At 72.6% G+C, this 54,759-nt stretch carries 61 protein-coding genes (1 of these 61 only partly in view); 41 read left to right on the top strand and 20 right to left on the bottom strand.

Annotated features, from left to right (window positions below):
• From AC0B61_RS26365 to AC0B61_RS26260, 22 genes are all read left to right on the top strand, one after another.
• On the top strand, positions 1-1,374 hold the 3' portion of the coding sequence (locus AC0B61_RS26365; protein ID WP_471743241.1) for a terminase large subunit domain-containing protein. The gene continues 84 nt to the left of window position 1, outside the view; 1,374 of the gene's 1,458 nt are visible here — the last part of the coding sequence; the start codon falls outside the window, past its left edge; the stop codon is at positions 1,372-1,374.
• Positions 1,375-1,377: 3 nt separating this feature from the next.
• Positions 1,378-1,533 (top strand): hypothetical protein, encoded by a 156-nt coding sequence (locus AC0B61_RS26360; RefSeq protein ID WP_471743239.1) that lies wholly within the window; start codon positions 1,378-1,380, stop codon positions 1,531-1,533.
• Positions 1,530-2,744, top strand: a complete 1,215-nt coding sequence (locus AC0B61_RS26355) for a phage portal protein (RefSeq protein ID WP_471743237.1) — start codon at positions 1,530-1,532, stop codon at positions 2,742-2,744. The genes AC0B61_RS26360 and AC0B61_RS26355 overlap by 4 nt, the downstream gene beginning before the upstream one ends.
• Before the next feature lie 3 nt (positions 2,745-2,747).
• Positions 2,748-3,449, top strand: coding sequence for an HK97 family phage prohead protease (locus tag AC0B61_RS26350; protein WP_471743235.1), 702 nt, complete (start codon positions 2,748-2,750; stop codon positions 3,447-3,449).
• A gap of 135 nt (positions 3,450-3,584) precedes the next feature.
• Complete coding sequence (locus tag AC0B61_RS26345; protein WP_471743234.1) at positions 3,585-5,024, top strand: phage major capsid protein; 1,440 nt, start codon at positions 3,585-3,587, stop codon at positions 5,022-5,024.
• A gap of 66 nt (positions 5,025-5,090) precedes the next feature.
• The gene (locus AC0B61_RS26340; RefSeq protein ID WP_471743233.1) at positions 5,091-5,417 is read left to right on the top strand and encodes a hypothetical protein; all 327 of its coding nucleotides are present in this window, start codon (positions 5,091-5,093) and stop codon (positions 5,415-5,417) included.
• A gap of 1 nt (position 5,418) precedes the next feature.
• A complete protein-coding gene (locus AC0B61_RS26335) occupies positions 5,419-5,988 on the top strand; it encodes a hypothetical protein (RefSeq protein ID WP_471743232.1) in 570 nt (189 codons plus the stop codon).
• 10 nt (positions 5,989-5,998) lie between these two features.
• Entirely contained in the window at positions 5,999-6,604 is a 606-nt protein-coding gene (locus tag AC0B61_RS26330) for a hypothetical protein (protein ID WP_471743231.1), read from the top strand.
• A complete protein-coding gene (locus AC0B61_RS26325; RefSeq protein WP_471743230.1) occupies positions 6,604-7,095 on the top strand; it encodes a hypothetical protein in 492 nt (163 codons plus the stop codon). Before AC0B61_RS26330 ends, AC0B61_RS26325 begins: the two co-directional genes overlap by 1 nt.
• Before the next feature lie 9 nt (positions 7,096-7,104).
• Complete coding sequence (locus AC0B61_RS26320) at positions 7,105-7,335, top strand: hypothetical protein (RefSeq protein WP_471743229.1); 231 nt, start codon at positions 7,105-7,107, stop codon at positions 7,333-7,335.
• Entirely contained in the window at positions 7,335-8,300 is a 966-nt protein-coding gene (locus tag AC0B61_RS26315) for a phage tail tube protein (RefSeq protein WP_471743228.1), read from the top strand. Before AC0B61_RS26320 ends, AC0B61_RS26315 begins: the two co-directional genes overlap by 1 nt.
• Complete coding sequence (locus tag AC0B61_RS26310; RefSeq protein WP_471743227.1) at positions 8,297-8,758, top strand: hypothetical protein; 462 nt, start codon at positions 8,297-8,299, stop codon at positions 8,756-8,758. The genes AC0B61_RS26315 and AC0B61_RS26310 overlap by 4 nt, the downstream gene beginning before the upstream one ends.
• Before the next feature lie 17 nt (positions 8,759-8,775).
• Positions 8,776-8,964, top strand: a complete 189-nt coding sequence (locus AC0B61_RS26305; RefSeq protein WP_471743226.1) for a hypothetical protein — start codon at positions 8,776-8,778, stop codon at positions 8,962-8,964.
• Positions 8,954-9,439 carry a hypothetical protein gene (locus tag AC0B61_RS26300; RefSeq protein ID WP_471743225.1) on the top strand — a complete coding sequence of 162 codons (486 nt, stop codon included), beginning with the start codon at positions 8,954-8,956 and terminating at the stop codon, positions 9,437-9,439. Before AC0B61_RS26305 ends, AC0B61_RS26300 begins: the two co-directional genes overlap by 11 nt.
• A gap of 36 nt (positions 9,440-9,475) precedes the next feature.
• Complete coding sequence (locus AC0B61_RS26295) at positions 9,476-12,067, top strand: phage tail tape measure protein (RefSeq protein WP_471743224.1); 2,592 nt, start codon at positions 9,476-9,478, stop codon at positions 12,065-12,067.
• A gap of 9 nt (positions 12,068-12,076) precedes the next feature.
• Positions 12,077-14,887 carry a hypothetical protein gene (locus tag AC0B61_RS26290; RefSeq protein ID WP_471743223.1) on the top strand — a complete coding sequence of 937 codons (2,811 nt, stop codon included), beginning with the start codon at positions 12,077-12,079 and terminating at the stop codon, positions 14,885-14,887.
• A gap of 14 nt (positions 14,888-14,901) precedes the next feature.
• A complete protein-coding gene (locus tag AC0B61_RS26285; RefSeq protein WP_471743222.1) occupies positions 14,902-15,429 on the top strand; it encodes a hypothetical protein in 528 nt (175 codons plus the stop codon).
• Positions 15,430-15,437: 8 nt separating this feature from the next.
• A complete protein-coding gene (locus AC0B61_RS26280; protein WP_471743221.1) occupies positions 15,438-15,731 on the top strand; it encodes a hypothetical protein in 294 nt (97 codons plus the stop codon).
• Positions 15,724-16,386 carry a peptidoglycan-binding protein gene (locus AC0B61_RS26275; RefSeq protein WP_471743220.1) on the top strand — a complete coding sequence of 221 codons (663 nt, stop codon included), beginning with the start codon at positions 15,724-15,726 and terminating at the stop codon, positions 16,384-16,386. The genes AC0B61_RS26280 and AC0B61_RS26275 overlap by 8 nt, the downstream gene beginning before the upstream one ends.
• Before the next feature lie 2 nt (positions 16,387-16,388).
• Positions 16,389-16,613, top strand: coding sequence for a hypothetical protein (locus AC0B61_RS26270; RefSeq protein ID WP_471743219.1), 225 nt, complete (start codon positions 16,389-16,391; stop codon positions 16,611-16,613).
• Between the two features lie 14 nt (positions 16,614-16,627).
• Positions 16,628-16,903, top strand: a complete 276-nt coding sequence (locus AC0B61_RS26265) for a hypothetical protein (protein ID WP_471743218.1) — start codon at positions 16,628-16,630, stop codon at positions 16,901-16,903.
• A 26-nt stretch (positions 16,904-16,929) separates the two neighbouring features.
• A complete protein-coding gene (locus AC0B61_RS26260; RefSeq protein ID WP_471743217.1) occupies positions 16,930-17,172 on the top strand; it encodes a hypothetical protein in 243 nt (80 codons plus the stop codon).
• A gap of 60 nt (positions 17,173-17,232) precedes the next feature.
• On the opposite strand, the gene AC0B61_RS26255 is transcribed toward AC0B61_RS26260, so the two are convergent.
• Entirely contained in the window at positions 17,233-17,766 is a 534-nt protein-coding gene (locus tag AC0B61_RS26255; RefSeq protein ID WP_471743216.1) for a hypothetical protein, read from the bottom strand.
• Positions 17,767-17,886: 120 nt separating this feature from the next.
• Between AC0B61_RS26255 and AC0B61_RS26250 the strand changes: the two genes are divergently transcribed.
• From AC0B61_RS26250 to AC0B61_RS26240, 3 genes are all read left to right on the top strand, one after another.
• Positions 17,887-18,513 carry an HAD family hydrolase gene (locus AC0B61_RS26250; RefSeq protein WP_471743215.1) on the top strand — a complete coding sequence of 209 codons (627 nt, stop codon included), beginning with the start codon at positions 17,887-17,889 and terminating at the stop codon, positions 18,511-18,513.
• Positions 18,514-18,612: 99 nt separating this feature from the next.
• Positions 18,613-19,797, top strand: coding sequence for a helix-turn-helix domain-containing protein (locus tag AC0B61_RS26245; RefSeq protein WP_471743214.1), 1,185 nt, complete (start codon positions 18,613-18,615; stop codon positions 19,795-19,797).
• Between the two features lie 470 nt (positions 19,798-20,267).
• Complete coding sequence (locus AC0B61_RS26240; protein WP_471743213.1) at positions 20,268-20,423, top strand: hypothetical protein; 156 nt, start codon at positions 20,268-20,270, stop codon at positions 20,421-20,423.
• Between the two features lie 552 nt (positions 20,424-20,975).
• Here the strand turns inward: AC0B61_RS26240 and AC0B61_RS26235 are convergent.
• A complete protein-coding gene (locus AC0B61_RS26235) occupies positions 20,976-21,221 on the bottom strand; it encodes a helix-turn-helix domain-containing protein (RefSeq protein WP_471743212.1) in 246 nt (81 codons plus the stop codon).
• 121 nt (positions 21,222-21,342) lie between these two features.
• On the opposite strand from AC0B61_RS26235, the gene AC0B61_RS26230 reads away from it, so the two are divergent.
• The 4 genes from AC0B61_RS26230 (at position 21,343) to AC0B61_RS26215 (ending at position 24,736) form a co-directional block, all read left to right on the top strand.
• Positions 21,343-21,555: a hypothetical protein gene (locus AC0B61_RS26230; RefSeq protein ID WP_471743211.1), complete on the top strand. Its 213-nt coding sequence runs from the start codon at positions 21,343-21,345 to the stop codon at positions 21,553-21,555.
• Positions 21,556-21,625: 70 nt separating this feature from the next.
• The gene (locus tag AC0B61_RS26225; RefSeq protein ID WP_471743210.1) at positions 21,626-22,081 is read left to right on the top strand and encodes a rhomboid-like protein; all 456 of its coding nucleotides are present in this window, start codon (positions 21,626-21,628) and stop codon (positions 22,079-22,081) included.
• Positions 22,082-22,388: 307 nt separating this feature from the next.
• On the top strand, positions 22,389-23,801 hold the full coding sequence (argG, locus tag AC0B61_RS26220) for an argininosuccinate synthase (protein ID WP_471743209.1): 1,413 nt from the start codon (positions 22,389-22,391) through the stop codon (positions 23,799-23,801).
• Positions 23,802-24,067: 266 nt separating this feature from the next.
• The gene (locus AC0B61_RS26215) at positions 24,068-24,736 is read left to right on the top strand and encodes a GAP family protein (RefSeq protein WP_471743208.1); all 669 of its coding nucleotides are present in this window, start codon (positions 24,068-24,070) and stop codon (positions 24,734-24,736) included.
• A gap of 57 nt (positions 24,737-24,793) precedes the next feature.
• Here AC0B61_RS26215 and AC0B61_RS26210 read toward each other — a convergent pair whose 3' ends face one another.
• From AC0B61_RS26210 to AC0B61_RS26200, 3 genes are all read right to left on the bottom strand, one after another.
• Positions 24,794-25,234, bottom strand: coding sequence for a hypothetical protein (locus tag AC0B61_RS26210; protein ID WP_471743207.1), 441 nt, complete (start codon positions 25,232-25,234; stop codon positions 24,794-24,796).
• Positions 25,235-25,641: 407 nt separating this feature from the next.
• Entirely contained in the window at positions 25,642-26,214 is a 573-nt protein-coding gene (locus AC0B61_RS26205) for an RNA polymerase sigma factor (protein WP_471743206.1), read from the bottom strand.
• A gap of 242 nt (positions 26,215-26,456) precedes the next feature.
• Entirely contained in the window at positions 26,457-26,930 is a 474-nt protein-coding gene (locus tag AC0B61_RS26200) for a MarR family winged helix-turn-helix transcriptional regulator (RefSeq protein WP_471743205.1), read from the bottom strand.
• Between the two features lie 161 nt (positions 26,931-27,091).
• Here AC0B61_RS26200 and AC0B61_RS26195 point away from each other — a divergent pair, with 161 nt between their 5' ends.
• Positions 27,092-27,502 (top strand): organic hydroperoxide resistance protein, encoded by a 411-nt coding sequence (locus AC0B61_RS26195; protein ID WP_097234626.1) that lies wholly within the window; start codon positions 27,092-27,094, stop codon positions 27,500-27,502.
• A gap of 136 nt (positions 27,503-27,638) precedes the next feature.
• On the opposite strand, the gene AC0B61_RS26190 is transcribed toward AC0B61_RS26195, so the two are convergent.
• Positions 27,639-27,965, bottom strand: coding sequence for an SHOCT domain-containing protein (locus AC0B61_RS26190; protein ID WP_471743204.1), 327 nt, complete (start codon positions 27,963-27,965; stop codon positions 27,639-27,641).
• Between the two features lie 150 nt (positions 27,966-28,115).
• Between AC0B61_RS26190 and AC0B61_RS26185 the strand changes: the two genes are divergently transcribed.
• Complete coding sequence (locus AC0B61_RS26185; RefSeq protein WP_471743203.1) at positions 28,116-28,505, top strand: hypothetical protein; 390 nt, start codon at positions 28,116-28,118, stop codon at positions 28,503-28,505.
• Positions 28,506-28,582: 77 nt separating this feature from the next.
• Here the strand turns inward: AC0B61_RS26185 and AC0B61_RS26180 are convergent, their stop codons facing one another.
• On the bottom strand, positions 28,583-29,233 hold the full coding sequence (locus AC0B61_RS26180; protein ID WP_471743202.1) for a LamG domain-containing protein: 651 nt from the start codon (positions 29,231-29,233) through the stop codon (positions 28,583-28,585).
• 123 nt (positions 29,234-29,356) lie between these two features.
• Positions 29,357-30,004, bottom strand: coding sequence for a CBS domain-containing protein (locus AC0B61_RS26175; RefSeq protein ID WP_471743201.1), 648 nt, complete (start codon positions 30,002-30,004; stop codon positions 29,357-29,359).
• Positions 30,005-30,268: 264 nt separating this feature from the next.
• Between AC0B61_RS26175 and AC0B61_RS26170 the strand changes: the two genes are divergently transcribed.
• Positions 30,269-32,248 (top strand): hypothetical protein, encoded by a 1,980-nt coding sequence (locus AC0B61_RS26170; RefSeq protein WP_471743200.1) that lies wholly within the window; start codon positions 30,269-30,271, stop codon positions 32,246-32,248.
• Between the two features lie 42 nt (positions 32,249-32,290).
• On the opposite strand, the gene AC0B61_RS26165 is transcribed toward AC0B61_RS26170, so the two are convergent.
• Positions 32,291-33,490 carry an FAD-dependent monooxygenase gene (locus tag AC0B61_RS26165; protein ID WP_471743199.1) on the bottom strand — a complete coding sequence of 400 codons (1,200 nt, stop codon included), beginning with the start codon at positions 33,488-33,490 and terminating at the stop codon, positions 32,291-32,293.
• 136 nt (positions 33,491-33,626) lie between these two features.
• On the opposite strand from AC0B61_RS26165, the gene AC0B61_RS26160 reads away from it, so the two are divergent.
• The 3 genes from AC0B61_RS26160 to AC0B61_RS26150 all read left to right on the top strand — a co-directional run bounded on the left by AC0B61_RS26160 (position 33,627) and on the right by AC0B61_RS26150 (position 35,658).
• On the top strand, positions 33,627-34,337 hold the full coding sequence (locus AC0B61_RS26160; protein ID WP_471743198.1) for a TetR/AcrR family transcriptional regulator: 711 nt from the start codon (positions 33,627-33,629) through the stop codon (positions 34,335-34,337).
• A 77-nt stretch (positions 34,338-34,414) separates the two neighbouring features.
• Positions 34,415-35,215 (top strand): HEAT repeat domain-containing protein, encoded by an 801-nt coding sequence (locus AC0B61_RS26155; RefSeq protein WP_471743197.1) that lies wholly within the window; start codon positions 34,415-34,417, stop codon positions 35,213-35,215.
• A 173-nt stretch (positions 35,216-35,388) separates the two neighbouring features.
• Positions 35,389-35,658 carry a GlsB/YeaQ/YmgE family stress response membrane protein gene (locus AC0B61_RS26150; protein WP_471743196.1) on the top strand — a complete coding sequence of 90 codons (270 nt, stop codon included), beginning with the start codon at positions 35,389-35,391 and terminating at the stop codon, positions 35,656-35,658.
• Positions 35,659-35,710: 52 nt separating this feature from the next.
• On the opposite strand, the gene AC0B61_RS26145 is transcribed toward AC0B61_RS26150, so the two are convergent.
• Entirely contained in the window at positions 35,711-37,612 is a 1,902-nt protein-coding gene (locus AC0B61_RS26145; protein ID WP_471743195.1) for an APC family permease, read from the bottom strand.
• Between the two features lie 407 nt (positions 37,613-38,019).
• Between AC0B61_RS26145 and AC0B61_RS26140 the strand changes: the two genes are divergently transcribed.
• From AC0B61_RS26140 to AC0B61_RS26130, 3 genes are all read left to right on the top strand, one after another.
• On the top strand, positions 38,020-39,618 hold the full coding sequence (locus AC0B61_RS26140; RefSeq protein WP_471743194.1) for a N,N-dimethylformamidase beta subunit family domain-containing protein: 1,599 nt from the start codon (positions 38,020-38,022) through the stop codon (positions 39,616-39,618).
• A 151-nt stretch (positions 39,619-39,769) separates the two neighbouring features.
• Positions 39,770-40,504 carry a polyprenol monophosphomannose synthase gene (locus AC0B61_RS26135; RefSeq protein ID WP_471743193.1) on the top strand — a complete coding sequence of 245 codons (735 nt, stop codon included), beginning with the start codon at positions 39,770-39,772 and terminating at the stop codon, positions 40,502-40,504.
• 111 nt (positions 40,505-40,615) lie between these two features.
• Positions 40,616-41,896, top strand: a complete 1,281-nt coding sequence (locus AC0B61_RS26130; protein WP_471743192.1) for an FUSC family protein — start codon at positions 40,616-40,618, stop codon at positions 41,894-41,896.
• Between the two features lie 86 nt (positions 41,897-41,982).
• On the opposite strand, the gene AC0B61_RS26125 is transcribed toward AC0B61_RS26130, so the two are convergent.
• The 7 genes from AC0B61_RS26125 to AC0B61_RS26095 all read right to left on the bottom strand — a co-directional run bounded on the left by AC0B61_RS26125 (position 41,983) and on the right by AC0B61_RS26095 (position 48,356).
• Positions 41,983-42,432, bottom strand: coding sequence for an SRPBCC family protein (locus AC0B61_RS26125; protein WP_471743191.1), 450 nt, complete (start codon positions 42,430-42,432; stop codon positions 41,983-41,985).
• Positions 42,433-42,436: 4 nt separating this feature from the next.
• Positions 42,437-42,910 carry a VOC family protein gene (locus AC0B61_RS26120; protein ID WP_471743190.1) on the bottom strand — a complete coding sequence of 158 codons (474 nt, stop codon included), beginning with the start codon at positions 42,908-42,910 and terminating at the stop codon, positions 42,437-42,439.
• A 93-nt stretch (positions 42,911-43,003) separates the two neighbouring features.
• Positions 43,004-44,995, bottom strand: a complete 1,992-nt coding sequence (locus tag AC0B61_RS26115; protein ID WP_471743189.1) for a phosphocholine-specific phospholipase C — start codon at positions 44,993-44,995, stop codon at positions 43,004-43,006.
• A 29-nt stretch (positions 44,996-45,024) separates the two neighbouring features.
• Positions 45,025-46,461, bottom strand: a complete 1,437-nt coding sequence (locus AC0B61_RS26110) for an endonuclease/exonuclease/phosphatase family protein (RefSeq protein WP_471743188.1) — start codon at positions 46,459-46,461, stop codon at positions 45,025-45,027.
• 336 nt (positions 46,462-46,797) lie between these two features.
• Positions 46,798-47,064, bottom strand: a complete 267-nt coding sequence (locus AC0B61_RS26105; RefSeq protein ID WP_471743187.1) for a metal-sensitive transcriptional regulator — start codon at positions 47,062-47,064, stop codon at positions 46,798-46,800.
• Positions 47,065-47,167: 103 nt separating this feature from the next.
• Positions 47,168-47,515 carry a PRC-barrel domain-containing protein gene (locus AC0B61_RS26100; RefSeq protein ID WP_471743186.1) on the bottom strand — a complete coding sequence of 116 codons (348 nt, stop codon included), beginning with the start codon at positions 47,513-47,515 and terminating at the stop codon, positions 47,168-47,170.
• Between the two features lie 235 nt (positions 47,516-47,750).
• On the bottom strand, positions 47,751-48,356 hold the full coding sequence (locus AC0B61_RS26095) for a hypothetical protein (protein WP_471743185.1): 606 nt from the start codon (positions 48,354-48,356) through the stop codon (positions 47,751-47,753).
• A gap of 385 nt (positions 48,357-48,741) precedes the next feature.
• Between AC0B61_RS26095 and AC0B61_RS26090 the strand changes: the two genes are divergently transcribed.
• Genes AC0B61_RS26090 through AC0B61_RS26080 form a run of 3 tightly spaced genes read left to right on the top strand, consistent with a single transcriptional unit; the run spans position 48,742 to position 51,951 of the window.
• Positions 48,742-49,866, top strand: coding sequence for a DegT/DnrJ/EryC1/StrS family aminotransferase (locus tag AC0B61_RS26090; RefSeq protein WP_471743184.1), 1,125 nt, complete (start codon positions 48,742-48,744; stop codon positions 49,864-49,866).
• Positions 49,867-49,901: 35 nt separating this feature from the next.
• On the top strand, positions 49,902-50,846 hold the full coding sequence (locus AC0B61_RS26085) for an NAD-dependent epimerase/dehydratase family protein (RefSeq protein ID WP_471743183.1): 945 nt from the start codon (positions 49,902-49,904) through the stop codon (positions 50,844-50,846).
• A 13-nt stretch (positions 50,847-50,859) separates the two neighbouring features.
• Positions 50,860-51,951: a glycosyltransferase family protein gene (locus AC0B61_RS26080; RefSeq protein WP_471743182.1), complete on the top strand. Its 1,092-nt coding sequence runs from the start codon at positions 50,860-50,862 to the stop codon at positions 51,949-51,951.
• 32 nt (positions 51,952-51,983) lie between these two features.
• Here the strand turns inward: AC0B61_RS26080 and AC0B61_RS26075 are convergent, their stop codons facing one another.
• The 3 genes from AC0B61_RS26075 to AC0B61_RS26065 form a co-directional block, all read right to left on the bottom strand.
• Complete coding sequence (locus AC0B61_RS26075) at positions 51,984-52,742, bottom strand: polysaccharide deacetylase family protein (protein ID WP_471743181.1); 759 nt, start codon at positions 52,740-52,742, stop codon at positions 51,984-51,986.
• 7 nt (positions 52,743-52,749) lie between these two features.
• Positions 52,750-53,550: an SDR family NAD(P)-dependent oxidoreductase gene (locus AC0B61_RS26070; protein WP_471743180.1), complete on the bottom strand. Its 801-nt coding sequence runs from the start codon at positions 53,548-53,550 to the stop codon at positions 52,750-52,752.
• A gap of 78 nt (positions 53,551-53,628) precedes the next feature.
• Positions 53,629-54,516, bottom strand: a complete 888-nt coding sequence (locus AC0B61_RS26065; RefSeq protein WP_471743179.1) for a DMT family transporter — start codon at positions 54,514-54,516, stop codon at positions 53,629-53,631.
• Positions 54,517-54,759 lie beyond the last annotated feature (243 nt).

Genomic DNA, 54,759 nt, shown 5'->3' with positions numbered 1-54,759 from the left:
GGGCAGCCGCTGACGCTGCGTCCGTGGCAGCGCAAGCTGCTCGGCCACGTCTTCGCCCGCCGCCAGGACGGCCGGCGCCGCCACCGGGTCGCGCTGGTCGGCGAGCCCCGCAAGAACGGCAAGTCCGGTCTCGCGGCAGGCATCGCCCTGGACGGGCTCTTCGAGTGCTCGGGCGCCGAGGTGTACTCGTGCGCCGGCGACCGCGACCAGGCCCGGATCGTCTTCGGGGACGCCCGCCGCATGGTGGAGAACTCTCCGGACCTGGCCGAGGCGTGCAAGGTCTACCGGGATGCGATCGAGGTCCCGGCGTCCGGCTCGGTGTACCGCTGCCTGTCGGCGGAAGCGTTCACCAAGGAAGGCCTGTCCCCGACCCGGGTCATCTTCGACGAGCTGCACGTCCAGCCGAACGACGAGCTGTTCAACGTCATGGCACTGGCGGCGGGTGCCCGGATTGACCCGCTGCTGTTCGCCATCACCACGGCGGGCGTGAAGACGGACAGCACCGGCGGCGACTCGGTCTGCTACCGGCTGTTCCAGTACGGGCAGCGGATCGCCTCGGGGGAGGAGGTCGACCCGGCCTTCTTCCTGGCCTGGTGGGGCGCCCCGGACGACGCCGACCACCGCGACCAGCGGGTGTGGCGGACGGCGAACCCGGCCTTCGGCGACCTGATCGACCCTGAGGACTTCGAGGCCGCAGTCCGCCGCACCCCAGAGGCGGAGTTCCGCACCAAGCGCCTCAACCAGTGGGTGTCGACGGCCCAGGCGTGGCTCCCGGCAGGCGCCTGGGACGGGTGCGCGACCGCAGGCTCGATCGAAGACGGCGCCGAGGTGTGCATCGGCTTCGACGGGTCGTTCAACGGCGACAGCACTGCGATCACCGTGGTGTCATGCACCGAGGTGCCGAGGGTGGATGTGGTCGCCGCGTGGGAGCGCCCCCAGGAGGCTGGCCAGGACTGGACAGTGCCGATCCTCGAAGTCGAGGACGCCCTACGGCAGGCCTGCCGCCGCTGGAACGTCCGCGAGATCGTCTGCGACCCCTACCGCTGGGGCCGCACGTACCAGGTGCTGGAAGAGGAGGGCCTGCCGGTCGTCGAGTTCCCCCAGAGCCCGGCCCGCATGATCCCGGCGACGACCCGGTTCTATGAGGCCGTGATGAACCGAACGCTCACGCACTCCGGTGACCCGCGGCTGGCCCGGCACCTGGCCAACTGCGTGATCAGGACCGACAGTCGGGGTTCCCGGCTGTCGAAGGACGCCAAGCACAGCCCCCGAAAGATCGACCTCGCGGTATCCGCCGTGATGGCGCTGGAACGCGCCGTCCAGGAACCCGAGCCCGAGCCGACGCCCCAGTTCTGGTCCTGGGCCGACCTGTAGGAGGTGCCTGTGCGTCCTCGCCGCCGTCTCATCTCCGACGTGGTCGACGTGCTCGGCCTGGCCTGCCTGGACGCCGCCGCATGGTGGCTGCACCCGGTGGCTGGCCTGGCCGTTGCGGGCGCCGCTCTGTTGCTGATCGGGTGGGTGATGGACCGGTGAGCATCCTGCGTCGCGCGGCCGAGCACCGCGTCGTCCAGCAGTGGGGCGACTCCTCGATCCCCGCCAATGGCTCCTTGGGAGGTCTGTCGTCGTCCGGCATGCCGGTCAGCGAGCAGACCGCGTTGCAGCTGTCCGCTGTGTGGGCGTGCGTGCGGATCCTGTCGACCGCGGTGTCGGGTCTGCCGATGACGGCGATGCGCCAGCGCGGGGCCGTCACCGAGCCGCTGCCCGACCAGCCGACGATCGTCGCCGACCCGTTCGGCGGCGCCAACGACATCCGCTACCTCTCGCGCCGCGCCGGATTCCAGCAGCTCGCCGTGTCGCTGGGACTGCGCGGCAACGCCTATGCCGTGGTGCTGAGCCGGGACTGGCTGTTTCGTCCGTCCCGCCTGCAGGTGATCCACCCGGACCGCGTGCGGGTCTCCTGGGACGACGACGGCGCGCGCTGCTACGAAGTCGACCGGAAGCCGCTCTCGTCCGCCGACATGGTGCACCTGATGGGCATGTGTCTGCCCGGTGAGCCGACCGCGATGTCGCCGATCTCCTACGCCCGGCACACCATCGGCCTGGGTCTCGCGGCCGAACAATACGGGGGCAAGTTCTTCGACAAGGGCGCCCACCTGAGTGGTGTGATCACGGTCGACGCGAACCTCGACAAGCAGTCGGCGCGGCAGCTCAAGGAGGGCTTCGAAGCGTCGCACTCCGGCATGGCAAACGCCCACGCGATCGGCGTTCTGTCCGGCGGCGCGAAGTGGCAAAGCATCAGCGTCACGCCCGAGGACGCCCAGTTCCTGGGCACTCGCGCGGCATCGACGCTGGACGTCGCGATGCTCTACGGCGTGCCCCCGCACATGCTCGGCCAGGTCGACCGAACTACCAGCTGGGGCACCGGCATCGAGCAGCAGGGCATCGGCTTCGGCACGTACACCCTCGACCCATGGATCGGGATCTATGAGGACGCGTGGACGGCGCTGCTGCCCCGGGGGTCGAACGCGAAGCTCGACACGACCGCGCTGCAGCGCACGGACACTGCTGGCCGCTATGCGGCCTACACGCAGGCCCGGACCTCGGGCGTCCTGACGATCAACGAGGCCCGTGCCAAGGAGAACCTGCCGCCGGTCGGCGGCGGCGACGACATCTTCGCCCCGCTCAACAGCGCCCACAGCGGCGCTGGTGCCGCACCTGCCGAACCCATGCCCCCTGGAGAGTGAGCCATGGACCTGTCCGCACGGGCCGCACGGCCCACCACCGTCCAGCGCCGCAGCACGCCGTTCCAGGGCGTCGAGCTGCGGTCCAAGCCCAGCGGCACCGGCGGCGAGACGCTGACCTTCACCGGCTACGCGTCGATCACCGAGGCTCCGTACGAGATGGAGGACTTCCTCGGCTCCTACAGCGAGGTCGTTCGCAGAGGCGCTTTCAAGAAGACTCTCGGCGAGAGCGCCGACGTTCCCTTCCTCGTCAACCACGGCGGCCTCACGCTGGCGAGGACGAAGAGCGGCACGCTCCGGCTCGCCGAGGACGACACCGGCCTGCACACCGAAGCCGACCTCGACCCGTCCAGCCCGCACGTCCAGGCCCTGCGTTCCGCCATGGAGCGCGGCGACGTCGACGAGATGTCGTTCGGCTTCTGGGTCACCCGCCAGCAGTGGTCACCGGACTACGACCAGCGGGACATCCTCGAGGTCAACCTCAACAAGGGCGACGTCAGCGTCGTGAACTACGGCGCGAACCCGAACACGGCCGGCGCTCAGCTGAACGCCCGCGAGGTCAGTCAGCAGCTGGAGCGGTTGTCCGCCGACGACCGCCGGGCGCTGTACGAGCGCCTCGCCGCCGAGTTCACGCCCGCGCCCGAGGAGCCGCCGGCGCCCGCCCTGCTTGGCCTCGACCAGGCCCGGCTCCGCTGGCTCGGCCTCTGACTTTTCACCGCCTGCCGACCGCGCCGGAGCCGCGCCGGCCGCCACGCCGCACCCTCGTGCACCTGGCCGCCACCCGGACCACCACCCGAGCAGCAGGCACGCCACCACACACCGTCACCACCCGAAGGAAACCCCATGTCCCGTGAGTTCATCACGGCCCTCCAGGACCGGCGTGCCGCGCTCAAGACCGAGCTCGGCGAGATCCTGAAGGCCCCCACCGCCGAGAAGCGCGACCTCAACGACGACGAGCGCGGCCGCTTCGACGCCAAGGAGGCGGAGGTCCGCCAGATCGACGACCGCATCGCCGAGCTGGACGAGCAGCTGCAGCGCGACGAGCAGGCCGCGGCCACCGCCAAGCGGTACGCGCCGCCCAAGGCCTCCACCCAGGTCGGCCGCGAGCCGCGGGCGTACGAGCGCGGCACCCGGCACTCCTACTACCTCGACCTCGCCCGCGTCGAGCTGAACCGCGGCGACGGCGACGGCGGTGTCGAGGCCGCTCGCGAGCGCATCCGCCGTCACCAGGCCGAGCTCGAAGTCGACATGCCGCGGCGCGAGAAGCTGAGGGCGGCCCGCGCCGACGAGGAACTGCGCGGCGTCGACCGTGAGTCCTCGTTCGAGAAACGCGTCAATCCCAACCGCACCGATGGCCAGGGCGGATATTTCGTGCCGCCGCTGTGGCTGGTCGACGAGTACATCGACCTGCCCCGTTTCGGTCGCACCTTCGCCAACAGCGTCCGCAACCTCACCCTGCCGTCCGGCACCGACAGCATCAACGTTCCGAAGGTCGCCACCGGCACCCTGACCGGTGTTCAGACCGCGGACGCCGCGGCCGTCACCAGTCAGGACCTGACCGACACGTTCGTGTCCGCGCCCGTGCGCACGATCGCCGGCCAGCAGGACATCGCCCTGCAGCTGCTCGACCAGTCGCCGGTCGGGTTCGACGACATCGTGTTCGCCGACCTCATGGCCGACTACAACCTGCGCCTCGACAGCCAGTGCGTGTACGGCTCCGGCTCGTCTGGCCAGCTCAAGGGCGTTCTGAACGTCTCCGGCATCACCAGCGTCACCTACACCGACGCCTCGCCGACCGTTCCGGAGCTGTACACGCCGTGGCTTCAGGCCATGAGCAAGGTCGCCACCGGCCGCAAGATGCCCGCGACGGCCGGCTTCGTGACCCCGGCTCGCTGGTACTGGATGATGTCGGCCCTCGACTCCTCCAACCGCCCGCTGGTCCTGCCGGACACCTCCAGCCCGTTCAACCCGCTCGCCCTGCAGACCGGTTCGGACACCGAGGGCTACGTCGGCAAGGTCGCCGGCCTGCCCGTCCTGACCGACGGCAACATCCCGTCCAACCTCGGCGGCGGCTCCAACGAGGACCGGGCCATCATCGCCCGCACGAGCGACATCTACCTGTGGGAGGGCGCCATGCGCTCCCGCGTCCTCACCGAGGTGCTGTCCGGCACGCTGCAGGTCCGACTGCAGGTGTGGAACTACGCGGCGTTCATGGCAGACCGCCGCCCCGAGGCGATCGCCGTCATCAGCGGCACCGGACTCATCGCCCCGTCCGGCTTCTGATCCGACCCCTGACCGGCCCGCCGCCCCCTACTCCAGGGCGGCGGGCCCACCCACGGAGGAACTTCCATGCACGACAGGATCGCCGAGCTGCGGGGCCTGCGGGCCGAGCACGACCGGCACACCCACAGCGGCGACAGTGACCGCGCCGGGCAGGTCGCCACGCAGATCAGCCGCGTCACCGCCGATGTCGACGCCGAGATCGAGCGATTGGAGGACCGGGCGGCCGAACTGGCCGAGCAGGGCCAGCACTTCCCGGCCGCCGAGCGCGCCGAGGCCGCGCGGCTTCTGCGTGCCGGCCTGGACGAGCTGCGGCTGCCGGTCCCGGCGAAGCGCGGCGCCAAGCAGACCGCCGCAGCGATGCCGCCGGCGGAGACGGCGAAGGGCGGCGAGTGAGATGCCGCTCGTCAACGGCCGGTATGGCCCGAAGAACCCCACCTGGCTGGTCGCCGGCCAGCCGTCGGGCATGTTCCGGGAAAACGTTGCCCGCCACCTCGTCCTGAACGACGGCGGCGTGCTGACCACACAGATCATGCTCGCCACGGCCCTGCCGCTGTACGCAGGTGACACCGTGACCAGTCTGACGTTCGCCTCCGGCGGCACCGCGGCCGGAACCCCTACGAACTGGTGGTTCGCCCTCTACTCGGACGACGCCACCCCAGTGCTACTGGGGCAGAGCGCGGACCAGTTGACCGCGGCGTGGGCGGCCAGCACTGCCAAGACCCTCGCCCTGTCCAGCCCGGTGCAGATCACCCGCACCGGCGTCTACTACGCGGCGGTCATGGTCAAGGCCACCACCGTCCCTTCCCTGGTGGGTCTGGCGACGCTGACCGGCGCGGTCACCGGCATCACCACCGGCGACAAGACCCTCACCACCGTGTCCGGATCCGCTCTCGCCGGCACGGCTCCGGCCACCATCGCCTCCCCCTCCGTGTCGGCCTTCGTGCCGCGCGTCGTCGCCACCTAGGAGGCCCGCGGTGAGCATTGTCGACCTGGCCTCCGTCAAAGCCCACCTCAACATCCCGACCGGGGACACCCGGCAGGACACCGAGCTGCAGCGCTTCATGGACGCCGCCGACGACCAGGCCCGCTACGTGTGCGGTCCGATCACGGCGGAACTCCACACGGAGTGGCACGACGGGGGCCGCCCGACGATCTCCCTGGACTGGCAGCCCGTCGCCTCCGTCACCTCCGTCACCGAGTACGTCGCCTCCTCCACCTGGAATCTCACCGAACAGCCCCTCGGCGGCGGCGCCATGGACTCCTACGGGTACACCGTCGACCTCACCCGCGGCACCATCACCCGCCGCGCCGTCGGCATGGATGTGCCCTTTCCTCGCGGTGTGAAGAACGTCAAGTGCGTCTACACGGCCGGGACCGGCGTCGTCGCTCCGACGGTATTCCTCGGCGCGCTGGAACTGATCCGTCACCTGTGGCAGATGACCCAGCAGGCCGGACGGCCCTCGTTCGGCTCCGCCGGCTCCTACGACTCCGACGGCGCGGTCGTGCCGATGGGCTTCGCCCTCCCGGCCCGCGTGCTGGAGCTGTGGGCCCCCTACCGGCGGCCTCCGGGGGTGGCCTGATGACCATCCCCTCCTCCTCGGTGCCGGCCGCCCGCCTGTGGCTGTTCACCGCCCTCAAAGCCGCGCTCACCCCCGACCCCGGCGTCGTGTCCGGCGGCTCCTACGGCGACCCGGCCGCAAGCCTGCTGGTGTGCCTGGACGGCCCGGGCACCTACCAGCCCGCGGACATCGTCGCGGTCGGCAAGGTCGACCGACGCATCGACATCTCCTCCATGGTCGGGTCCGGCGGCGCCGGCTGGCTGATGGAGCACTACACCATCGAGATCACCATCGAGTGCGCCCGCGGCACCGACGACTCGCGTAGCGCCTTCGAGCGCACCACGACCCTTATCGACCAGGTCATCGCCGTCGTCCGCACCGATCCCACCCTCGGCGGCACCGTCATCTGGTCCAGGCCCACCCGCTCCGACACCGAGACCGTGTGGGCGCCCGACCATTCCTCGTGGGTCGGCCAGGGCGCCCTCACCGTCGAGTGCAACCAGCGCATCTAGGAGGCCCCCTTGCCCCGCTTCATCTACCAGGGCGACGGGGACCGCTACTACCCCTCGCTCACCCTCACGCCCGCGCCCGGCACCTCGTACGAGTTGGACGCCGACCCTGGCGACGGCCGGTGGACCCCCGCCGCCGACGCTGACCCCTGGGAGCCCCAGATCGGCTTCGAGCCTGCGGCCGCACCGGCAGAGGCGCCGGATCCCGAGGACCACCACGACGACACCACCGGAGGTGAGTGATGCCCCAGCCGTCCGCCAGGTCATTCCTTGGCATCGCCAAGGAAACGACGTTCGGCACCGCCGTGGCCGCGACCGCGTTCATCCCGGTCAAGGACATGAAGCCCAAGGAGAAGCTCACGCTCCTGCCGGACAAGGGCATGCGCGGCTCCATGGTCGAGATCTACGACGAGATCAGCGGCCCGATCTGGGCCGAGTACGAGTTCGGCGGCGACGTCTTCCCCGACACCCTGGGCTGGATGGCCACGGGTGTCCTCGGCGACCTCGTCACCACTGGTGCGAGCGCACCGTACACGCACGCCTTGGCGGTCCTCAACACCGGCACCGCCCAGCCGCCCAGCTACACGCTGAGCGACTACTACGCCATCACCACCCGGCAGTTCGCCGGTTGCAAGTTCAGCGAGTTGGGCCTGAAGTTCAACGGCGACGGCCTACTGGAGTACAGCGCGAAGGCGCTCACGCTGGCGTCCGCCACCGCCTCGACACCGACGCCGTCGTTCACCGCGGTCACGCCGATCGCCGCCTGGCAGGGCGCCGTCACCATCGGCGGCTCGACGGTGACCACGCTGATCGACGGCGAGTGCACCATCAAGCGCCCCGTCACGGCAATCTCGACCGCCGACGGCACGCAGGCCCCCGTCGCCCTGTGGGCCGGGCCGGTCACGGTCAGCGGCAAGATGACGCTGATCATGGAGGACGACGCCCAGCTCACCAACTACCTCACCAACGCCAAGCCCAGCCTGGACTTCAACTTCGCGCAGGGCGCCGGGGCTTCGGCCGTGCAGGTCAAGCTGCACATGACCAAGTGCGCCTACTCCAACGCCGAGGTGGACCGCGGCAAGGACTGGGTCGAGCTCAGCGTGAGCTACGAGGGCCTCGCCAACGCGACCGACGTCGGCGGCTCCGGTGGCTACAGCCCCATCAAGATGACCATCCAGAACGCCATCGCCTCCGGGACGTACAAGTGACGATCGACATCACCACCGCCAACCGCATCCCGCTGCCGGGCGGCGGCTGGGCGGACCTGCGGCCAGTGCAGGACATCACCGAGCGGTACCGCAGGCCGATCAAGAAGCTGTCGACCCAGCTGCTCGGCCACACCGACTTCGCCGCGGCGGTCGCCACCGTCCAGGCGTCCGGGAAGAGTCCGGCGGACATGTCCGAGGCCGAACAGCTCCAGGTCGCCGCCGGCATGGGCTCGGCCTTCGACGACCTGGAGGCCATCCAGGATCTCCTCGTCGTCGCCGCCGTCCGCGGCTGGTCCTACGACGCGATCCCCGTGTCTGTCGACGGCCTGCTCGACCTGCCAGGGCCTGCCCTGGACGCCCTGCGCGCCGCCGTGGCCCCCTACCAGGGCGCCCTCAACCCCAACCTCTCCGAGCCCAGCCCGGACCCGGCGTCCCCTACCGAGCCCTCCAGCGCCTGAAGAACGCCCTGGAGGGGATGGCGGTACCGGCGAGCCGGATCCCGGCCGAGGAGTACCGCACCTGGCGGCTGTGCACGCTGCTGCACTGCACACCGTCCCAGCTCGACGACGAGTCGGCGCTGACTCTGGACTGGCTCATCGCCATCGACGACACCGTCGCCAAGGTGAGGGCCGACGCGGAGAGGAGGGCCGCCGATGCCCGGTGAGATGCGCGCCGTCGTCCGCGGCGTGAAAGAGGCCGAGGCCGCGCTTGTACGGATGGACGCCAACATCGACCTCGCCACCCTCAAGGCTCTCAAAGCCTGCCAGGGCCTGGCGAAGTCGAGCATCAAGGGGCAGCTGCGGGGCCGGCCGCGCTGGGACCACCGCGGCAAGTCCTCCCGGACCGGAGCCACGGTGCGGCTGAACCTGTCCCCGCACGTCGTGTCCAAGGGCGGAGGCCCCGGCAAACTGACCGGCGCCCTGTCGCGGTCGATCCGCAGCAACAAGAAGCCCCAGCCGCTGCCCGGCGGTGGCTTCAACGGCGTCGTCTTCGCCGGCGGCCGGGGCGGTCCCCAGAACCTCTACAAGGGCCAGCTCGAAGGCAGGTTCCCCTACTTCAAGCCGGGCGTCGACAAGGCCGCCCCGAAGATGGGAGCGATCTGGACCGCGGCGTGGGGCCGGGCCACCGACAAGTTCTGACCAGCCACAACAACTGAACACAGCGGGAGGTGAGTCGTGGGCGGTCTGCCTCCCGTCTTCATCGAGTTCATCGGAAGCTCCGCAGGCGTCAAGGCCGCCGTGGCGGACACCAAGGTCGCGCTCGCCGAGGCGGACGCGGCCGGCGCCGGGGCGTTCGCGAAGACCGGCATGCTCGGCAAGGCGGCACTTGCCGGGCTCGGACTGGCCGCGTTCGAAGCCGGCAAGCACGCCATCGAGGCCGCAGGTGACTTCCAGTTCCAGATGACCCGTGTCCGCACCGGCGCGGGCGAGGCCGCCGAGAACATGAAGCTGGTCTCCAATGGCGTGCTCGCCATGGCGGGCGAGGTCGGCCAGTCCACCGAGCATCTCACCGCGGGTCTGTACCAGATCGAGTCGGCGGGCTACCACGGCTCCGCCGCCCTTGACGTGCTGAAAAACAGCGCGATGGGTGCGAAGGTCGGCGCGGCCGAACTGTCCACGGTGGCGGACGCGGTCACGACCGCAATGAACGCATACAAGATGGGCGCCAACCAGTCGGCCGAGGCGACGAACGCGCTGATCGCGACCGAGTCCGAAGGCAAGACGAACATGGAGGCCTTGGCCGGCTCCATGTCGAAGATCCTGCCGACCGCGGCAGCGGCGAAGGTCGGCCTCAACGAGGTCTTGGGCGCGATGGCGACCATGACCGCGCAGGGCACCAGTGCGGATGTGGCGGCCACCTACCTGCGCCAAACCATCGGCAACCTGTCCAACCCCTCGGGCAAGGCTGCCCAGGAAATGAAGTCCCTCGGGTTGTCGTCGGTCGAGGTCTCGCAGAACCTCGGCAAGAACGGGTTGGCCAGCACCCTGGAGATGCTGACCGACGCCATCCAGTCGAAGATGGGCCCGGCCGGCACCGTGCTGATCGAGCACCTGCGCGCGGCGTCGAAGGACACCACGGCCTACCAGAAAATCCTGGCCGGGCTGAAGCCCGATCAGCAGACCTACATCGGTGCCCTGGCGGACATGGTCGGCGGCACGAAGTCCATGATGGCCGCCCTCGAGCTGACCGGCCCGCACATGCAGGACTTCAAGAACAACACTGCTGGCATCGAGGAGCACGTCAAGGCCGGCGGCAAGTCGATCGAGGGCTGGGCCGACGTCCAGGCGAATTTCAATCAAAAGCTCGACAGCGCCAAGGCGTCAGCGGGGGCACTGGCGATCCAGATCGGCCAGTACCTCATGCCCTACGCGGAGAAGCTCGCCGTGGTCGTGGCGGACGGGGCCCGCTGGATCACCCAGCACGAGATGGCCGCGAAGATCCTCGCCGGGACGATCGCCGGCGTTCTCGTCGTCGCCATGGTCGCGCTCACCGTCGCGATGTGGAATTTCACCGCCGCCGCGCTGGCCAACCCGGTGGTGTGGATCATCGTGGGGGTGATGGCGCTCGTCGCGGCGCTCGTCTACCTGGGCATCCACTGGCGGACGCTCTGGGACTGGATCCGGGGCGCCGGCCGTGAGGTGGCCGCCGTTGTCGTCGCCGCCTGGCACTGGCTCAGTGACGAGACGAACGCCGCGTGGCAGTGGGTCTACCAGCACGTCCAGGACGCCTGGACGAGGATCTCGAACTTCTTCTTCACGGCCTGGCACACCGTCACCGACCCGGTGGTTGCGGCATGGACCTGGGTCAGCAACGTCACCGCAGCAGTCTGGAATGCGATCCACGACTTCTTCGCGAAATGGTGGCCGTTGTTGTTCGTGGTGTTCTTCCCGTACATCGCGGTGTTCGTCGCGATCTGGAACCATTTCCACGAGCAGATCATCTCCGTCGCCACCACCGTGTGGAACGCGATCTGGGGCTTCCTCGTCTTCATCTGGAATGCCATCTCGTCCGTCGCCTCGTTCGTCTGGGACGTCATCAAGTGGGCGGTCATCAACCCGATGGTCGACACCTGGCAGGGCCTCGTCGGCCTGTGGGGCACCCTGTCCGGCTGGCTGTCGAGTGCCTGGCACGGCATCCTGTCCGTCGCCCGCACTGTCTGGGACTGGATCCGGGGGGCCATCGTCGGCCCCGCCGAGGGCGCCGCGAGTGCCGTCGGCGGCTTCATCGGGCACATCGCCTCGACCATCAAGAACGGTCTGAGCGAGGCGTGGAACGCCGCCAAGGAGAAGGCCGGCGAGTTCCTCAACGTCGGCGTGGAGATCGTCAACGGCATCGGCCGCGGCATCAGCCAGGGCTGGAACTGGCTGAAGAACAAGGTCAAGGACCTCGCGAACGACGCCCTCAACGCCGCTAAATCGTTCCTCGGCATCTCCTCGCCCTCGCGGGTGTTCGCCGAGCAGGTCGGCCACTGGATCCCGCACGGCATCGCCGCCGGTGTCCAGGCCAGCGCCGGCGTCGCCCTCGCCGCGGTCACCGCCCTGTCGGGGGCCGCGGTCGACGCCGGGGCGCTCACCGCCGCCCAGCTGCAGCCCTCGGTGTCCCTGCCCGGATCGATGACCGGCGGCGGCCAGATCGTCCAGCACACCACCAACATCACCGTCCAGGGCTCCGTCCTCGCCGAACGCGACCTGCGCGACCTCGTCCGGCAGCAGAACCTGCAGGACGGCGCCCGCAACATCGGCACCTACCAGGCCTACAACCGCTAGGAGGCGCCCATGGCCATTAATGCGAACTGGCCCGTCATGGAGGAGGCGTGGGGGCCCTTCTGGCAGCCCTACGGCGGGCTGATCGCCAGCAACCGCTGGACCGAGATGACCAGCCGCATCCGGGGCACCGTGAGCCAGAACCGCGGCCGCCAGTACGAACTCGACCAGGTCCGCGCCGGAGAGCTGCGGTTCAGCCTCGACAACACCGACGCCACCTACGACCCCACCAACACGGCCTCGCCGTTCGCCGGCCGCGTCATCCCGATGGTCCCCGTCCGGCGCCGCGCCCAGTGGCCACCCACCATCAACCGCCTCACCCAGGGCCAGGCGACCGGCGGCGATGTCGGCGGCTGGCCCCTGGGCACCATCGACGCCACCCTCACCGAGTTGTACTCCGACGTCGGCACCGGCCAGATCGTCACCGACGCCACCGCCTACAGCGGCAGCCGCGTGCTCCAGTACCCGGTGCCGTCGGGCAGCACGTCCGGCCAGCGCGCCCTCCACATCGGCCAGCCGGCCGGCGAGCCTGGCACCACGTATACGTTCCAGGTGCGGATCCGCAACATCACGTCGTCCACATCCGTGCAGGTCAAGGCGCACGTCGGCTACTACGGCAGCACGTCCAACGTCACCACCCGCTCGTATGGCACGACCGTCACGCTGACCGGATCCCCCACCGCGGCATGGACGCTGCTGACCTGCACCGCCACTCTCCCCGCCAACGTGTACGGGCTCAACGTCGGCGTCACGATCGCGGCGACGACCACCGCCACCGCCAACCTCCAGTTCGACGCCCTGCAGTTGGAGAAGGGCTCGGCGGCGTCCACGTGGGTGCAGCCCGGTGTCTGGTACCCGCTCTACGGGGGGTTCATCGAACGCTGGCCGCAATCCTGGTCCGACCCGAAATACGCCCTGGTCAACCCCATCGCCACGGACGTGTTCGCGGCGCTCTCGCAGATCACCCTGCAGGACCCGCTCACCCAGGAGATCAACTCCCGCAGCCCGCGGTTCCTGTACACCCTCGGCGACCCGCAGGGATCGACCGTGGCCGCCGACTCCACCGGCCAGTGCCCGCCCGCCGTCGTCGCCGTCGCCAGGGACGGAGCGGCGACGCTCACGTTCGGCACGCAGATCGCCTCGGCGACCGCCGGCGGCACCTACGCCGGATCCTCGGGCACCGTGTGCACCATCGTCGGCGGGAATCCCGGCACCAGCACCTTCTCCCCGTGCACCTACCTGTCCCTCGGCATCGGAGGCACGCCCGGACCGGCGAACCCGGCGGAGTGGAGCCGCATGATCGCATTCCGGTGGACCGGCGGGACGATCACCGAAGCGGCGAACATCTGGGTCTGCCAGGACGGCAACACCAACCCGACGCTCAACAGCCATACCACCCTCTACCTGGACAATCTTGGACGAGTCAACCTGACAGTCTCCAGCTCGACCGTCAACGCCGGGACATATACCGACGGGGCCCACAACTACGCTGACGGCAACTGGCACCTCGTCCTGTTCGGGTACAGCTCGAGCAACGGACTGGTCGTCCTGTCCGTCGACGGCAGCACCACCTTCGCCTACTTCGGGGCCCCGGCCAACGCCGGGCCCACCGGCATCCTCTCCGACGCGATCGGCGCCTACATCGACCCCCGGACCGGCTCCTCCGCGCGCTACACCTGGCAGGGCGACCTCGCGTATGCCGCGGAGTTCCCGACAGGGATCCTCTACACCGACGACGTCACCAACCTCTACCAGGCATGGCGGTCCGCCAATGCCGGCGAATCCACGGACTCGCGCTACAAGCGCACCCTCGTCGCGGCCGGCTACCAGTTCGGCAGCTCCTCCATCCAGGCCGGCCGCACCACCGCGATGGGCCCAGCCTCCGGCGGATCCGCCCTGCAGATCCTGCAGGACATCGTCACCACCGAGGGCGGCAACCACTACGTCGACCGCAGCGGCGCCATCGTGTTCAAGTCCCGCGCCGACCGCTACAACGCCGTCACCAGCACCTACACGTTCGGTGACGGGCCCGGCGAATACCCGTACGAGCCGGGCATCGGCCTGGACTACGACCTCACCCGCGTCGCCAACATCGTCTCCGCCACGCAGGCCGGCGGCCAGACCTTCACCGCGCGCGACGCCACCTCCATCACCGCCTACTTCCCCCGCACCGCTAGCAGGACGATCAACTCCCAATCGGCCCTGGAGGTCCAGGACGCCGCCAACTACCTCTTGAGCAGGTATCGGCAACCGGCAACCCGCGTCACCTCCATCACCCTCAACCCCGCGGCGAACCCCACCTTGTGGCCCGTCTGCCTCTCCCTGGAACTCGGCATGCGCGTCACCGTGAACCGGCGCCGCGCCGACGGAAGCCTGATCTCCCTGGCCTGTTTCGTCGAGAACATCCAGACCGACATGGCCGCCGACACCGCCCGCTGGATCCTGCAACTGAGCCCCGTAGACCTGACACCGTACGGGCTGTTCGCGAGTTTCCACACCACCCTCAACGGTAGCCCGGCCTCGGGCGTCACCAGCATCACCATCAACGCGGGAGCGGACAGCACCAATCCGGCGGCCGCCCAACTCGGCCAGGGCCAACAGCTCGTCCTCGGCCTCAACACCGCCAATCAGGAAACCGTCACCATCAAAAGCGTCGCCACCACCACTGCCGGATGGACCACCGCCGTCATCACCCTCACCGCCGCTACCACCAAGAGCCACACCAGCGGCGACGTGGTGTGCGGGCCGCTCCCGGCAGGTGTCATCGACCCCACCACCTGGGACGGCTCGGCCCGATTCGATTCCGCCGCATTCTCCTACTAGCTGCTGGAGGCGACGTGCCCCTGCCCGTACCCGTGCCCGCAAGTGTGACATCAGGCGGGTACATCACCGCCGCCCTCTGGAACGCCAACGTCTACAACGGCCTCACCTACGCGCTCAACCCGCCGGTGTTCGTGGCCTACCAGTCCGCCGCTCAGTCCATCCCGAGCAGCAGCATCACCACCATCGGCATGGACACCACCGTCACCGACACGTACGCCGGGCACTCCAACACCACCAACAACGGCCGGTACACGCCCACCGTCGCCGGCTGGTACCTCGTGGTTGGCAGTGTCGCCTTCCCCGCCAACGCCACCGGCGGACGCGACGTCGAGATCCGCAAAAACGGAAGCTCGGTGAACCTCGGCCAGGGCGCCTACCAGGCTGCCGACGTCAGCATCACCACCACCGTCCGCACCATCGCCCTGGTCCAGTGCAATGGCACCACCGACTACATCGACATGTTCGGCTACCAGACCTCCGGCAGCAGCCTCAACACCATCCCCGCCCAGACCGGCATGATCGCCATCTGGCTGCACGCCTAGGAGCCACCATGACCGCCTGCTGGATCACCGACTGCCCCCAGACGCCCGCCGTTCAGTGGCGTCGGCGCCGCACCGACGACGACATCGACGCCGTCTTCGCGTGCACCGCGCACGCCATCACCCTCGACGGCGCCGCCCACATCCACCAGCCAACCTGTGTCCCCGACGCCGGGCGCCTCCCCTCGTGCGGCTGCACCCCCGAGTCGGTCATCACCACACCGCCACCCACCCATGCCACCGAAACCCTCCCCACCGGCTGGATCGTCCCAGCCGACGGCGCCCCGGAGAACGCTCATGCCTGACGTGTGGATGCCCGGCGCCGAGGTCCACGATCTCGGCGACCATGCCCCGACCGACCAGCAGTACCCGCCGAAGGCGATCGCCCACATCACGTGGGACCGCAACGCCACCGCTGCCGCGCCGGCCGACTGGGTGCCCTACGAATCCCTCGTCAGCTACTTCACGGGCGGGGGCGCCCCCGAGGCGCCGCACCTGATCTGGGATCCGTTCAGCGGCCGCATCGCCCAGCTGTTCCCCGCCGACAGCCGTTCGAAATCGGTTGTCGACAGCCCGGGCGGCACCCGCACCAACCGGGCCGGGCGGGTGGTCATCCAGATCGAGGCGGTGTTCTTCCCCTACTGCCGCTACCAGGGCCGGGTCTACCCCCGCCTGGTCGACACCCCGTGCGCGGGCTGGGACCGCCTCCACGCGTGGATCTCCTCGTGGGGTGTCCCGGACGTGTGGCCGATGGGCCGGCCGACCGACTTCACGCCGCACCGCGACGAGCAGACGTGGGAGACCCGGGGCGGCTGGTACGCGCACGCCCACGTCCCCGAAAACGACCACCAGGACCCCGGCTCATGGCCCGGCTTCAGCGTCGCGCCGCCTCCAGCTCCTACCCCTGTGTCCCCTCCCGCGCGCCGCCGGCCGCGGGCCTACCGAGCGATCGGAGTATGACCATGAGCACCATTCCCAAGCCGGAGGGCCTCATCCTCGTCAAGGGCGACCCCCGACAGGGTGCAGGCAGTGAACTGTTCGGCATCTGGCCGTCGGGCTACGTCCGCCAGATCACGCTGGCCGAGTACCTTGCGTGGGGTTCCCCGGCCGCGGACCGGCAGATCCCCTTCGGCAGCGACGCCGAGTTCACCCAGCTCGCCGCCTACGACCGCGCCCTGCGCGCCTGAGAGGAGGCACCACCATGTCCGACTCCACCCGCCGCACCATCCGCACCGTGGTCGCACTCGTCCTGGCGCTCGCTTCTGGTCTGCCGCTCCTCGTCCACACCGCCGGGCTGCCCGAGACGCTTCCCGGCCTCGGCACCGTACTCGCCGTCGCCGCCGCCATCACCCGTCTCATGGCCCTGCCGCAGGTCAACGCCTGGCTGCCGGCCTGGCTGCAGATGACCCCGGCCAAGGCGCCGCTGCCCGACCCGGTCACGCCCGCGCCGATCGACCCGGCAGGGAGCCGCGAGTGACCGCCCCGTCCCCTACCCCTACGACGGTGGATCTCCTGGTGGTGCTGACCCGACTGGAAACGAAGCTGGACGCCGCCACTGCGGGCATCGCTGACCACGAGACGCGGATCCGCAGCGTCGAACAGTCCACCGTCAACGAGGCTGACATCGCACAGCTTCGGGCCGACGTCGAGGCGTTGAAGCGGTCCCGCTGGCCGCTGCCGACGATCGGCGCCCTCGGCGGACTCGCCGGAGCGGCTGCGGCCGTGTACGCCGCACTCCACCCCTGAACCACCACGCCCCCGCTCGCTCTCCTCCGGGAGGGCTGGCGGGGGCGCTTCGTCGTCCTGTCAGCCGGCGGCCTTGTCGTACTCTGCGGCCTGGGCGGGGGTGAGCGCCTTGGCGACCCGTACGAGCACGGCTCCGTGGACGAAGTCGTACTCGGCGAAGATCGGCTGGGCCTTGACGATCGCGTCGATGTAGGCGGCGCGGGCCTTGGCGTCGTCGGCGGTGGCGAAGACCTCGACGACGCCGCCGCGGTCGACGCTGCCCTTGCTGCTGTCGATGCGGCTGTCGACGAGGGTGGTTGCGCTGGTGTATTGGTGTGGCCGGCCGAGGAGCTTGTTCGGGTCGTCGGCGGCGGTGATGTTCGTGGTGGTGGTGATGGTGGGGATCGCGGTCTTGATTTTGGCGGCGATGGTCGCGGCGTCCGGGGTGCTGGCGGGCGGGGCTGCGGCCGGGCTCGCGGGTGCGGCCGGGGCGGCCGCTGTGCCTGCGGCAGGCGGCGTTGTGGCAGCGGCCGGGCTGCCTGAGGTGCTGCTGGAGCAGGCAGCGGTCGCAGCGAGCATGCCGGCGGCGAGGAGGGTGAGGGTGGTGCGGCGCATGGTCCCCCCTGGGACGTGGTGCGGGTGGTGGGGGGACCGTACCGGCGTGGCCGCATGGTCTGGGGACGGTTTGGCCGACCTGTGACCAAACTGTTCAGGCTGTGGCCGTAGGCTCGGCCCATGCGTTCTGTGGTGTTCGACATTGGCGAAACGCTGACCAGCGATACCCGGTACTGGGGCGACTGGGCCCGGTGGCTGGGTGTTCCCGCGCACACGATGTCGGCCCTGGTCGGCATGGTCGTGGCCGAGGGCCGGGACAACGCGGATGCGATCCGAGTCGTCCGGCCCGGCGTGGACGTGGAGGCAGAGTGGAACGCCCGCCAGGCCGCCGGTCAGGCTGACTACCTCGATGAAACCGACCTCTACCCCGACGTGCGCCCGGCTCTTTCCAGGCTGCGCGATGCCGGCCTGTGGGTGGGCATCGCGGGCAACCAGAACGCCGCCGTGTCCACGCTGCTGCGCGAGCTCGACCTGCCGGCCGACGCCATCGGAACCTCGGCAGAGTGGGGCGTCGCCAAACCGAGCCTCGCCTTCTTCGAGCGGGTGACGGCGTGGGCGCCCGGGGAGGCTCACGAGATCGTGTACGTCGGCGATCACCCGGCGAACGACATCGCGCCGGCCCGTGCCGCGGGGCTGCGGGCGGCGCACCTCCGCCGCGGCCCGATCGGCCTCACCACCAGCGCGCCGGACGCGGATTGGACGGTCGCCTCACTGACCGAGCTGGCTGATCTGCTGGCCAGCCAGTAGCAGGACTGCCCCGGCGGGGTGACCGCCGGGGCGAATCCGCCCGGCGCCGTACAGGCGCCGGTACCGTTCCGAGTGCGACCACGGAACGGAGCCCAGAGTATGCCCGGAACGACTGCTGCCGCACTCGGTCAGCGCATCGAAACCGCCCGTCTGGCCAACGGCTTGACGCGCCGTGAGGTGTGCGACGCGTCCGGTGTGAGCCTCAGCATGCTCCGCAAGGTCGAGGGCGGCGAGCGCGTACCCGGCGACGGCGTCCTCGACGCGCTCGCGCAGGCGCTTCGAACTACCCCCGAGGAGCTCCTGGCAGGGCCTCGCCGAACGGACAGCCGGGTGCACCAGGCGGTTCCGGAGCTGCAACGGGTCATCGCAGCGTACGACCTTCCGGACGACGGCCCCGTGCGGCCGCTGCCGCTTCTCGCAGCTGAGGTCGAGCGGGCGGTCGAGGACCGCGTGGAGTCGCAGTACGCGCGCCTCGCCGAGCTGACGCCCTCCCTCCTGTCCGAACTGTTCCGCGCCGTCGACAAGGCGGGCGGAGCCGAGCGCGAGCAGGCAGCACGCCTCCTCGCGCTGGCGATCAGGTCGGCGGACGCGGTGGCCTACAAGTACGGCTACCGCGACCTCTCGGGCCGCCTGGTCGAGCTGATGCGCTGGGCCGCGTCGATCGCTGCCGACCCCTCCCTCGAAGCTGCCGCAGCGTACGTCCGCATGGAGACGTTTTTCTCTGCGGACCGGCTCGGTCCGGGCCTGCGGTCGCTCCGGGCGGCCGTCGACCGGATGCCCGCGCCGACGACGGAGCCGCTCGCCGCGGCTGCTGCCGCCCTGCACATGCGCGCGGCGGTCACGGCCGGCCGAATGCGACTCGCGGACGAGGCGCGGGAGCATCTGCGAGACGCCGAGATGCTGGCCATCCGGGTCCGGGAACGGCTCTACGACGGCACCGCAGTAGGGCCGGACAGTCTGGAGATTCACCGGCTGTCGGTGGCGGTCGAGCTCGGCGAGCAGCAAGACCTCTGTGAAGCCGTGGACACGGCCACCCGCTGGGCGCCGCCGCGGGATCTGCCGGCCGAGCGCCGCTCTCACTACTACATCGACCTCGGGCGGGCCCAGATGGTCCTCGGGCGCCCGCAGCACGCGAAGGAGTCGCTACTGGTCGCGCGGCGGATCGCGCCGCAGCACGTCCGGGAGCACGGCCAGGTCCGGGCCGAGCTGGCCACGATGGTCCGGCTGTCTCGCGGACGCGACGAGCAACTGCTCGCCTTCGCCCGGTGGGCCAGAGCCGTCTAGGTGCCACAAGTTGTGGCACTTCCCGGGGTAGCTGCCGGGGACGCTTAGGGGCGTGACGACGACACCGCCGTTGGTAACTACGGATGCTGGTGGTATCAGCCCGGCTCGGCTCCACGGAGAGGCCTGCATCGCCTGCGGTTCCCCGGAGCCCCCGCTGATGCCGGCCGGGCACGTCTACACGCCGACCGGCGGCCGCACGGCCCCGCTCGGTTGGGCCGTCGTCGCGCACCCGGCGTGCCTCGAGGAAGCGTCGTGACGGCAGTCCCGGTGTCGTGGCCGCCTCCGCCGACGAGCGTCATCGTGCGCTTCGACGTGCGCCCGGCCGGCCGGTACGTCTCGGCGGAGTGTCAGCTCGGCGCGCACTGGGCGTGCCCGGGCGGGATCCGTGACGAGGCCCGCGTCCCCGTCCTCGTCTGCCTGTGTCTCACCACTGGCTGCTCGTGCAGCCGTCACCTGTCTGGAGGTACCTGATGTCCGAGCAGCAGCTCACCGGCGACGAGGTCGAGGAGAGGGTGTGCGGCTACTGCCGCCGCTGCGACCAGTACGGACTCGGCACGTACGACGGGCCCAGGAGTTCGGGCTCCGACTGGATCACCGGCCACGCCGGGTGCCTGGAGGGCGAGTGAACGTCGTTGGCGGGAGGCCCGCGCGGTGGGTCCCGGCGCGGGGGATGTGCCCGCGCTGCCACCGGTATGTGGACGGCTGGCTCCTGCGGACGGTCGACGAGCGGCACGAGCTGGTCGGGCACGACGACTGCCCGGGGGCTCCGAAGCGCGAGGCGCGGGTCCGGACCTATAACGGCTGATCTCCCGCGCCGCCGCGCGCGGACGCGTCACGATAGTGGGCCCGCAGCAGCGCGATGAGAGGACAGCCGATGAGCGGCGTGGTGCCATACGACCGGCAGGGCCGCTGGCCCGGCCGGCGCCGGGGAGTTCCGTCTCCGACCCGGCAGAAGTTCCATCCCCCCATGCCGCCACCGGGATCTGACCCGGTGGTCGAGGAGATCGAGGAGGACAACACCATGGACGACGGCCAGAACCCCGCGTCGGGAGGCTCGGGAGGCATCGGAGGCCCCAAGGCGCCGCCAGCGGGGCCGAGCACCCCGCCCCCGCCAAACCCGCCACCGACCGAGTAACGGCCCCTGACTCCCTGGCCGGCCGCACGGCGGTGCGGTCGGCCTACTCGTCCCAGAACAAGCGCCAAATCGGCAGTCCGAGACCGTGCGCAATGCGCGTCAGGTGATCGTGCGTGAGGCCAGCCTCGCCCAGCTCGATCTTCGACACCGTCTTGCGGTGTAGCCCGGAGCGCTCCGCCAGCTTCTCCTGCGTCAGGCGCTGAAGTCGTCGCGCGTGCCTGATCCGACGGCCCGTGTTGCGTCGTTGCTGGTCGAGGTACGCCTGGTCCGGCGGGGATGGAGGGAGCACCCTCCGACGCTGGCCACTCCATGATCAAATGTCTGCCCCTGGCCAGGGTCAAATTGCGCGAACGTGCGTTCGGTATGATTCGTTCGAATTCGAACCCGGGGGGCTTCGACCGGAGAGCTCTATGCCCAGTACACCCCCGCCAGCCCTGCCGCCCGAGCACCTTGCCCGGTACTGCATGGCCTCTCGCGACCTCGACCGGGCCCGCGATCTCGACGTGCTCATCATCAGCCGGCCCCGGCTGGTCCGGGAGTTCGCCAGCCTCACCTCAGCCCTCGACGACGCTCTGCAGCTCATCCGCGACATCGCGGCTCAGCCCGGGGACGACACCGCCTGACGGCTGCTTGGGCTGCGGCGATCTCTCTCTGCAACGATCAGGACCACAACGTCCGCTGCTACATGTTTCGGTGGGCAAGTGGTGGACGCTGTTCACCAGCGGCCTGGTGGTCGACGGGGTACCGGCCTGGGCGGGCATCGCGGCGGTCGCCGTCGTGCTGGGGCTGGCCGAGTGGCGCTGGGGCCCGGCCCGGGCCGCAGCGGTCTTCGTCTTCGGGCACCTGGGGGCCACCCTGCTGACCGAGGGCGCCATGTGGGTGATGCTGACCGCCCGCATCCCGGGTGCGCTGTCCCGGGCCCGGGACGTGGGCATCAGCTACGGCCTGGTCGCCACCGGCGCCTGCCTGCTCGCCCTGGGACCGGCCCCGCTGCGCCGCTACGGCCTGCCGGCACTCGCCCTCGCACTGGCCACCGCCTGGGCGCTCGACCAGGAACTGGCCGACGCCGGACACCTGGTCGCACTCGGCCTCGGCGTGCTCGCCTCCCGCACGGCCTGGCTGCGCGCCCGCACACCCGTGCCGAACTGACACCGCACGCCGCCGGTGCCGGGCTGAGGTCGAATCCATCGGGGCGTCCGACGAAGCGCGTACCGCCGGCAGCCGCAAGCCCGCCTCGCCACCGCCCCGACGACCCTTCGACGCAACCGAGTTGAGTGGACCGGGAGTCGACGGACAGAGGCCTCCACGAGCCTTCGCACCCATCCACCGGATCGCATGCTCTTGCATTGCTCTGCAAATCTATGCCAGAGTTCGGGCATCGGATCGAGTACGCCGAATCCCGTCACACATCGCTAAATCAGGGGCCCGCCTGCGCGGGTCGGTCAAGGGTGCATCCATGTCGAAGGTCTTGAGCAAGCTGCCGGTCGGTGAACGGATCGGCATCGCATTCTCCGGTGGGTTGGACACCTCCGTCGCCGTCGCGTGGATGCGCGAGCACGGTGCCGTCCCGTACGCCTACACGGCCGACATCGGCCAGTACGACGAGCCCAACCTCTCCGACGTCCCCGCCCGGGGCCGCGCGTACGGCGCCGAGCAGGCCCGTCTGGTCGACTGCCGGGAGGCGCTGGTCGAGGAGGGCCTGGCCGCCCTGGCCTGCGGCGCCTTCCACATCCGCTCGGCCGGGCAGACGTACTTCAACACCACCCCGCTCGGCCGCGCCGTGACCGGCACCCTGCTGGTCCGCGCGATGCAGGAGGACGAGGTCTCCATCTGGGGCGACGGCTCCACGTACAAGGGCAACGACATCGAGCGGTTCTACCGCTACGGCCTGCTCGCCAACCCCAACCTGCGGATCTACAAGCCGTGGCTGGACCAGGCGTTCGTCGACCAGCTCGGCGGCCGCAAGGAGATGTCCGAGTGGCTCGCCGAGCGCGACCTGCCGTACCGGGACTCCGCCGAGAAGGCCTACTCCACCGACGCCAACATCTGGGGCGCCACCCACGAGGCGAAGCGGCTGGAGTACCTGGACGCCTCGATGGAGATCGTCAGCCCGATCATGGGCGTGGCCTTCTGGGATCCGGCGGTCGAGATCCAGACCGAGGACATCACCGTCGAGTTCGAGTTCGGGCGGCCGGTCCGGATCAACGGCCAGGAGTTCGCCAGCGCCGTCGACCTGGTCCACGAGGCCAACCGCATCGGCGGGCGCCACGGCCTCGGCATGTCGGACCAGATCGAGAACCGGATCATCGAGGCCAAGAGCCGCGGCATCTACGAGGCTCCCGGCATGGCCCTGCTGCACACCGCCTACGAGCGGCTGCTCAACGCCATCCACAACGAGGACACCCTCGCCACCTACCACACCCAGGGCCGCCGCCTCGGCCGGCTGCTGTACGAGGGCCGCTGGTTCGACCCGCAGTCGCTGATGCTGCGGGACAGCATCCAGCGCTGGATCGGCCACCCGGTCACCGGCAGCGTCACCCTGCGGCTGCGGCGCGGCCAGGACTACTCGGTCATCGACACCCAGGGCCCCAACTTCAGCTACCACCCCGAGAAGCTGTCCATGGAGCGCAGCGTCGACGCCGCGTTCGTCCCGGACGACCGCATCGGCCAGCTGACCATGCGCAACCTCGACATCGCCGACTCGCGCAGCAAGCTGGAGCAGTACGCGGTGCACGGCCAGCTGGCGCCGTGGAGCGGCCTGATCGGCGAGCTCGCCCCGGGCGGCGCGGCGCCGATCGCCGCGGGCACCGGCGACGAGGAGGCGTCCACCGCGCTCGACCACGCGGCGATCGAGTCCGGCACCGACTGACGCATCCGCCGGGCTCCGCCGGGCGCACGTCCACGGAGGCCGCCGCACCACACCGGTGCGGCGGCCTCCGCGTTCTCACCTTCGCCCAACGAGCCGCCCAACCAGCCGCCCGCGGGCCCTCTCCCCCTCACGCGAACGGTCGAGCCGACCGTGCGCGCCGGGCCACGCCGTAGCTGAATGGCGGACGTGCACCCGGCGACGGGAAGGCAGGAACCGGGATGGGGGAAGCGGTCAGTAGGTGAAACGGTCAGTGGGTGAAGCGGTCGGTGGGTGAAGCGGTCGGTTCGATGCTGGCCTCGGCGGTGGCTGTCGCCTTCAGCCCACTGCCGCTGATCACCGTGATCCTGATCCTGGCCACCCCGCGCGGCCGGATCAACGGACTCGCCTTCGTGGCCGGCTGGGTGCTCGGCCTCGCGGCGTTGGTGGCCGCCGTCGTGGCGGCCGGCACCGTACTGGACCGGGCCCAGTCCACTCCCACCTGGTCGTCCTGGCTCAAGCTCGGGTTGGGGGCGCTGCTCCTGCTGGCCGCCGCGCAGCAGTGGCACGACCGCCCCCGGCCAGGGCACGTCACACCGCCGCCCGCCTGGCTGCAGGCGGTCGACCGTTACACGGCGGCCAGATCCGCCGGCCTCGGTCTCGCACTCGTCGCGGGCGCCCCGCAAGCCCTGCTGCCGGCCGTCGGCGGTGCCGCCGCGATCTCCGCCACCGGGACCGGCGTCGGAGCCGAGTCGGTGGCGGCGGCGCTGATGGTGGTGATCGGCTCGCTCGGCACGCTCCTGCCGCTCGCGGCCCGCCTGCGCGGCAAGGAACGCTCCGCGCGGACCCTCGGCGAGTGGAGGGCCTGGACGTCCGCCCACCACGCCGCGATCCTGACCACGGTGCCGGCCGTGCTCGCAGCCGCGTACGTGGGCGACGCCCTCATCGGGCTCACCTGATCAACGCCCCCGCCCGGACAACTTCACGCCGAGAACCCCACTCCGCCACCGGCGTCGTCACCGGATCCGCACCACGCCCCTCCCCCGCACCGCCCGGATGCCCAACCGCGCGGGGGCCGCCCGTGGCGGCGTCGCCAGCGTCTCCCGCAGCGTCAGCAGGATCTCCCCGTCGTAGCGCTCCGCCAGCACCCGCGCCAGCGCGGCGGCACCGCCCGGCCGTACGTCGCGGGCGAGGTCCGGCAGTCGGCCGGGGCCGCTGAGGTCCTGCGCCTGGGCGGCCCAGCGGGCCGCGTCGCGCCGCTCGCCCTCGGCGGTGTAGTGCACGGCCAGGCAGTGGACGGCCAGTTGGTCCCCGTACTGGGCGGCGATCCGCCACCAGAAGACACCGTCCGCCGCGCGGCCCATGCCGTACAGCAGGCAGCCGAGGGTGCGGAACGCGGTCTTCTCGGCGAGTTCGAGGTCCAGAGCCAGTTCCCCCGGCTCCGCCGCGCCCGCCACGCCCGCGCACAGGTGCCGGAGGTCCCGCCGGAGTTCCGCCCGGCCGCCGGCCCAGGGGGACTGCCCCGGAGCGCCCCCCGACCCCGGCCCTGATCCGGCCCCCGAACCCGGACCCGGACCCGGACCCGGACCTGAGCCCGACCCCGACCACACCCCCGCCCCGGACCCCGCCCCCCAACCGAAGCCCCGGCCGGCACCGGCCGCCGTCGCCGGGTGCGGCCCGGCAGCGGGAGCGTGTGGCGGCCGAGCGCCAGACGGCGGGCGGGCCGGGCGCTCGCGCGCCGGCGGGGCGGGCCGACGGGCGGCGGCGAGCCGCTCGGCCAGCCGCCGGGTGAAGGCCACCGGGTCGTGGTCGTCGAACTCCCGCTCCAGTTCGGCGGAGTGCGCCCGCAGCAGGTCCGCGACCTTCATGTCTCCGCCCCGCCGTCGTCGGGGTGCTCCAGGAGGTATTCGAGGTGCCGCCGGCCGAGGCTGTAGTAGGTGCGGGCGGTGGTGTGCGCGATGCCGAGCGACCGGCCGATGTCGTGGTACGACAGGCCGGACTGGCGCAGCCGGACGACGTCGGCCTGGACGGGTGCGGCCCGCGCGAGTTCGTCCATCGCCCAGTCCAGGGCGTCGAGTTCGGCGAGTTCGTCCAGCTCGTCCTGGCTGGTGTCGGGGCGGCGCTGGGCGATCACCCGCTGCCGTTTGCGTTCGATGCGGCGGCGCTCGCGCAGGACGTCCACCACCGCGTCCTTCACGATCTTGAAGGCGAAGGCCTGGGGGTCGGCGCTGGCCAGGGCGCGGCGCCAGTTCTTGTAGAGCGTGGTGCCGGCGTTCTGGACGGCGTCCTGGGCGTCCTCGCGGTGCCGCAGGCGCTGCTGGGCATAGCGGAGGTAGCCGGAGTTCTCGCGGGTGAAGAAGACCTCGAAGTCGGTCGGCAGGTCGCCGAGCGGGTCCGCCCGCAGGCTCCGCTCCTCGCCCGGCCAGGGAGTGTTCACGCAGGCCCCTTTCCTGGGTCAGCTGTCCGGCCCACCGGATGGCACGCCGACGGCCCCTTGGGGCTCGTGGTGTAACCGTCCGGGGGGCGCAGGATGTCGACCGGATCGGGCGAACAATTGGCGAACGATTCCGTTCACTTTCGCGCAGGGCCGCTGACCTGCCGGTTCAAGCCCACCGGCCCCGCCGGGAGCCGCCAGACGTGACCCAGATCACATCGGGCGAGGTGTCGGCTTGACAAGCCCTACGGCGCCGGCTCCACCGCCGCCGAGTCCAGGGCGGCGGTCACCCGCTCCAGCAGTCCGCGAAGGGCGGCCAGGTCCTCGATCGGCAGCCCGGTCGCGACGAGGAGTCGGCGCGGGACCTGCCCGGCCCGCTCGCGCAGCGCCGATCCCTCGGGCGTGAGCCGGACGGTGACCGATCGCTCGTCCTCGGGGCTGCGCTCGCGGCGCACCAGTCCGGCCGCCTCCAGCCGCTTGAGCAGCGGGGAGAGCGTGCCGGAGTCGAGTCGCAGGCGCTCGCCGATCCGCTTGACGGGCAGTTCGCCGTCCTCCCAGAGCACCAGCAGGACCAGGTACTGGGGGTAGGTCAGTCCGAGATCCTTGAGCAGCACCCGGTAGACGCCGCCGAAGGCGCGGGAGGCCGCGTTGAGCGAGAAGCAGATCTGCTGGTCGAGGCGGAGCAGTTCCTCGTCCGCCATGCCGGGGAGCGTGGTCATGGGTCCATGGTACCGATCACCACCGCGCTATTGAGTTGTGCGCAATTGAATTGCGCGCTCTACTTATGCACGGCAGGGCCCCGGGCGAAGCCGCCGAAACGGCGGCCCGACCGGGGCCAGGCCCCATCCGAGCAACCGCAGCACCACGAAGGGAACCGACCATGGACGCGCTCTACACCGCCGCCGCCACCGCCAACGGCAGGGAGGGCCGCGCCGTCAGCTCCGACGGTCAGCTGGACCTCGCGCTGGCGATGCCGGCGGCGCTCGGCGGCAACGGCCAGGGCACCAACCCCGAGCAGCTGTTCGCGGCCGGCTACGCCGCCTGCTTCGCGAGCGCCCTCGGCCTGGTCGGCCGCCAGGCCCGGGTGGACACCAGCGAGGTCTCGGTCACCGCCGAGGTGTCCATCGGCAAGGACGGCGCCGGCTTCGGCCTCGCGGTCGTGCTGCGCGTCGAACTGCCCGAGTCCCTCGCGGGCGAGACCGGCGAGCTGCTGGTCAAGCAGGCCCACGAGGTCTGCCCCTACTCCCGCGCCACCCGGGGCAACATCCCGGTCGAGCTCGTCGTCGAGTAAGCACCCGCCGCTTCGAGGCGGGCGACCGTCCGGACGCCGAGAACGACGGCTCGAACGCCCGCATCGGGCCCGCCGCAGGAACCCCTGCGGCGGCCCCGATGCCGTTCCGCCGGCCCCGGACGAGGCCGCCCCCGGGTCAGCCGCCGCCCGGCCCGTTCGCCGAGCGCAGCGTCTCCAGTCGGTGCCGGTACTCCTCCGCATCGATCTCGCCCCTCGCGAACCGCTCCGCGAGCAGCTGCTCCGGGGTGGGCCCGGACGCCCAGCCGCGCGCACCGCCCGGCCCGGGCGCAGCCCCGCCCGGAGTCGACGGGCCGTGCGGGAGCGGCTGCCGCGAACGGGAGACGTACCGGAACAGGACGACGGCGAGGACCACGATCAGCGCCAGGACCAGCAGCATCCCGATCGCCATCAGGCCGATGCCCCAGCCACCCACGCCGTGCCCGTGCCCATGCCAGTGCCTCATCAGGACCCTCCTCCTCCGGCCCGCCGGGCCCGCCGAGGTGATCAGCGCCTTACCACCATCCTGCGCCCGACCACGGTGAAAGTGCTGTGAAGAAAGCCTGAGAAAACGTTCCGGCGCCCGGGCCCGCACCCGCGAGGTAGCGTGCGGCCCGTGACCCAGCAGCCGTGGACGACCCACCAGCCCCCGGACGACGGCCGCTCCCCCGAGCAGCTCGTCGCCGCCGGAGTGCTGCTGCGCCACGCGGACCCCCGCCCCCACCCGGCGCTCGGCCACTCCCCGATCGCCTACGTCGCCATCGCGCTCTGGACCGAACTCACCGCCCTCGCCATCGCGCCGTCCGCCGCCGAGGCCACCGCCACCGCCCTGTTGCGCGCGCTCGCCGCCCGGGCCGTGGACGCGGCCCTCGCCCCGGGCAACGAGCGCGCCCCGCGCGACGACCTGTACGTGACCGACCCGGCCCACATCGGCCCGCGCCGTCGGGCGGTCTGGTTCCAACGCTCCGGCCCGCACGGCCCGATCACCGCCGCCCTCGCGCCATGAGCGGCCGGCCGCCGGCCGTCAGCCGCCGCCCGTAGAAGGCTTGCGGAAGCCGTGGAAAGCCCGTAGAAAAGAGCCCCTCAGCGCTCGACCCGCAGGCTGTGGCAGACCCAGCTGAGCCGGTCCGGCCCGTCGATCGGCGGCCGGTCGTGGTACGTGCCGTCCGCCACCGACAGGTTGACGATCAGGTAGGCGTGCCAGCCGGCCCCCACCCCGTGCAGGTCCGCGTAGACCAACTCGTCCGCCACGTACCAGTCCACCGAGTGCGCCCCGAGGACGACCCGCAGGTCGAACGTCGCCCCGGGCGCGATCCCGGCACCACCGCCGTGCCAGTACCGGAAGCCGCCCCGGACGTGGTTGGAGATCTCCAGCAGGTCCGGGTTGTCCGGGTGGTACTCGAAGACGTCGACTTCGTTGCCGCCGTCCCGCCAGGTCCAGATCGCCGGCCACGCGCCCAGCTCGACCGGGAGCGTCACCCGCGCCGACAACACGTCCCCGGTGCGGACCTGGAAGCCCTCCGGGCTGCCCTCGGTGGTCAGCAGGTTGCAGTTCCACAGCCCGCCGCTGTGTCTGCGCGTCGCGGTGAACACCCCGCCGGGGCAGTACCCGTGGCCGAGGTAGTCGAGCTTGTGGTCGCTCCGGTTGGTCGGCCCCGTCCGGGGGTAGGCGCTGCTGCGCCCGGCGGTCCACTGCCTGGTCGAAGTGAAGTCCGCGTCGAACACGACTGCCACGGCCGCCTCCCCGGTGCTCCGGTGTCCCGGCAGTCGATCGACCGGGCACACGGAGTGACTTACCCGGTACGTTCCGCTGTATGCGATGCGGACCGCCCGGGTCCGAGCCGGACCGGCGGCCGGCTACTCACCTGATCCGGCCGTTGGCAGAGCCGCCGCCGCGCCCCCCGCGTCGAGCCGGTCGGTCACCGAGACCACGCCGTCCACCGATCGGCACAGGTTGAGCACGACCGGCACCAGGTGCGCCTTCGGCACGGTGCCGCTGAGCACGACCCGCCCCTGGTTGACCTCCACCCCCACCTCCGCCGGGCTGACCCCCTCGATCCGGCCGAGCACCTCCTCGACGATCTCCCGACGGATCACCATGTCCTCGCGCAGGAACACCCGCAGCAGGTCTCCCCGGCTCACCACGCCGACGACCCGCCCCTCCTCGTCGATCACCGGCAGCCGCTTCAGCCCGTGCCGGCTCATCGTCCGGGCTGCCGCGACGACGCTGGTGCCGGGCGTGGTGCACACCGGCTGGGTCGTCATCAGGTCGGCGGCGGTGACCTCGCCGCTCGGCCCCGCCTTCGCCGACTCGGGCGCCGGCAGCAGGCTCCCCGGGTCGTCCTGGGCGGCGAGGGTGCGCAACAGGTCGGCCTCCGAGACCACACCGATCGGTCGGCCCTCCGGGTCCGTCACCGGCACCCCGGTGATGTCGTACTCGCTCAACAGCGTCACGATCTCCTGGAACCCGGTCTCGGGCGCGACCAGGACCACGGGGCTGGTCATCACGGATTCGACGGTGGCATGCCGCACGCCGGTTCACCTCGTCCAACGGTGCTCGTCCAACGGTGCTGGTCCGATCGGGCACGGATCGTCCCGACCGGTACCGGCAGCATGGCGTGCGGCAGCGCGGACCGCCAGGGCCCAAGGGGCCGAACGGGTGGGACCTTCGGCCCCGGACGGCGCAACCATCACATGATCGACTCGTTGGACTGTCCACCACGACACCACCACGCACCACGACAGCACCACGGCTCCCGGGAGGCTCCCTTGGCAGGACGGACGGTGGGCGCGACACCGCCGAACCCGGGGGGCGCGGCGCGTCCGGTGGTGCAGGCGGAGGCGGCGCTGGTACGCCACTACCGCCGACTGGTCCGACTCGCCTACCTCGCCCTGCCCGCCGACCGGGACCGCCACAGCCGGGTGCTCGCCGCCCACGCCGCCGTGCAGCGCGCCCTGCCCTCCCGCTGGACCCGCCGCGCCGAGCCGGCCACCACCGAGCCGACCGCCACCGGGCCAAGCACCACCGAGACGACCGCCACCGAGACGGACCCGGTGTACGCGGCCCTGCGGCGGCGGGTGCTGCGCGCCGCGCTCCGACCGCACCCGGCGGCCCGCCTGCTGGCGCCCCGCGCCTTCGGTCTGCGGCTGTTCACCCCGCACGGCGGTGAGCAGGCTGCGGCGCTCGACCGCGCGCTCGCGGCGCTCGACGCGCCGGCCCGGGCTGCCTTCGGCCTGCGGGCGGTCGAGGGGTTGGACGAGCGGCAGTGCGCCGAGGTGTTGCGGCAGGCCGGGGTGGCGCAGCCGGAGCGGGCGGTCGCCGCTGCCGCCGAGGTGCCGTCCGGCCCGGATCCGGAGCCGCCCGCGTTCGACCCGTGCGCGGTCCGGGTGCAGCCCACCGATCTGCTGCGCCGTCGCCGGACAGTGACCGCCGCGCTGGCGGTGGGTGCCCTCGGGCTCACCACCACGGCGGCCGTGCTGGGCGGCTCCGGCCCCGCCGGGCCCGCCCGTCCGGTGTCCGGGCCGCTCCCGGCCGTGGACGCCGATCCGGCCCATCTGGTCCGGGTGGGGCCCGACGCGTGGCAGCACACCGCCCGGGTCGACTTCTCCGCCTGGCCCGCCCGGGGCGACCGCCGCGAGGACGGCGCGCTGCTCGGCCGCGCGCTCACCGCCTGGCTCCGGCCGGGCCCGCAGAGCCACACCGAACCCGGGACGGATGCCGCCCCACCCGTCGAAGCACCGCATCTGCTCTTCGCCGGGACGGTGGACGGCACCGGCGTGGTGGTGCTCTACGACGGCCGGCGGATCGCCCGCTACACCGACGGGCGCGACGGCGGCCTGGACCTCGCCCGGGCGGACGACTCGGACGTGACCACGGCGGGCGCGGTGGCGCTGCGCCGCCAGGGCACTGCCGTCCGGTACCTGCTGGCGCCCTGGGTCGATGCCGTCGAGACCCGCCGGATCGACCAACCCGACGCCCCAGCGCGCCCGTTGGACCACCCCGACGGCGTCACCGGCTCGGCCCCGGGCGGCGGGCTCGCCGACTGCCAGGGCGCCACGCTGCTGCAGTTGCGTTCGTCGCCCGTCATCGCCGAGAAACACTCCTTCCTGCTGGCCGACCTGGGCGGCCTCGTCCCCGCGCACCTCACCTACTCCCCACCTCCGGACCGCGCCCAGGCCGACCGTTCCCCAGCCGACCGCACGCAGGCCGGCCAGGCCGGCCAGGCCGCCCAGGCCGCCCAGCCCGCCCGCGCGCCGCGCGAGGCGACCGCGCAGGACGCGCTGCAGGCCTGGGCCCGGGCAGGCTGCGCCGTTCCGGACGGCAAGCCGGGCGTCAAGGCGCTGGACCTGTGGGCCTTCGCCGTCCAGCCGCTGCCGCAGAACGCCGGCTCGGCCGCCTGGGTCTGCCTGCGCGCGGACCGCTGGAACGGCGAGGGCAGCGCGGCCACCGCCGTCGTCCTGCCGACCGCCCGGGGCCCGCAGCGCACGGGCGGCGGACCGGGCCGAGCATGCAGCCGGTTCGAGCCGGACACGGTGGCCTGGACGTGGTGGCGCTCCCCGCAGGGCGCGGAGTTCCTGCTGGCAGCGGGCAGCCGCCGGGTCGCCCGGCTCACCGTCAAGGGGCCGGACTGGTCCGCCGACCGGCTCGCCCCGGACCACGTGCTCGCCGTCGAGCGCCCCGCCCGGGCGGCCGTCCAGGTGGAGGCCCTGCTCGACAACGGCGCCCGCATCGGCCCGCCGCCCCGCTGAGACCGGCCCCGGTCCACCCCGCCGCTCTCCACCCCACCCCGCTCAGGCCGCCGCACTGCACCGGCCGGACAACTCCGCCTCGTAGTCCGGCAGATCGACGCTGCTGACCTGCCTGCCCAGCTCCAGCATCTTGTCCAGCGCCCAACGCCGGTTCAGCACCGCGTTGCGGAACCGCAGCCCCGTCGGAGTGCGCGGCGCCAGGAACGGCCCGGTGCGGTCGCCGCCCTTCTGGCAGCCCTGGGCGTAGCCGCGCAGCCGCTGCTCGTAGCGCTCGAAGGCGGCGCGGTGGTCGCCGCGCGCCCGGGCCAGCTCGCCCGCCAGGACGTACGCGGCGACCACGGCCGTCCCGGTGCCCATGCCGCCGATGGTCGCGCCGCAGGCGGCGTCGCCGATCAGGGCGATCCGGCCGGTCGACCAGGCGGGCACGTCGGCGCGGCTGATCGAGTCGAAGTACAGCTCGGGAGCCGCGTCCAGGCTCTGCAGCAGGCGCGGCACCCGCCAGCCGAGGCCCGCGAACGCGGTCCGGATCAGCGCCTTCTGCTGCGCCGGGTCGTGGCGGTCGTACCGCAGTTCGGGCGAGGCGAACAGGCAGAAGGCGCCCGCCCGGCTCGGATCCCGGTGGCCGGCGCCGACCGACAACAGCCGACCGGGGACGTTGAGCCCGACCGCGCCGACCGGCAGCCCGGGCTCGTTCGGCAGCTGCCAGGTGGCCACGTAGTAGCCGAGGTGGCGGACGTAGCGCTCCTCGGGGCCGAAGGCGAGCCGGCGGACGTTGGAGTGCAGCCCGTCGGCGCCGATCACCAGGTCGAACTCGCGCGGCGCACCGTGCCGGAAGGCGACCCGGACGCCGTCCGGCGTCTCCTCCAGCGCCGTGATCGAGTCGCCGAAGACGTACTCGGCGCGGGCGCTGCTGTGCCGGTGCAGGAGCTGGGCGAGCTCGCCGCGCGGCACCTCCAGGTCGCCGCCCGCGAACTCGGCCGGCAGGTGCAGCAGTTGCCGTCCGTCGGCGGCCAGGAAGGTGATCGGGCTGCCGCCGGTGGAGAGTGTGCGCAGCTCGTCCAGGACGCCCATCCGTTCCAGCACGGTCAGGTGGGTGCGGCCGCGGAAGTCGACGTCCTGGCCGCCGTCGCGCAGCCCGGGGGCGAGCTCGACCACGGTGGCCTCGAAGCCGTACCGGCTCAGCCAGTGGGCGAGCGCGGGACCGGCGATGCTGGCGCCCGAGATCAGGACCTTCGTGTTCATGGGAATCACTCCGTCTGAGGATCGAAGAACTGTGTCCGATAGACACTGTTCGTTGCTGTGTACGATAGACACAGTTGAGGCGACAGACAACCCCGAGAGCAGAACCGGGGACGGGCACCCAGGACGGGAGCGGACGATGGCCGGCACGGCGAACGACACGGTGCGGCTGCTCTGGGGCCCGCCGGCCAAGCCGACCCGCGGACCGAAGCCGGCCCTCAGCCTGGAGCGCATCGCCGCCGCGGGTGTCGAGGTCGCGGACGCGGAGGGACTGGCCGCCGTCTCGATGCAGAAGGTGGCCGGACTGCTCGACTTCACCAAGATGTCGCTCTACCGCTACGTCCCGGGCAAGGCCGAACTGGTCGCGCTGATGGTCGAGTCGGCCCTCGACACCCCCCCGACCCCTGCGGTCGGCGCCGACTGGCGGGATCAACTCACGGCCTGGGCACGCCACTTGACCGAATCCTTCCACCGGCACCCGTGGCTGCTCGACGCCACCGTCGGCCCCCGGATGATCGGCCCGAAGGAACTCGCCTGGCTGGAACGGGTGGTGGCCGCCCTCGACGGCCGCGGGCTGACCGGCCCCGAGCGGATGGACGCCGCCGTCCTGCTCGCCGGACACGTGCGCGAGATCGCCTCGCAGTCCCGCGCCGTCGGCCCGGCCGGCTCCCCCGAGGCCGAACTCCTCGCCGCCCTCGGCACCGTGGTGCAGCAGCACGCCGACCGCTACCCCGCCGTCGCAGCCGCCATGGCCGACCCGCACGGCCGCGACCAGGCCCTGGACTTCGGCCTGGCGCGGATCCTGGACGGCCTGGCCGCCCTGATCGACCGCCGCGCGGACCACAGCTAGCCGCCGAGCGCGGACTCGGCCGCGCGCCCGGAGATGCCCTCGGGCCGCCGCCCGTCCGCCCGGTACCATCGCGCCCCATGGCGATGTTCGTGCACCTGACCGCCGCGGCGAACGCGCCGCGCATCCGCCGCGCCGGCATCCGGGCCGACAGCCGGGGCCAGGGCGGGGCACGCGGCCTGTACTGCTTCCCCGTACTGCCCTCCTACGCCTTGACCCACCAGTGGCTGCGCGAGCTGGCCCGGTCCGGCCCCCGGGGCACCCTGGTCGCGGTGCACGTCCGGCTGGACGACGCGCAGGAGGTCCTCACCGGGCACTACCGCGACCGCGCCGAGGGCGCCCAGCGGTCGGTGTCCGCGGCCGAGGCGGTCCGGCGGATCGGCGCCCTGGCCGACCCGCGCGGCTGGGAGGTCTTCCTGCCGCGCGCGGTGGGCCCCCGCGAGGTGCACCGGATCCGCACCGTGCCGCAGGTCGCCGGTTGGCGCTACCGGCCGGACGCCCACGGCACCCGGCCCTGCACCTGCTCCGGCTGCCGGATCCGCGGCGAGTACGGCAGCCGCCGGCTGCGCGAGCGCCACCCGCATCCGCTGGACGGCCCGCCGCCGCCCGTCCCCGTTCTGCTGGGCCGCCTCGAAGCGGCCGGCGAGCCGGGCGACCCGGCCGAACTCCGGGCCGCCCTGCACTGGTTCGGGATGCGCCGGCGCGGCCCGGTGGACCGCCTGGCCGGCCTGGCCGCCCATCCGGACCCGGCCGTCCGGGAGGAGCTGGTCTGGGCAGTCGGCGCCTGGTCCACGCCGGGCGTCGCCGAGCTGCTGGCGAGCCTGGCAGGCGATCCGCACCCGGACGTCCGCGAGGCCGTCGAGGCGGTCCGGGACCACTGAGGCCCGGCCACGCCGTCCCCCACCGGGCGCGACCCGCGCTTTCACGCCGCTGACCTGCGGAGTCATCCGTCGACATGCCTGCCCTGCCGATCCGGGTGATCATGGGACGAACTGCGACTTCGGAGATTCGGCGCACCGGTTCGCCCCGGTGGCGCCCGGAAGGATGGACCGCGATGTTCCAGCTCCTGTGGATTCTGCTCATCGGCTTCGTGCTCGGCGTACTCGCCAAGCTGATCCTGCGCGGGCCGCAGTCGATCCCCTGGTGGCTGACCATGCTGCTCGGCGCTGCCGGGGCCTGGCTCGGCAACGCCGTCTCCGGCTGGCTCGGCGTCCGGCACACCTCGGGCATCGACTGGATCCGCCACATCCTGCAACTTGCCTTCGCGGTCGCCCTGGTGGCCTTCGTCGCACCCGCATGGGGCAGGTCCCACCGGAACCGCTGACCCGGCGCCGGGCCGGGCCGGGCCGTTCAGCCCGCGTACACGGCCGGGCCGTTCAGCCGACGTGCACGGCCGGGCGGCGCGCGCGGTCCGGCTCGGCCTCGCGCAGCACCTCACGGGTGACGGGCGCGATCTCGCCCTGCCCGAACAGGAAGAACCGCAGGAACTGGGCGAACGGGTTGCCCTCGGTCCACTCGAAGTAGATGTGCGGCTGCTGCCCGGTGAGGTCGCGCACCTCCAGCAGCAGGGCGGCCAGCGCGTTGGGCACGCTGGAGCTCTCCAGGGACAGCACCCGGTACCGCTCGTGCAGCACCTCGCCGCGCACGGTCAGGACGGCCTCGAAGTCGGACGGGTCGCGCACGGTGACCTCGACGAAGACCAGGTCGTCCTCGGCCGGGATGTCGTTGTCCCGGCGGATCTGGTGGATCTTGTCGCGGTACTCGGCGAGGTCCCGGCTGTTCGGCTCGTTGGCGATCAGCCGCAGCGGGCGGTGCGTGTAGTCCCGGACGAAGCGCTCCGCGACGTGGTCCAGCACGACGTCCGTGACGCGCAGCTCGAAGGCGCGCTTGAGCCGGGAGAGGAAGGAGACCAGCATGATGCCCGCGATGAAGCAGGCGCCGATCTTGACGCCGTCCGGCCGCTCGGCGATGTTCACCGCCGTGGTGTAGAGGAACACCGCGGCGATCACCGCGAAGCCGGCCCGCCAGCGGCGCTGCCCGGCCTTGTGGGCGGCGATGGTGACGGCGATCGCGGCGGAGCTGATCAGCACCAGCACGCCGGTGGCGTACGCGCCGCCCTGGGCGTCGACGTTGGCGTCGAAGATCCAGGTGACCAGGAAGGCGATCAGGGTGAGCACGACGACGGTCGGCCGCACGGCGCGGGCCCAGTGCGGGGCCATGCCGTAGCGGGGCAGGTAGCGCGGCATCAGGTTGAGCAGGCCGGCCATCGCGGAGGCGCCGGCGAACCAGAGGATGGCGATCGTGGACAGGTCGTAGACGCTGCCGAAGGAGCTCCCCAGGTTCTGGTGGGCGAGGTAGGCCAGGGCCCGCCCGTTGGCCTCGCCGCCCTTCTTGAAGGCGTCGGCCGGGATGAGCAGGGTGGTGAGGAAACTGGTGGCGATCAGGAAGCAGCTCATGATCGCGGCGGCGGTGGTGAGCAGCTTGCGGGCACCGCGGATCCGGCCGGTGGGCTTCTCCTCGGTGTCGTCCGGATCGCCCTCGATGTGCGGCATGACGGCGACGCCGGTCTCGAAGCCGGACAGGCCGAGCGCCAGCTTCGGGAAGACGATCAGCGCGACGCCGATCATCGCGATCACGTTGCCGTGCTCGGTGGTCAGCGCGTCCGTCCAGTCGCTGACCACGTGCGGCGCCTTGAGCACGTGCCAGAAGCCGTTGACCACCACCACGACGTTGAGCGCGAGGTACACCCCGACCAGCACCACGGAGATGCCGATCGCCTCGCTGAAGCCCTTGAGGAAGACGGCTCCGAGCAGGGCGATCAGGATCAGGGTCAGCATCACCTCCTTGCCGGCCAGCGCGCTGTGCACGTTCGGGTTCTCGACGAGGTGGGCGCTCGCGTCGGCGGCGGACAGGGTGATGGTGATCATGAAGTCGGTGGCCGCGAAGCCGAGCAGGGTCAGCACGAAGAGCTTGCCCTGCCAGAACGACAGCAGCCGCTCCAGCATCGCGATCGAGCCCTGGCCGTGCGGGCTCTCCTGGGCGACCCGCCGGTAGACGGGGAGCGCGCCGCACAGGGTCACGACCACCAGCACGATGGTCGCCAGCGGCGAGACCAGACCGGCGGCGAGGGCGGCGATGCCCGGCTGGTAGCCGAGGGTGGAGAAGTAGTCGAGGCCGGTCAGGCACATGACCCGCCACCAGCGGCGGCCCTTCTCGGCCGGTGCCTCGGCGTGCGGCCCGGGGTGCTGCTTGGCCCGGTCCGCCAGGCCTTCCAGCATCCACTCCCGCAACCGCTCGCCCCTGGTCCGGGGCGCTGCCCCCGGTTCGGCCGAACCCGACGAGACCACGTACACCCCTGTCCACGACTCGGCCGGCCGCGTGCGGTTCCCGACCCCCTGCGGCCCGCCGGACGGCGGGCCCGGTCAGGCTAGGTGACCGGGCCACCGCCGCCCCGCAACCGCGCGGGGGAACACGCCGGGGTGCGCCCGGACGGCTCTCCCGGGTGGCGGGCGGCGTCCGGTCGCGCCCCGGCGGCCCGGCGCGTTGGGCCGCGCGCCACCCCCGAAAGAGGCGAGGATGTCCGCGCGCATTGACGCAGCAGGTTGACGCACGGAGCCCGGGCACAGCACGGCGCACGGGCACAGCACGGGCACAGCAGCACGGACCACACACGAGGGAGACCACGGTGACGGAACCGAGCCGGCGGGGGATTCTGGGCCTGGGCCTGATGGCGGCCGCCGTCACCTCCTGCGGAGCCCGTCACCCCGGGGCGGCCCCCGCCCCGCACCCGTCCGACGGCAGGCCCGCCGACGCCGGCACCGGCGGCCCCGGTACGGACGGCCCCGCCTCCGCCCCGCACGCCGCCGGGACGAACGGCCCGGCGAGCGAACAGTCCCTCCCCGGCACGCCCGGCTGGGAGATCACCGACCCCGGCCCGGACGCCGCCATCGAGGGCTTCGCCGACCGGGTCAGCGTCCTGCCCGGCGAGTCCTTCGGCCTGCACGTCTCCACCCCCGCCGCCGCCTTCACCGTCTCCGCCTACCGGATGGGCTGGTACGACGGCGCCCGCGCCCGCCTGGTCTGGCGCCGCGAGCACGTCCCCGGCGGCAAGCAGTCCGCCCCGCACGTCGACCCCGCGACCCGCACCGTGCTGACCGGCTGGCAGCGCACCCTCGCCGTGGACACCGCCGGCTGGCCCGAGGGCGCCTACCTGCTGCGCATGGACGCCGAGGACGGCTCCGGCCGCCGGTACGTCCCGCTGACCGTCCGCTCGGCCGTCACCACCGGGAAGACCGTCGTCATGAGCGCCCCGGCGACCTGGCAGGCCTACAACGAGTGGGGCGGCTACAGCCTCTACAACGGCCCGACCGGCGGCCTGGCCACCCGCTCGCTGCAGGTCGTCTTCGACCGGCCGTACGACTACGACCACGGCGCCGGGCTGTTCCTGGTCTACGAGGCCCCGCTGATCGCGCTCGCCGAACGGCTCGGCCTGCCGCTCGCCTACACCACCGGCATCGACGTGGCCCGCGAACCCGGGCTGTTGAACGGCGCGACCACCGTCGTGTCGCTGGGCCACGACGAGTACTGGTCCCCCGAGCAGCGCGCCCACGTGGTCGCGGCCCGCGACACCGGGACCAACCTGGCGATCCTCGGCGCCAACTGCTGCTTCCGCCGGGTCCGCTTCGAGCCGACCGCCCTCGGCCCGGAGCGCACGGTGGTCTGCTACAAGGCCGCCTGGGCGCAGGACCCGGGCTACCGGGCGGGAGCCCCGGCGACCACCGACTTCCGGGCCGGCCCGGGCGCCGACCCGGAGAGCTCGATGCTCGGCGTGATCTACGACGGCTACCCGGTGGACGCCCCGTACGTGGTCTCCTCGCCCGGGCACTGGGCCTTCGAGGGGACGGGCGTCGCGGCGGGCGCGTCCTTCCCGCACCTGGTCGGCGTCGAGTACGACCGGGTGGACACCGCCTTCCCCACCCCGCGCCCGATCGAGGTGATCGCCCACTCCCCCGTGGTCTGCGAGGGCCGCCGCTCCTACTCCGACACCGCCTACTACACCGTGCCGGGCGGGGCCGGGGTCTTCGCCAGCGGCACGATGCGGTGGGTGGAGACCCTGGACGCCCACGGCCCCGGCGGCGGCAAGGCCGACCACGGCATCGACACGCAGGCCGGGGACCTGGTCCGCAAGGTCACCGAGAACGTCCTGCGCACCTTCGCCGCCGGCCCGGCCGCCCGCACCCACCCCGCCCAGGACAACCTGGCGGCCGTCTACGGCACGGCGTAGCGGGGCAGCGGGCCTCCCGATCCGGCGCCCCGGGAGGGGAGCAGGCCGGCGCCCCCGGTAGACTCACCCGGTCCAACCAGCTCAGGTCGTCCAGGCAAACCGACCGGTGTGGCACCGCTGCCGACCGGCGAGGGCACGAGGGAAACAGAACATGGTCGAGGCCTCCCCCAAGGTCGTTGTGGTCGTCCCCACGTACAACGAGCGGGAGAACCTCCCGGTCCTCGCGGACCTGCTCGGGCAGCTCGACGTACCGAACCTGCACCTGCTGGTGGTCGACGACAACTCCCCCGACGGCACCGGCGAGATCGCCGACAAGCTCGCCGCGGACTCCGGCGGCACCGTCGGCGTGCTGCACCGCACCGAGAAGGACGGCCTCGGCCGCGCCTACCTGGCCGGCCTGGGCCGCGCCCTGGACGAGGGCGCCGACGTCGTGGTGCAGATGGACGCCGACCTCTCGCACCCGGCCTCGGCGATACCCGAGATGGTGCGGACCCTGCTCGCCGACGACACCGCCGTGGTGCTCGGCTCCCGCTACGTCACCGGCGGCTCGACCGCCGCCGAGTGGCCCTGGCACCGCAAGGCCCTGTCCGCCTGGGCCAACCTCTACGTCAACACCATCCTCGGCCTGGGCGTCAAGGACGCCACCGCCGGGTTCAAGGCCTGGCGGGCGAGCGCCCTGCGCGCCATCGACCTGCCGACGGTGCGGAGCAACGGGTACTCGTTCCAGGTCGAGATGAACTACCGGGTCGTGAAGCGGGGCATGACGATCCGGGAGGTGCCGATCCGCTTCGAGGAGCGGATCGAGGGCGCCTCGAAGATGAGCGTCGGGGTGCAGGTCGAGTCCGCGCTGGCGCCCTGGAAGCTGCGCTTCAACCGCGACAGCTGACGACCGGTGGCGGCCGAAACCGGCCGCCACCTCGGGGTTCTGCGGGGTCATACGGGTGCCGGACGGCCCGGGGGACGGTGTGAAGGGCGGCAGCGGGGAAAGAAGGGCGACATGGCCCTTCTCCCGGAGACACTCACGGCGCTGATCCGCCGCAACGCCCGAGAACCCTTCGTCGTCCAGACCGTCCGGGCCACCGTCGCCGCCACCATCGCCTTCGCGGTCGCGACCCGGCTCAGCAGCGAGCCCGCCCCGCTGACGGCACCGCTGACCGCGCTGCTGGTCGTCCAGGTCACCGTCTACTCGACGCTCAAGACCAGCATCCGCCGGGTCAACTCGGTGGTGGTCGGGGTGCTGATCGCGATCGGGTTCAGCGCCGTGGTGGGGCTCTCCTGGTGGAGCCTCGGGCTGATCATCCTGGCCTCCCTGGTCGTCGGCCGGTTCGTCCGGGTCGAGGAGTTCGTCCAGGAGGTCGCGATCAGCGCGATGCTGATCCTGGGCGTCACCAAGCTGGCCTCGCAGGCCTGGGACCGGGTGCTGGAGACCCTCATCGGCGCCGCCGTCGGGCTGCTGTTCAACCTGCTGTTCGCACCGCCGGTCTGGGTGGACACCGCCGGGGAGTCGATCGAGGACCTCTCCCGGCGGGCCCGTCAACTGCTGCTCGACATCTCCGAGGAGCTGGGCCGGCCCATCCCGGTCGCCCGGGCCGCCGAGCGGCTGCACGAGGCGCGCCGGCTCGACCACGCGATCGCCGAGGTGGACGCGGCACTGCGGCAGGCCGAGGACAGCCTGCGGTTCAACCCGCGGATCAGCGAGGGGCTGCTGTCCCGGCTGGTGCTGCGCACCGGGCTCGACACCCTGGAGATCTGCGTCGTCGTGATCCGGGTGCTGGCCCGGTCGCTGACCGACCTGGCCAAGCGGCGCGCACCCGGCGAGCGGCTCCTCCCGCCGGACGTCGCGGTGGCCCTGGAGGAACTGCTGGACCACGTCGGTGGGGCGATGGTGAGCTTCGCGGTCCTGGTGTCCACCCAGGTGAGCCGCAGCGCCGAGGAGGCGGAGACCAGGCTGACCTCCGAGCTGGCAGCGGCCTGGACCTGCCGGGAGAACGTCGCCCAGGAGCTGCTGCGCACGGTCCAGGAGCACCCGGAGGCCTGGCAGCTGCACGGTTCGATCCTGGCCGAGGTGGACCGGATCCTGGACGAGCTGGACCTGGAGCACCGCAGCCGGCGGCTGATGGAGGAGCTGGACCGGGCCTCGGTGGACAACCGGGAGCGGTTCGCCCGCTTCGCCGGGCTGCGCCGCTTCCTGCGCGGCGAGCGGGGCCGGGGACGGGACCGGGGACACGGGCGCGGGCAGGAAACGACGGAGCGCCCGGCGGCGAAGGCCGGGCGCTGATCCGGTCAGCATCGGGTGGTCGGGGTCTGGAGGGACTCAGCGGTTCAGGGCCTCGCGGGCCGTCGGGCGCTCAGCGCATCGGGGCGTCACGGCATCAGCCAGGGCTGCTGTGGGAGCGGGTGGCCGGTCTCCAGGTAGGTCTTGAGGTTGGAGAGCACCGCCGCCCAGCCCTGCTCGGCGTTCGCGCGCTCGGCTTCGTCGGCGAGGTCCTCGTGCGTGACGGTGAGCCGGGTGAGGTCCTGCCAGCTCTGGATCTCGAAGGTGACCCGGGAGGGCCCGCCCGGGCGCTGCTCCCGCGGTTCGGCCCAGCTGGTGACCAGCCGGTGCGGGCGGTCGGCGGCCTCTACGGTGCCGATGACGTCGGCCGTGTCGGAGTGGTCGGTGCGCCGGTGCTCCCAGGGCGCGCCGGGCAGCCAGGTCGACACGTTGCGGTGGCCCCAGTAGAGGGCGGACTCGTCGGCGTTGGTGAGGGCGTGCCAGACCCGCTCGGGGGTGGCCCGCAGGTAGAGGATCGTGCGGTGGGTGCAGGCGGTCACGGCGTCAGCCCCGGGCCGCGTCGAGCAGCGGCTGGATGTCGAGCTTCCGCATCCGCAGCATGGTCGCCATCACGCGGTCGGCCTTGGCCCGGTCCTCGCCGCCGATCAGGTCGAGCAGGATGCGCGGCGTGATCTGCCAGGAGAGGCCGAAGCGGTCCTTGAGCCAGCCACACGGGCCCTCCTGGCCGCCGTCGGCGGTCAGCTTGGCCCAGAGCTCGTCGATCTCCCGCTGGTCGTCGCACTCCACCTGCAGCGAGATCGCCTCGGTGAACGTGAACTCGGGGCCGCCGTTGAGCGCCACGTACTCCCGGCCGGCGAGTTCGAAGTCGACGGTCATGACCGAGCCGGCCACGCCGGGGCCGGCCTCGCCGTAGCGGGTGACGCGCGTGATGCGGGAGTCGGGGAACAGGGAGGTGTAGAAGGTGGCGGCCTCTTCGGCCCGGTCGTCGAACCAGAGGAAGGTGCTGATCTTCTGCATGCGCCCGACGGTAGCGGCGGGGTACGACAGGACGGCCGAGCCACGGCCGGGGGTCACCGGTTCGGCGCCCCCGGCCGCGGCCCGGGCCGTGGGTCAGTGCACCCAGCCCGCGTAGCGCTGGACGAAGCGCTGGCCGGTGTGCGCGGTGACGATGACGTCGTAACGGCCCTGCTTGTCCAGCGGCCAGGGCAGGTTGGCCTGTTTGCCGGGCTTGACCCAGACGGTCTGCGCGGTGCCCGCGAAGTCGTTGGGCGCGGCGGTGAAGGCCACGTCGGTCATCCCGTCGTTGGCGAGCTGGAGCCTGAACCTGCCGTTGCCGCGCAGGTCGGCGGTGACGATCGGCACGCCGATGTCGTTCTGGCCGTCCGGCCCGTCGCGGACCACGGTGCCGGCGAAGCGGCGGACGAAGCCGTCGGGGCCGTGGACGGTGAAGTCGTAGCGGCCGTCGGTGGTGGCCGCGTCCCAGACGTACCGGGCGGTGGCGCCGGGGGCGACGGTGTACGGGGTGCCCGCGAAGGGGAGCACGATGTTCGGGTAGACGGTGTACGGGAACGCGACCGAGCCGTCGTTGCTCATCGTGCAGGTGACCTTGCCGGTCGTCCGGTCCACCTCGACGTCGGCCCACGGCTGGTAGGGCAGCGGGCGGTGCGGGCGCTCGCCGCGCTCCTGGACGGGCATCGACTGGGCGCCGACGGCCGGCAGGGCGACGCCGGGCAGCTTGGCGCCCGCGTCGGCCCTGGCCATCAGGGCCTTGGTGTCGGGCAGCGCCGGGACGGAGTGCTCCGGGGCGGCGAAGTCGAAGCAGCTGGTGAGGTCGCCGCAGACGGACCGGCGCCAGGCCGAGATGTTGGGCTCGGCCACGCCGGTGACCAGCTCCAGGAAGCGCAGCACCGAAGTGTGGTCGAAGACCTGGGAGTTGACCCAACCTCCGCGCGACCAGGGCGAGATGACCCACAGCGGGACGCGGTTGCCGAGGCCGATGGGCCGCCCCTGGGTGAACTCCTCGGGAGTGCCGGGTTCGGGGGTGGGCGGGACCATGTGGTCGAAGTAGCCGTCGTTCTCGTCGTACATGACCAGGAAGACGGTGTGCCGCCAGACGTCCGGGTTGGCCGTCAGCGACCGCAGCGCCTGGTCGACCCAGTGCGCGCCGTAGGCCGGGCCGGCCTCCGGGTGTTCGGAGAACAGGTAGGGCGCGACCAGCCAGGAGACGGTCGGCAGGGTGCCGTCCTTGCAGTGCCGGTCGAAGTCGGCCGGGTCGAACTTCGTCATCGCGTTGACGTACCGCGGGTCGTCGTGCGGGAAGGCGTGGAACTGTTTGAAGTAGGAGAGCGCGTTGTCGTCGTAGTCGCCGGTGCGCTCGTCCTTGCTGGGGTTGTGGTAGACCCGCCAGCTGGCGCCGGCCGCCTCCAGGCGCTCGGCGTAGGTGGTCCAGTCGGCGACGGGGTTGTCGGTGACCGGGGTGTTGTCGATCCAGGGGCCGGTGGTGCCGTCGCGGCCGGGGCCGGCGGTGCCGGTCCACAGGTACAGGCGGTTGGGGTCGGTGGGGCCGGCGAGGGAGGTGAAATAGGCGTCGCAGAGGGTGAACGCGTCGGCGAGGGCGTACTGGTAGGGGATGTCGTCCCGGGAGAAGTAGCCCATGGTGCGCTCGCCCTTGGCGGCGATCCACTTGTTCATCGCGCCGTTGTTGATGGCCTGGTGGCCCGTGGCCCAGTCGTGGGCGAGGCCGCCGGCGTTCTGCGCGTTGTACTTGGCGGTGTCCATCCGGTACGGCAGCATCGCCCCGCCGTCGCTGCGGCGGCTGTCGGGCTGGCGGAAGACGTCGGTGCCGTCCGGGAACTGCAGCGCCTGCTTGTCCCCGAAGCCGCGGACGCCGGCGAGGGTGCCGAAGTAGTGGTCGAAGGAACGGTTCTCCTGCATCAGGACGACGACGTGCCTGACGTCCTTGACGGTCCCGGTGAGCCGGTCGGAACCGGTGGGGGCGGCGGTGGGGGCGGCCTCGGCCGGGGCGGCCGCCAGACCGGTCAGGGCGGTGGCGCCGACGGCCGCGGAGGCGCCGACGAAGGTGCGGCGGGAGAGTTCGGGCATGACGGACTGGCCTCTCGGAGCTGTGGGTCTCAGAGCTGGAAGGTGGCGACGGCGGCGGCGGTGTCGGAGGGCCACTCGTTGCCGGCCGCGTTCGGCTCGGGCTGCGGCCGGCCGGTGACCAGGGTGTGCGCCTCGACCAGCTTCAGCGCGCCGGCGTACAGGACGTAGTCGGTGCGGTCCTGCGGCTCGGGCCGGTCGCCGCGCCGCTTGCGGGTGGGCGACCAGGTGACGCCCGGGGCCTTGGCCGGGTCGCGGTTCTCCTCGCGGAAGGCGTCGGTCAGTCCGGCGGCCTGCAGCGCCACGGTGACCGGCCAGGCGAGCGGGCCGACCCCGCCGTGGGCGGCGGCGGTGGCGGCCGTCCAGTCCAGGTGGGAGGGCGAGGACAGCGCACCGGCCAGCACGACCGGGACGCGCCGGGCGGTGTCCGCGCGCACGGCGGCGGCGAGTGCCTCGGCCTGCCGCAGCCGGAGCGAGCCGTGCTCGGCGGCCTCGGTCTGCGCGGCGGAGCTGCCGTCCTGGACGGCGTACGGCCCGTAGCCCGCCTCGTCCAGGTGCGCCGCCCAGAAGCGGACGCTGCGGCCGCCGGGCAGGTGGAGCGTCGCCGCGGCGGCGGGCAGCTCGGCGGTCGGCGGGGTGCCGTCGGTGAGCGGGTGGCGGCTGAGGATGCCCACGCTGCCCGGGCTCTGGTAGGCGTACCAGCCGAGGGCGTCCGCCAGGGCCGTGGCCCGCTCCCCCGCCGTCTCCTGGAGAGCGAGCACGTCCAGGCCCTGGGCGAGGACCACGCGCAGCTGCTTCTCCAGCGCGTCGGTGGCGGCCGCGCCCCCGTCGTGCAGGTTCCAGCCGGCGACCTTGAGGCGGGGCGGGGCGACCGGGTCGACGACGGGGACCAGGACGGTGACGGTGTCGGTCGCGCCTGCGCTGTCCTTGACGCCGACGACGACCAGCTCCGGGTCCTTCCCCGGGGTGGCGGGGGCCGTACCGGTGAGCGTGCCGTCCGCGCCGACCGAGGCCCAGGCCGGGCCGCTGACCTTGCGGAAGGTGGCGGAGCCGGGCGGGTTGCCGGCCGGACGGGACCACAGGCCGCCGAGCTTGACCCGCACGGCGGCGCCCGGGGCGACGGGCGTGGCGGTGAGGGAGTCCACGGCGGCGTGCGGGCGCACGACCGCGGGCTTGGCGCGGAAGCCGAACGGCGCGGTCCGGGCGAGGATGCCGTAGCCGTCCTTGGCGAGCAGGTAGGCGGTGTACGGGCCGCCGGTCAGCGCGGAGGTGTCGAGCTGCACGTCACCGGAGGTCTCCGGGACGTACTTCCACAGGAGCGAGGAGCCGGTGCCGGGCTGCCGGCCGCCGTCGTAGATGCCGACCCAGTTCTTGGCGTCGGGGGCGTCGGTGGTCCAGTGGAAGGTGAGCCGGTCGCCTTCGGTGGGGTCGGTGGAGGAGGTGAGGGTCAGGGCGCTGCCTGCGGCCACGGTTGTCCTGTCCGCCGCCCGGGGCTCGGTCCGCCGGGGGACGGTTCGCCGGGGCCGGGTACGGCTGGTCACGGAGGCTGGAGAACGGGAGGGAGCCGCAGTTGGCTGTACAACTGCGGGCGGACTCATTCATCCGAAGGCCGGCGACCTGCGCGTGAACGACGCATGACGGAGCGTCGGGCGGTTCGGGAACTCCGCGAGCGGGTGGGGCCGGGGCGCGGACGCGGCAGGCATCCGGCACGCCCGCATGCGAGGAGGGCCGCGACGGACGATCCGTCGCGGCCCTCCCGGGTGCGCCTGTCTACCGGGCGCCGGCCGCTCGGCCCGCGCCGCCGGTCAGGCCAGGGCGAGGAACAGCTTCTCCAACTCCGCCTCGCTCATCGGCGGGGCACCTTCGTCGGAAGCGGCCATGCACTGGCGCATGCCACTCGCGACGATCTTGAACCCGGCCCGGTCGAGGGCGCGCGAGACGGCGGCGAGCTGGGTGACCACGTCCCGGCAGTCCCGGCCCGCCTCGATCATCGCGATCACCCCGGCCAACTGGCCCTGGGCCCGGCGCAGTCGGTTCAGGACCGCACCGACCGCCTCCTCGTCCACCTGCACGTCCGGGCCGCCCTTTCCCTCGACTGTCGAGGGGCGAGTGTACCCGGCGGGGTATCCGCTCCCCGGTGGCGAACCACACCCTGCCGCCCCCTCGCGGGCCGTCTCAGCGGCGGGCCAGGCGGCGCTCCCCGCCCGCGCCGGTCGCGTACGGGAACTCGTAGTGCGCGAACACGGCTGCCTCGTCCTCGGCGGGCAGGACGTCGTCCGTGCCGATCGCCGGAGCGTCCTTGACCTGGTTCTTGGAGTACGCCACCCGCACGTAGTCCGGCCCCGCCACCGCACCGTCCAGCGGGACGAACACCAGGCGGCGCCGACCGGCGAAGCCGACCGTCACGGTGGCGAAGAACGGCTCGTCGCTGGCCGTCTCGACGTACACCGACTCCAGCGTGCCGATGCGGTGGCTCTTCTCGTCGACCACGGCGTGGCCGCGCCACTCGCGGATGTCTGCCATTGCGATTCCCACGCCCGGACCTCCCGTCACCGGATGTTCCACTTCCCGGGTGCTCCGCCGCCCGGGTGCACCACCACCCAGGCGCTTCGCCGCCCGGATCTTCCATCCTGCGCCGGGACGGGCCGGGGCGCTCGGCGAGCCCGGGGCCGCAGCCCGACCGGCGAGGAGCCCACCCAGTACCGCGCCGCGGCCGATCGGCTCGACGCGCGCACCCGGAGTGCGGACGCCTCCGACGTCAGAGGCCGACCTGGACCTCGGCGCGGTGGCGGATGTACTCGTCGGGGTGCGCGCGGGCGATCGCGACCGCCTCCTCCACCAGGCCGTGCAGTTCGACCGGGTAGGCGCGCGGCACGAGCGGGAGGCCGGGAAGGATGCAGCGGCGGACGTCCAGGTCCTCGTTGGCGACGAACTCCCGCAGCGCGGTCTCGTACCAGGTGTCCCGGACGCTCGCGCCCTCGTCGGCCGCGGCGCCGTTGCGGCCGTCGCCGACGGACAGGGCCGTCCAGTACCAGGCCCGGGCGGCGCCGGCCCGCTCCGGGTCGGTGCCGGTGCGCAGGTATCCGAGGAGGGCGAGACGGACCCGGCGGTGCCCGAAGGCGAGCAGGGCGGGTTCGACGAAGCGCCGGTTGAAGCTCGGGTTGGGGTCGTGGACCGCCGCCTCCAGCAGTGCCTCGAAGTACTCCTCCGGCAGTTCGGACCGCCCGGCGACCGCCTTGTGGACCTCCCACCGGGCCGTACTCCGGTAGTCGGGCCCGGCTGCGGCCTCGACCCCGAGCAGGCGGAGCAGACGCGCGAGCCTGAGGTCGAACGCCTGCGATTCGTCCGCCGTACGCCCGGGCAACGGCTGGAGAATCCGCCCTCGCCTGCCGTGTCCTTGGTTTCCACGAACACCCTCCTCATTCTGAGTCATCGGCAGACTACTCGCTGATACACCCGTTCGGAGGTCGTTTGGCGAGCGTGACGGGTTGGCAGACGTCATCGCGGGCGCGTTCGGTGTGGGTCGGCGTGTTCGGCGCGTTCCCGCCCGTGCCTCGACGGCCCTGCGGCGGCAACAGGCCTCCCACCTGCGGCGGAAGCAGCCGGGTCACCCGTGCGGGCGGCGACGACGGGCCGTGCCCCGGCCGGGCGAAGTAGCGTGATGTGCCTGACCCGACCGCTTTTCCTGCGGTTCGGGAGGATTCGACCCGATCGGTGCTGCTTCCGCAGCCCGCCGCCGGAGGTGCCCCATGGGCGTTCCAGCCGCCCGCATCGTGTTCGACGAGAGCGACCGCGCGGCCGTCGCCGAGGCGGTGACCGAGATGCTCACCACCGGCGCCCTCACGCTCGGCCCGTGGACCGAGCGCTTCGAGCAGTCCTTCGCCGCCGAGCACGGCGCCTCCCACGCCGTCGCGGTGAGCAGCGGCACGGCGGCGCTGGAGATGATCCTGCGCACCGTCGACGTCCGGGGCCGCGACGTGGTCGTGCCCGCCGTCACCTTCTACGCGACCGCCGGCGCGGTCGTCCACGCGGGCGGGCGCCCGGTGTTCGCCGACGTCGACCCGGCCACCCTCGCACTGTCTCCCGAGACCCTGGCGGCGGCCCTCACACCGGACACCGCCGCCGTCGTCCTGGTGCACATCGGCGGGCTGGTCACCCCGCAGGTCGACGCCCTGCGGGCGCTCTGCGACCAGCGCGGCGTCCCGCTGGTCGAGGACGCGGCGCACGCCCACGGCAGCAGTCTCGACGGCCGGGCCGCCGGGACCTTCGGCCTGGCCGGGGCCTTCTCGTTCTACCCGACCAAGGTCACCACCAGTGGTGAGGGCGGCATGGTCCTCACCGAGTCCCCCGAGCTGCGCGACGAGGCCCGGATCTACCGCGACCAGGGCAAGGGCTCCTTCACCACCAACCACCACGTCCTGCTCGGCTACTCCTGGCGGATGAGCGAGCTCCACGCGGCGGTCGGCGCGGTGCACCTGCGCCGGCTGAAGGAGTTCATCGAGACCCGCCGGGCCGTCGCCCGCCGCTACGACGAGGCGCTGGCCGGGATCGACGGCCTGGAGCCGGTCCTCGAACCGCCCGGCTGCCGCGGCAACTACTACAAGTACGTGGCGCTGCTGCCACCCGGGACGGACCGCGCGGCGTTCAAGCGCGCGGTCGCCGAGGAGTACGGCGTGCGGCTGTCCGGCGAGGTGTACGACCTGCCGCTGCACCTGCAGCCGGTGTTCGCCCCGTACCGGCGCGGGCCGCTGCCGGTGGCCGAGGACGTCTGCGCCCGGCAGGTCTGCCTGCCGGTGCACTCCGACATGACGGAGGACGAGACGGAGCAGGTCGTCGAGGCCGTTTCGACGGTGCACCGGCGGCTGGCCGGATAACCGGGCAGCCGGAAGAGAGCGAAGGGAGCAGGAACGTGCGGATAGCCGTCACCGGGGGGTGCGGATTCATCGGCTCACACGTCGTGGACCATCTGGTCGCGGCCGGCCACGACGTCCTCGCGGTGGACACCACCGACAAGTACCTCAACCCCGACGCCGAGCACGCGCGGATCGACGTCCTCGACCTGAAGGCACTGACCTCCGCACTGGCGGGCAGCGAAGTGGTCTACCACCTCGCCGCGATGGCCGACGTCGAGCAGGTCAGCGCCGACCCGGTCCGCGCCGTGCGGGCCAACATCGACGGCACCGAGGCCGTCCTGGAGGCCGCCCGGCGCAGCGGCCTCAGCCGGACCGTCCTCGCGAGCACCGTCTGGGTCTACGGCGCCGCCCTCGCCGGTGAACAACTCGGCGGCGAGGAACAGGAGTTGGACGAACACGTACCGATCGAGCTGGAACACAGCGGCCATCTGTACGTGGCCACCAAGCTCGCCGCCGAGATGCTGGTGCACAGCTACCGCGAGCTGTACGGGCAGCACTTCACGATCCTTCGCTACGGCATCCCGTACGGCCCCCGGATGCGCGACGAACTCGTCGTCGCCCGGTTCGTCCAGGCCGCGCTGGCCGGACGGCCGATCACCATCGCCGGGGACGGCCGGCAGAGCCGCAACTTCGTCTACGTCGAGGACCTCGCCGACGCCCACGTCCGGGCCCTCTCCCCCGCCGCCGAGGACCAGACCTTCGCCCTGGAGGGCTCGACGGCGGTGTCGGTGCGCGACATCGCCGACACCGTCGACGAGTTGCTCGGGCCCGTCACCATCGAGCACATCGACGGCCGGAAGGCCGACTACGCCGGGCGGCGGATCTCCTCGGCCCAGGCCAAGCGGCTGCTGGGCTGGTCGCCGCGGACCAACTTCGCGGAGGGGGTGCGGCGGTACGCCGACTGGTACCGGGCCGCCACCGCCGCGTCCGCCGCCGGCTGACCGGAGCGCGCGCATGCCGCACGCCCTGCTGGTCTCCGGCTCGCTCGGCCAGGGCCACGACGTGATGGCCCAGGCCTGCGCGGACACCCTGCGGGAACTCGGCTGGACCACCGGCACCGTCGACGCCATGGCCCTGCTCGGGGAGCGCTCGGGCGCGGCCGGGGAGGCGGTCTTCCGCCGGCTGCTCGACCTGCCCGGGGTGTACGACGCCTTCCACTTCTCGGCCCTGCGCCCGGGCGCGCGGATCGCCCGGCTCGCCGACGCGGCCGCCCGGGCCCGGCTCGTCCCGGCCCTGCGGGCGCTGGTCGCGGCGCAGCGGCCGCAGCTGGTGGTCTCGGTGTTCGCCACCGCGACCTCGGCGGTCAACCGGCTGCAGGAGTGGGGGCGGGGACGGGCGTTCCGGCACTTCGTGTTCTGCACGGACGTGACGCCGCATCAGCTCTGGGTGCAGGACGGCACGGACCTGTTCCTGGTCACCTCGGAGGTCGCCGCCTGCGCGGTGCGGCGCTACCGGCCGGACGCCGACATCGCCGTCGTGCCCGCGCCCCTGCGGCAGCCGTTCTACCGGCCGCCGGGGCGGGCCGAGGCGCGCCAGGACCTGGGAGTGCCGGCGGACGCGCCGTGCGTCCTGCTGATGTCGGGCTCCTGGGGGCTCGGACCGCTCGCCCGCACCGCCACCTCGCTCGCCGCCGCCGGGCCGCACGTGCTCGCCGTGGCCGGGCGCAATTGCGAGCTCGAGCGCCGCCTGCGTGCCGCCGCGCGCCGGGAGCCCCGGCTGCACCCCTTCGGCTACACCGACCGGATCCCCGCGCTGATGGCCGCCGCCGACCTGGTCGTCACCACCTCCGGCGACACCTGCAGCGAGGCCCGCGCCCTCGGCCGGCGCCTGCTGCTCCTCGACGTGGTGCAGGGCCACGGGCGTGACAACCTCCAGCACGAGCTCGAACTCGGCTACGCCGACGTCGCCACCGCCCACCCGGACGAGGTCGTCCGCAACGCCCTCGCGGCTCTGAAGCGGCCCTCACCCGCACCGTCCTCCGGTGCCACGCCGGAGGGCTGGCGGACGGGGTTCGGGGAGGCGCTGCGGCGGGTGGGGCTGGGTTAGGGGCGGACTGGCCGCTGCGGATCCGGCCCGGCTCAGGACGGCACCGCGTGGTCGCGGAGGGGGCCGAGGGTCAGGTGGCGGGTGCGGCAGTGGCCGGCGATCAGGGGGAGGGCGGCGAGGGTGGCGCGCCAGGAGCCGGGGGCGGAGGTGCAGTCGGAGTCGTGGAGGAGGAGGGTGGCGCCGGTGGTGAGGCCGGGGCGGGCGGTCGCGTAGACGGAGTCGCCGGTGGCCTGCGCCGTCCAGTCGCGGCCCCAGGCGGTCCACAGCACGCTGCGCAGGTCGAGGCGGCGGGCGGCCAGGGCCGGGCCGGCGGTCAGGACGCCGTACGGGGGGCGGTACCAGAGCGGTCGGGCGCCGCACAGGTCGGTCACGGCCTCGGTGGCGCGGCGCAGCTCGCGCAGGTCGCGGGCGGGGGCCGGGTACCACTGCTGCCGGTGGTGCCAGCCGTGGACGGCGACCTCGTGGCCGCGCCCGACCAGCTCGCGGCCGAGTGCAGGGGCCCGTTCCAGCATCGAGCCGAGCAGGAAGAAGGTGGCGCGGGCGCCGAGTTCGTCCAGTGCGTCCAGGACGTACGGGGTGCTGCGCGGGTCGGGGCCGTCGTCGAAGGTCAGGGCGACGTGGCCGGGCGCGGTGCCGTGCCCGGCGGTGCGGCGGGCCACCGTGCGGCGCAGCGGCGGGAGGCGGACGGCGGCCGGGGCGAGGTGCAGGAACTCCACGGCGACTGCGGCGGCTGCCGTGGCAGTGACGGAAGTGGTGACGGCGGTGGTGACCGTGCTCGTGGCGGGGCCCATTCGGCGCTCACCCGAAGCGCGACGCCATCCGGCGGAACACGCCCGGTGCGACGCCGTGGATGCGGGCCGGGAAGCCGAGCCACTGCGGTACGTAGAGGCGGTCGCGTTCGGTGGTGATGGTCGCGACCACGGTGTCCGCGACCCGCTCCGCCGTGACGGGGCGCGGCCGTTCGCGCTGGTACGGGGTGCCGCGCCGCTCGAAGAACGGGGTGTCCACCGCCCCGGGGAGCACCAGGCGCACCCCCACCCCGGTGCCGCGCAGCTCGTACCAGAGGCTCTCCGCGAACATCGTCAGGCCGCCCTTGGTAGCCGCGTAGCCCGACTCGTCGCGCACGCCGACCTGGCCGGCCATCGAGCCGAGCAGCACGATCCGGCCGCGGCCGCGCTCCAGCATGCCCGGCAGGAGGAGGCGGACCAGCCGCAGCGGAGCGGCGAAGTTGACCTCGATCATCCGGTCCAGGGTGTCGGTGGGGGTCTGCGCGAACGGGCCGCGCCAGCCCAGGCCGGCGCTCGCGACCAGGGCGTCCACCCGGCCGGCCTCGGCCAGGGCGGCGTCGGCGAGGCGGCGCGGGCCGTCCGGTTTGCTCAGGTCCTCGGCGAGGGCGAGGCCCCCGGTGCGGTCGGCGGCCTCGTCGAGGCGGGCGCGGTCGGTGCCGGAGAGCAGGGTGTGCCAGCCGGCCTCGGCCAGGCGGGTCGCGGTGGCGAAGCCGATGCCGGAGGAGGCGCCGGTGATCAGCGCGACGGGACGCCCGGTCGGCTCCGGCCGCCGGGACCGGGAGTGGGGTTCCGATCGGGGTTCCTCCGCCATCGCGCACCTGCCGCTCTGTGGCCGTATTGCCGTCCGATTTGTCCGGCAAGTCACCTTCGCATGACGGAGCTGTCCGGGCTACCGGGGCGGAGCGGCAGCGTCCGCCGTGGCGTCCGGGCGCGCGGCCGACGGGCCGGCCGGCTCGCCCTCCGGTTCGCCGAAGCGGGAGAGCAGGAAGGTGCCGCCCACCGCCACCGCGAAACCCGTCAGCGCACACCACTCGAACCCGGGACGCGCGGCGTCCCCGAGCGCCGCCACCCCGACCAGGGCCGGGCCGAAGGTCTCGGCCACCGTCCCGGCGGCGGTCGCGGCCGTCACCGTGCCGCGCTGCAGGGCGAGGGCGTACGCGAGGTAGCCGCCGAGGCCGCCGGCGGCCAAGGCGTAGGCGGCCGGGTCGGTGAGGATCGCGGCCGGGCCGGACACGTCCAGGACGCGCACGGCGAGGCTGGTCACCCCGAAGCCGACACCGGCGAGCAGGCCCAACCCGGCCGCGGCCGCCGTGCCGTCCCGGCGCACCAGCACGAACGTGGCGAGCAGCATCACGGCGGTGGTGGCGAGCAGCCACCAGTGGAACGCGGCCGGGGCGGAGTTCCGGCCCTCCTTGCCGGAACCGAGCGCGAGCAGGGTCAGGCCGACGACGACCGCGACGATGCCCGCGAGGTCCGCACGGTGGAGGTGCGCGCCCAGCAGCCAGACGGCGGCCAGGGCGGTGACGGCCAGACTGCCGTTGGTGACGGCCTGCACGAGGAAGAGCGGAAGGCTGCGCAGGGCGACGATGCTCAGCACGAAGCCGACGATGTCCAGCAGCGTCCCGGCCACGAACTGCCAGGACCGCACCAGCGCGGCCAGCAGCCCGGCCCGCACCCGGTCGGCACGCGGAGCCGAACGCGCCCCGCGTGCCTGGAAGACCGCCCCGAAGCCGAAGCAGCCGGTCGCGACCAGCGCGGTGGTGAGTCCCAGCAGCATGCGTCTCCCAGCTTCGCGGGGCGGCGTCGGTCCCTCACCAGTCTGTCCCCGGGGTGGCGGGGGCGCACGGGTGGGGAGGAGCCGCTGCGGGCCTGGGCGGGGTGGCGGGGGTGGCCCGTCGGCTCGTCGGCTGGTCGGCTGGTCGGCCCCTAGATGACTGATGCCAAGGGCTCGCCGCCGCGCATGACATGAAGCGAGGGAGTCCAAAGATCGGTTGTGACGCCTGATCTGGACTCCCTCGCG

The organism is Kitasatospora sp. NPDC023385 (genome assembly GCF_055664045.1).
The sequence above is the reverse complement of the archived record's forward strand: the minus strand, read 5'-3'. Positions and strand labels throughout refer to the sequence as shown.

Coding starts and splice junctions, on each gene's coding strand:
- AC0B61_RS26145 (WP_471743195.1), bottom strand. CDS start 37,612: ATGCTGGAAGGCCTGGCGGACCGGGCCAAGCAGCACCCCGGGCCGCAC.
- AC0B61_RS26315 (WP_471743228.1), top strand. CDS start 7,335: ATGCCCCAGCCGTCCGCCAGGTCATTCCTTGGCATCGCCAAGGAAACG.
- AC0B61_RS26275 (WP_471743220.1), top strand. CDS start 15,724: ATGCCTGACGTGTGGATGCCCGGCGCCGAGGTCCACGATCTCGGCGAC.
- AC0B61_RS26070 (WP_471743180.1), bottom strand. CDS start 53,550: ATGGCGGAGGAACCCCGATCGGAACCCCACTCCCGGTCCCGGCGGCCG.
- AC0B61_RS26135 (WP_471743193.1), top strand. CDS start 39,770: ATGGTCGAGGCCTCCCCCAAGGTCGTTGTGGTCGTCCCCACGTACAAC.
- AC0B61_RS26150 (WP_471743196.1), top strand. CDS start 35,389: ATGTTCCAGCTCCTGTGGATTCTGCTCATCGGCTTCGTGCTCGGCGTA.
- AC0B61_RS26100 (WP_471743186.1), bottom strand. CDS start 47,515: ATGGCAGACATCCGCGAGTGGCGCGGCCACGCCGTGGTCGACGAGAAG.
- AC0B61_RS26255 (WP_471743216.1), bottom strand. CDS start 17,766: ATGCGCCGCACCACCCTCACCCTCCTCGCCGCCGGCATGCTCGCTGCG.
- AC0B61_RS26265 (WP_471743218.1), top strand. CDS start 16,628: ATGTCCGACTCCACCCGCCGCACCATCCGCACCGTGGTCGCACTCGTC.
- AC0B61_RS26155 (WP_471743197.1), top strand. CDS start 34,415: ATGGCGATGTTCGTGCACCTGACCGCCGCGGCGAACGCGCCGCGCATC.
- AC0B61_RS26195 (WP_097234626.1), top strand. CDS start 27,092: ATGGACGCGCTCTACACCGCCGCCGCCACCGCCAACGGCAGGGAGGGC.
- AC0B61_RS26290 (WP_471743223.1), top strand. CDS start 12,077: ATGGCCATTAATGCGAACTGGCCCGTCATGGAGGAGGCGTGGGGGCCC.
- AC0B61_RS26090 (WP_471743184.1), top strand. CDS start 48,742: ATGGGCGTTCCAGCCGCCCGCATCGTGTTCGACGAGAGCGACCGCGCG.
- AC0B61_RS26120 (WP_471743190.1), bottom strand. CDS start 42,910: ATGCAGAAGATCAGCACCTTCCTCTGGTTCGACGACCGGGCCGAAGAG.
- AC0B61_RS26130 (WP_471743192.1), top strand. CDS start 40,616: ATGGCCCTTCTCCCGGAGACACTCACGGCGCTGATCCGCCGCAACGCC.
- AC0B61_RS26270 (WP_471743219.1), top strand. CDS start 16,389: ATGAGCACCATTCCCAAGCCGGAGGGCCTCATCCTCGTCAAGGGCGAC.
- AC0B61_RS26335 (WP_471743232.1), top strand. CDS start 5,419: ATGCCGCTCGTCAACGGCCGGTATGGCCCGAAGAACCCCACCTGGCTG.
- AC0B61_RS26250 (WP_471743215.1), top strand. CDS start 17,887: ATGCGTTCTGTGGTGTTCGACATTGGCGAAACGCTGACCAGCGATACC.
- AC0B61_RS26165 (WP_471743199.1), bottom strand. CDS start 33,490: ATGAACACGAAGGTCCTGATCTCGGGCGCCAGCATCGCCGGTCCCGCG.
- AC0B61_RS26240 (WP_471743213.1), top strand. CDS start 20,268: ATGTCCGAGCAGCAGCTCACCGGCGACGAGGTCGAGGAGAGGGTGTGC.
- AC0B61_RS26280 (WP_471743221.1), top strand. CDS start 15,438: ATGACCGCCTGCTGGATCACCGACTGCCCCCAGACGCCCGCCGTTCAG.
- AC0B61_RS26325 (WP_471743230.1), top strand. CDS start 6,604: ATGACCATCCCCTCCTCCTCGGTGCCGGCCGCCCGCCTGTGGCTGTTC.
- AC0B61_RS26305 (WP_471743226.1), top strand. CDS start 8,776: ATGGCGGTACCGGCGAGCCGGATCCCGGCCGAGGAGTACCGCACCTGG.
- AC0B61_RS26200 (WP_471743205.1), bottom strand. CDS start 26,930: ATGACCACGCTCCCCGGCATGGCGGACGAGGAACTGCTCCGCCTCGAC.
- AC0B61_RS26340 (WP_471743233.1), top strand. CDS start 5,091: ATGCACGACAGGATCGCCGAGCTGCGGGGCCTGCGGGCCGAGCACGAC.
- AC0B61_RS26190 (WP_471743204.1), bottom strand. CDS start 27,965: ATGAGGCACTGGCATGGGCACGGGCACGGCGTGGGTGGCTGGGGCATC.
- AC0B61_RS26345 (WP_471743234.1), top strand. CDS start 3,585: ATGTCCCGTGAGTTCATCACGGCCCTCCAGGACCGGCGTGCCGCGCTC.
- AC0B61_RS26230 (WP_471743211.1), top strand. CDS start 21,343: ATGCCCAGTACACCCCCGCCAGCCCTGCCGCCCGAGCACCTTGCCCGG.
- AC0B61_RS26080 (WP_471743182.1), top strand. CDS start 50,860: ATGCCGCACGCCCTGCTGGTCTCCGGCTCGCTCGGCCAGGGCCACGAC.
- AC0B61_RS26075 (WP_471743181.1), bottom strand. CDS start 52,742: ATGGGCCCCGCCACGAGCACGGTCACCACCGCCGTCACCACTTCCGTC.
- AC0B61_RS26160 (WP_471743198.1), top strand. CDS start 33,627: ATGGCCGGCACGGCGAACGACACGGTGCGGCTGCTCTGGGGCCCGCCG.
- AC0B61_RS26350 (WP_471743235.1), top strand. CDS start 2,748: ATGGACCTGTCCGCACGGGCCGCACGGCCCACCACCGTCCAGCGCCGC.
- AC0B61_RS26175 (WP_471743201.1), bottom strand. CDS start 30,004: ATGACCAGCCCCGTGGTCCTGGTCGCGCCCGAGACCGGGTTCCAGGAG.
- AC0B61_RS26065 (WP_471743179.1), bottom strand. CDS start 54,516: ATGCTGCTGGGACTCACCACCGCGCTGGTCGCGACCGGCTGCTTCGGC.
- AC0B61_RS26115 (WP_471743189.1), bottom strand. CDS start 44,995: ATGCCCGAACTCTCCCGCCGCACCTTCGTCGGCGCCTCCGCGGCCGTC.
- argG (WP_471743209.1), top strand. CDS start 22,389: ATGTCGAAGGTCTTGAGCAAGCTGCCGGTCGGTGAACGGATCGGCATC.
- AC0B61_RS26245 (WP_471743214.1), top strand. CDS start 18,613: ATGCCCGGAACGACTGCTGCCGCACTCGGTCAGCGCATCGAAACCGCC.
- AC0B61_RS26300 (WP_471743225.1), top strand. CDS start 8,954: ATGCCCGGTGAGATGCGCGCCGTCGTCCGCGGCGTGAAAGAGGCCGAG.